General features: G+C 67.2%; 49 protein-coding genes (1 of these 49 running past the window's edge). 29 read left to right on the top strand and 20 right to left on the bottom strand.

Annotated features, from left to right (window positions below; all coding sequences use genetic code 11):
- The 11 genes from AC3RX1_RS14770 to AC3RX1_RS14720 form a co-directional block, all read left to right on the top strand.
- Positions 1–183, top strand: the end of a protein-coding gene (locus AC3RX1_RS14770; protein ID WP_491502020.1) for an ADP-dependent glucokinase/phosphofructokinase. The gene continues 1,005 nt to the left of window position 1, outside the view; only the last 183 of its 1,188 coding nucleotides appear in the window; the start codon falls outside the window, past its left edge; it ends in the stop codon at positions 181–183.
- On the top strand, positions 180–1,214 hold the full coding sequence (locus tag AC3RX1_RS14765) for a class I mannose-6-phosphate isomerase (RefSeq protein WP_491502019.1): 1,035 nt from the start codon (positions 180–182) through the stop codon (positions 1,212–1,214). Before AC3RX1_RS14770 ends, AC3RX1_RS14765 begins: the two co-directional genes overlap by 4 nt.
- A gap of 341 nt (positions 1,215–1,555) precedes the next feature.
- The gene (locus AC3RX1_RS14760) at positions 1,556–2,212 is read left to right on the top strand and encodes a tripartite tricarboxylate transporter TctB family protein (protein WP_491502018.1); all 657 of its coding nucleotides are present in this window, start codon (positions 1,556–1,558) and stop codon (positions 2,210–2,212) included.
- A 3-nt stretch (positions 2,213–2,215) separates the two neighbouring features.
- Positions 2,216–3,718, top strand: a complete 1,503-nt coding sequence (locus AC3RX1_RS14755; protein ID WP_491502017.1) for a tripartite tricarboxylate transporter permease — start codon at positions 2,216–2,218, stop codon at positions 3,716–3,718.
- A gap of 79 nt (positions 3,719–3,797) precedes the next feature.
- Entirely contained in the window at positions 3,798–4,796 is a 999-nt protein-coding gene (locus tag AC3RX1_RS14750; RefSeq protein WP_491502016.1) for a tripartite tricarboxylate transporter substrate binding protein, read from the top strand.
- Positions 4,796–5,452, top strand: coding sequence for an RraA family protein (locus tag AC3RX1_RS14745; protein WP_491502015.1), 657 nt, complete (start codon positions 4,796–4,798; stop codon positions 5,450–5,452). Before AC3RX1_RS14750 ends, AC3RX1_RS14745 begins: the two co-directional genes overlap by 1 nt.
- Positions 5,453–5,461: 9 nt before the next feature.
- A complete protein-coding gene (locus tag AC3RX1_RS14740) occupies positions 5,462–6,286 on the top strand; it encodes an IclR family transcriptional regulator (protein WP_491502014.1) in 825 nt (274 codons plus the stop codon).
- A 156-nt stretch (positions 6,287–6,442) separates the two neighbouring features.
- Positions 6,443–7,225 (top strand): NAD(P)-dependent oxidoreductase, encoded by a 783-nt coding sequence (locus tag AC3RX1_RS14735; RefSeq protein WP_491502013.1) that lies wholly within the window; start codon positions 6,443–6,445, stop codon positions 7,223–7,225.
- Entirely contained in the window at positions 7,218–8,426 is a 1,209-nt protein-coding gene (locus tag AC3RX1_RS14730) for a CaiB/BaiF CoA transferase family protein (RefSeq protein WP_491502012.1), read from the top strand. The genes AC3RX1_RS14735 and AC3RX1_RS14730 overlap by 8 nt, the downstream gene beginning before the upstream one ends.
- Positions 8,423–9,250, top strand: coding sequence for a citryl-CoA lyase (locus tag AC3RX1_RS14725; protein ID WP_491502011.1), 828 nt, complete (start codon positions 8,423–8,425; stop codon positions 9,248–9,250). Before AC3RX1_RS14730 ends, AC3RX1_RS14725 begins: the two co-directional genes overlap by 4 nt.
- Before the next feature lie 211 nt (positions 9,251–9,461).
- Positions 9,462–10,907 (top strand): threonine/serine exporter family protein, encoded by a 1,446-nt coding sequence (locus AC3RX1_RS14720; protein WP_491502010.1) that lies wholly within the window; start codon positions 9,462–9,464, stop codon positions 10,905–10,907.
- Between the two features lie 27 nt (positions 10,908–10,934).
- Here AC3RX1_RS14720 and AC3RX1_RS14715 read toward each other — a convergent pair whose 3' ends face one another.
- Genes AC3RX1_RS14715 through AC3RX1_RS14695 form a run of 5 tightly spaced genes read right to left on the bottom strand, consistent with a single transcriptional unit; the run spans position 10,935 to position 17,164 of the window.
- A complete protein-coding gene (locus AC3RX1_RS14715; protein ID WP_491502009.1) occupies positions 10,935–12,464 on the bottom strand; it encodes an aldehyde dehydrogenase (NADP(+)) in 1,530 nt (509 codons plus the stop codon).
- Between the two features lie 30 nt (positions 12,465–12,494).
- Entirely contained in the window at positions 12,495–13,493 is a 999-nt protein-coding gene (locus AC3RX1_RS14710) for an ABC transporter permease (protein WP_491502008.1), read from the bottom strand.
- The gene (locus tag AC3RX1_RS14705; RefSeq protein WP_491502007.1) at positions 13,486–14,508 is read right to left on the bottom strand and encodes an ABC transporter permease; all 1,023 of its coding nucleotides are present in this window, start codon (positions 14,506–14,508) and stop codon (positions 13,486–13,488) included. The genes AC3RX1_RS14710 and AC3RX1_RS14705 overlap by 8 nt, the downstream gene beginning before the upstream one ends.
- Positions 14,505–16,055, bottom strand: coding sequence for a sugar ABC transporter ATP-binding protein (locus tag AC3RX1_RS14700; RefSeq protein WP_491502006.1), 1,551 nt, complete (start codon positions 16,053–16,055; stop codon positions 14,505–14,507). The genes AC3RX1_RS14705 and AC3RX1_RS14700 overlap by 4 nt, the downstream gene beginning before the upstream one ends.
- Before the next feature lie 32 nt (positions 16,056–16,087).
- Entirely contained in the window at positions 16,088–17,164 is a 1,077-nt protein-coding gene (locus AC3RX1_RS14695) for a substrate-binding domain-containing protein (RefSeq protein WP_491502005.1), read from the bottom strand.
- Positions 17,165–17,343: 179 nt separating this feature from the next.
- Between AC3RX1_RS14695 and AC3RX1_RS14690 the strand changes: the two genes are divergently transcribed.
- From AC3RX1_RS14690 to AC3RX1_RS14650, 9 genes are read left to right on the top strand one after another with little or no spacing between them, the layout of a single operon-like run.
- Entirely contained in the window at positions 17,344–18,438 is a 1,095-nt protein-coding gene (locus AC3RX1_RS14690; RefSeq protein WP_491502004.1) for a Gfo/Idh/MocA family protein, read from the top strand.
- 35 nt (positions 18,439–18,473) lie between these two features.
- Positions 18,474–19,388, top strand: a complete 915-nt coding sequence (locus AC3RX1_RS14685) for a sugar phosphate isomerase/epimerase family protein (RefSeq protein ID WP_491502003.1) — start codon at positions 18,474–18,476, stop codon at positions 19,386–19,388.
- A gap of 1 nt (position 19,389) precedes the next feature.
- Complete coding sequence (locus AC3RX1_RS14680; protein ID WP_491502002.1) at positions 19,390–20,151, top strand: SDR family NAD(P)-dependent oxidoreductase; 762 nt, start codon at positions 19,390–19,392, stop codon at positions 20,149–20,151.
- Positions 20,148–21,284 carry an aldose 1-epimerase family protein gene (locus tag AC3RX1_RS14675; RefSeq protein ID WP_491502001.1) on the top strand — a complete coding sequence of 379 codons (1,137 nt, stop codon included), beginning with the start codon at positions 20,148–20,150 and terminating at the stop codon, positions 21,282–21,284. The genes AC3RX1_RS14680 and AC3RX1_RS14675 overlap by 4 nt, the downstream gene beginning before the upstream one ends.
- A complete protein-coding gene (locus AC3RX1_RS14670; protein ID WP_491502000.1) occupies positions 21,281–22,492 on the top strand; it encodes a CaiB/BaiF CoA transferase family protein in 1,212 nt (403 codons plus the stop codon). The genes AC3RX1_RS14675 and AC3RX1_RS14670 overlap by 4 nt, the downstream gene beginning before the upstream one ends.
- 3 nt (positions 22,493–22,495) lie before the next feature.
- The gene (locus AC3RX1_RS14665) at positions 22,496–23,614 is read left to right on the top strand and encodes a hypothetical protein (RefSeq protein ID WP_491501999.1); all 1,119 of its coding nucleotides are present in this window, start codon (positions 22,496–22,498) and stop codon (positions 23,612–23,614) included.
- A 14-nt stretch (positions 23,615–23,628) separates the two neighbouring features.
- The gene (locus tag AC3RX1_RS14660) at positions 23,629–24,417 is read left to right on the top strand and encodes an enoyl-CoA hydratase/isomerase family protein (protein ID WP_491501998.1); all 789 of its coding nucleotides are present in this window, start codon (positions 23,629–23,631) and stop codon (positions 24,415–24,417) included.
- A 36-nt stretch (positions 24,418–24,453) separates the two neighbouring features.
- Positions 24,454–25,635: a fumarylacetoacetate hydrolase family protein gene (locus AC3RX1_RS14655; RefSeq protein ID WP_491501997.1), complete on the top strand. Its 1,182-nt coding sequence runs from the start codon at positions 24,454–24,456 to the stop codon at positions 25,633–25,635.
- A gap of 27 nt (positions 25,636–25,662) precedes the next feature.
- Positions 25,663–26,697, top strand: coding sequence for a LacI family DNA-binding transcriptional regulator (locus tag AC3RX1_RS14650; protein ID WP_491501996.1), 1,035 nt, complete (start codon positions 25,663–25,665; stop codon positions 26,695–26,697).
- 94 nt (positions 26,698–26,791) lie between these two features.
- Here AC3RX1_RS14650 and AC3RX1_RS14645 read toward each other — a convergent pair whose 3' ends face one another.
- Positions 26,792–27,811, bottom strand: coding sequence for a LacI family DNA-binding transcriptional regulator (locus AC3RX1_RS14645; protein WP_491501995.1), 1,020 nt, complete (start codon positions 27,809–27,811; stop codon positions 26,792–26,794).
- Positions 27,812–28,011: 200 nt separating this feature from the next.
- Between AC3RX1_RS14645 and AC3RX1_RS14640 the strand changes: the two genes are divergently transcribed.
- A complete protein-coding gene (locus tag AC3RX1_RS14640) occupies positions 28,012–28,947 on the top strand; it encodes a dihydrodipicolinate synthase family protein (protein ID WP_491502094.1) in 936 nt (311 codons plus the stop codon).
- Positions 28,948–29,061: 114 nt separating this feature from the next.
- Positions 29,062–30,369, top strand: a complete 1,308-nt coding sequence (locus AC3RX1_RS14635) for an Nramp family divalent metal transporter (protein WP_491501994.1) — start codon at positions 29,062–29,064, stop codon at positions 30,367–30,369.
- A 215-nt stretch (positions 30,370–30,584) separates the two neighbouring features.
- Here the strand turns inward: AC3RX1_RS14635 and AC3RX1_RS14630 are convergent, their stop codons facing one another.
- The 10 genes from AC3RX1_RS14630 to AC3RX1_RS14585 all read right to left on the bottom strand — a co-directional run bounded on the left by AC3RX1_RS14630 (position 30,585) and on the right by AC3RX1_RS14585 (position 49,422).
- Positions 30,585–31,304, bottom strand: coding sequence for a hypothetical protein (locus AC3RX1_RS14630; RefSeq protein WP_491501993.1), 720 nt, complete (start codon positions 31,302–31,304; stop codon positions 30,585–30,587).
- A 32-nt stretch (positions 31,305–31,336) separates the two neighbouring features.
- Positions 31,337–33,184 carry a GmrSD restriction endonuclease domain-containing protein gene (locus tag AC3RX1_RS14625; protein WP_491501992.1) on the bottom strand — a complete coding sequence of 616 codons (1,848 nt, stop codon included), beginning with the start codon at positions 33,182–33,184 and terminating at the stop codon, positions 31,337–31,339.
- Positions 33,185–33,205: 21 nt separating this feature from the next.
- Positions 33,206–34,096 carry an HNH endonuclease gene (locus tag AC3RX1_RS14620; RefSeq protein ID WP_491501991.1) on the bottom strand — a complete coding sequence of 297 codons (891 nt, stop codon included), beginning with the start codon at positions 34,094–34,096 and terminating at the stop codon, positions 33,206–33,208.
- Positions 34,093–34,512, bottom strand: coding sequence for a very short patch repair endonuclease (locus AC3RX1_RS14615; protein ID WP_491501990.1), 420 nt, complete (start codon positions 34,510–34,512; stop codon positions 34,093–34,095). Before AC3RX1_RS14615 ends, AC3RX1_RS14620 begins: the two co-directional genes overlap by 4 nt.
- Positions 34,513–34,516: 4 nt before the next feature.
- Positions 34,517–35,218, bottom strand: a complete 702-nt coding sequence (drmC, locus tag AC3RX1_RS14610) for a DISARM system phospholipase D-like protein DrmC (RefSeq protein WP_491501989.1) — start codon at positions 35,216–35,218, stop codon at positions 34,517–34,519.
- Entirely contained in the window at positions 35,215–37,272 is a 2,058-nt protein-coding gene (gene drmB / locus AC3RX1_RS14605) for a DrmB family protein (RefSeq protein ID WP_491501988.1), read from the bottom strand. Before drmB ends, drmC begins: the two co-directional genes overlap by 4 nt.
- A complete protein-coding gene (gene drmA / locus AC3RX1_RS14600; RefSeq protein WP_491501987.1) occupies positions 37,269–40,979 on the bottom strand; it encodes a DISARM system helicase DrmA in 3,711 nt (1,236 codons plus the stop codon). Before drmA ends, drmB begins: the two co-directional genes overlap by 4 nt.
- Positions 40,979–44,977 carry an Eco57I restriction-modification methylase domain-containing protein gene (locus tag AC3RX1_RS14595; RefSeq protein WP_491501986.1) on the bottom strand — a complete coding sequence of 1,333 codons (3,999 nt, stop codon included), beginning with the start codon at positions 44,975–44,977 and terminating at the stop codon, positions 40,979–40,981. The genes drmA and AC3RX1_RS14595 overlap by 1 nt, the downstream gene beginning before the upstream one ends.
- Positions 44,967–48,152, bottom strand: coding sequence for a DISARM system SNF2-like helicase DrmD (drmD, locus tag AC3RX1_RS14590; RefSeq protein ID WP_491501985.1), 3,186 nt, complete (start codon positions 48,150–48,152; stop codon positions 44,967–44,969). Before drmD ends, AC3RX1_RS14595 begins: the two co-directional genes overlap by 11 nt.
- A 76-nt stretch (positions 48,153–48,228) precedes the next feature.
- Positions 48,229–49,422, bottom strand: coding sequence for a DNA cytosine methyltransferase (locus AC3RX1_RS14585; RefSeq protein ID WP_491501984.1), 1,194 nt, complete (start codon positions 49,420–49,422; stop codon positions 48,229–48,231).
- Positions 49,423–49,518: 96 nt separating this feature from the next.
- On the opposite strand from AC3RX1_RS14585, the gene AC3RX1_RS14580 reads away from it, so the two are divergent.
- From AC3RX1_RS14580 to AC3RX1_RS14570, 3 genes are all read left to right on the top strand, one after another.
- Positions 49,519–49,812 carry a hypothetical protein gene (locus AC3RX1_RS14580; protein ID WP_491501983.1) on the top strand — a complete coding sequence of 98 codons (294 nt, stop codon included), beginning with the start codon at positions 49,519–49,521 and terminating at the stop codon, positions 49,810–49,812.
- A complete protein-coding gene (locus tag AC3RX1_RS14575; protein WP_491501982.1) occupies positions 49,809–50,600 on the top strand; it encodes an AAA family ATPase in 792 nt (263 codons plus the stop codon). The genes AC3RX1_RS14580 and AC3RX1_RS14575 overlap by 4 nt, the downstream gene beginning before the upstream one ends.
- A 90-nt stretch (positions 50,601–50,690) precedes the next feature.
- Positions 50,691–51,077, top strand: a complete 387-nt coding sequence (locus AC3RX1_RS14570) for a hypothetical protein (protein WP_491501981.1) — start codon at positions 50,691–50,693, stop codon at positions 51,075–51,077.
- Positions 51,078–51,815: 738 nt separating this feature from the next.
- Here the strand turns inward: AC3RX1_RS14570 and AC3RX1_RS14565 are convergent.
- The gene (locus AC3RX1_RS14565; protein ID WP_491501980.1) at positions 51,816–52,382 is read right to left on the bottom strand and encodes an ImmA/IrrE family metallo-endopeptidase; all 567 of its coding nucleotides are present in this window, start codon (positions 52,380–52,382) and stop codon (positions 51,816–51,818) included.
- A gap of 5 nt (positions 52,383–52,387) precedes the next feature.
- A complete protein-coding gene (locus tag AC3RX1_RS14560; protein ID WP_491501979.1) occupies positions 52,388–52,750 on the bottom strand; it encodes a helix-turn-helix domain-containing protein in 363 nt (120 codons plus the stop codon).
- Between the two features lie 93 nt (positions 52,751–52,843).
- Between AC3RX1_RS14560 and AC3RX1_RS14555 the strand changes: the two genes are divergently transcribed.
- From AC3RX1_RS14555 to AC3RX1_RS14540, 4 genes are all read left to right on the top strand, one after another.
- On the top strand, positions 52,844–53,128 hold the full coding sequence (locus tag AC3RX1_RS14555) for a multiubiquitin domain-containing protein (RefSeq protein ID WP_491501978.1): 285 nt from the start codon (positions 52,844–52,846) through the stop codon (positions 53,126–53,128).
- The gene (locus AC3RX1_RS14550; RefSeq protein WP_491501977.1) at positions 53,103–54,281 is read left to right on the top strand and encodes a ThiF family adenylyltransferase; all 1,179 of its coding nucleotides are present in this window, start codon (positions 53,103–53,105) and stop codon (positions 54,279–54,281) included. The genes AC3RX1_RS14555 and AC3RX1_RS14550 overlap by 26 nt, the downstream gene beginning before the upstream one ends.
- Positions 54,278–54,691, top strand: a complete 414-nt coding sequence (locus AC3RX1_RS14545) for a ubiquitination-like system serine protease family protein (RefSeq protein ID WP_491501976.1) — start codon at positions 54,278–54,280, stop codon at positions 54,689–54,691. Before AC3RX1_RS14550 ends, AC3RX1_RS14545 begins: the two co-directional genes overlap by 4 nt.
- Positions 54,692–54,806: 115 nt before the next feature.
- The gene (locus AC3RX1_RS14540) at positions 54,807–55,046 is read left to right on the top strand and encodes a hypothetical protein (RefSeq protein WP_491501975.1); all 240 of its coding nucleotides are present in this window, start codon (positions 54,807–54,809) and stop codon (positions 55,044–55,046) included.
- Positions 55,047–55,065: 19 nt separating this feature from the next.
- Here the strand turns inward: AC3RX1_RS14540 and AC3RX1_RS14535 are convergent, their stop codons facing one another.
- Positions 55,066–55,773 carry a DCL family protein gene (locus AC3RX1_RS14535; RefSeq protein ID WP_491501974.1) on the bottom strand — a complete coding sequence of 236 codons (708 nt, stop codon included), beginning with the start codon at positions 55,771–55,773 and terminating at the stop codon, positions 55,066–55,068.
- A gap of 50 nt (positions 55,774–55,823) precedes the next feature.
- Positions 55,824–57,302 carry an Abi family protein gene (locus AC3RX1_RS14530; RefSeq protein WP_491501973.1) on the bottom strand — a complete coding sequence of 493 codons (1,479 nt, stop codon included), beginning with the start codon at positions 57,300–57,302 and terminating at the stop codon, positions 55,824–55,826.
- Positions 57,303–57,671: the final 369 nt, after the last annotated feature.

Genomic DNA, 57,671 nt, shown 5'->3' with positions numbered 1-57,671 from the left:
GGGCTGGAGGCGCCGCCGGAGCATCGGCACTTCGCGGAGCGCGTGGTGCACGAGGCGCCGGAGCCGACGGTGTGTGTGCCGGCGCTCTCGGTCTCCGTCGACGATCCGACGACGATCGGCCTCGGCGACTGCTTCGTCGGAGGGTTCCTCGCCACGCTCGCCCCCACGGAAGGACACGCATGACCACGGCGCTGCAGCCGATCGCGCTCGCACCCAACAGGCCGACGCCCCGGCCGTACCGCGGCGGGGCGGCCATCGAGCACTTTCGTCGCCTGCCGGCGAGCGGGGATGCGTGGGCGCCGGAAGACTTCCTCGCCTCGACGGTCACGACGTTCGGTTCGGCGGTCGAAGGCTTGAGCGTCTTCGGCGGGGTCTCGTTGCGCGAGCGCATCGCGGACGATCCCGTGGGTTACCTGGGCGAGGCGCACGTGGCGGCGTTCGGCGCCGATCCGAAGCTCCTGTGCAAGCTGCTGCACACCGGCGAGCGGCTGTTCGTCCACGTTCACCCCGACGGCGAGTACGCCGATCGGGTGCTCGGCCTCGCCCATGGGAAGACCGAGGCATGGATCATTCTCGACGTGGACGGCGACGCGGAGGGACGCGCCTGGCTCGGATTCCGTGAGGATGTCGACGCATCCGTCCTCTCCGACTGGTACGCCACGCAGGACAGCGCCGCGATGCTCTCCGCCATGAACGAGGTGCCCCTCCGGGCAGGCGACGTCCTCTACGTTCCCGCCGGGCTTCCGCACTCCATCGGGGAGGGTGTCCTCATCCTCGAACTGCAAGAGCCCACCGATCTGTCGGTGATCCTCGAGTACGCGCCGTTCGAGCGAGTGGCGCCCGAGGATGGCCTCCTCGGACTCGACGTCGACGCTGCCCTGGAAGCCGTCGACCGCCGCGCTCTGAGCGGCGATGCCCTGACGACGTGTGTCGAGCGCGTGCCGGAACATGGGGCGGGCTACCTCCTGCCGCCGGAGTCGCGGGCATTCTTCCGCGCCGAATGGATCCCGGTGGCGCCGGCGAGCGAGGTGGAGCTCTCCCCGTCCTTCGCCGTGATCGTGGTCGTAGCCGGCGTGGGCCAGCTCACCTGGGACGGCGGTACCCGCTCGCTCATCGCCGGTGACACGGTGCTCGTCCCCTACGGGACGGGAGAAACGCGACTCTCCGGCGACCTCACCGTCGTGCGGTGCATGCCGCCGGAGCCGCGCGCGTAGTTCGCGCTCGGGCACGGCGATCGGGCGTGCGGAACTCCGCCTGATCGGGGCCGTTGACGGCCGATACACGGCGTGTCGCGGCCCTTCGCCTCCAGATCGACGGAGTTTCGTGCGGGTGCAGAGCGGCGTCCTCCGGAGGCGGGGGTGAGCGCCACCCTGAGAGGCCGCGTCCCCGACCTCCGCCGTGCCGAGCGACACGCGATTCGCGCCGCGGGGTTGACACGGATCGGACGATGCGCTTCCATGTCTGCACGGAAATGATAAAAGATTTCACACAATGAAACTTGAGCGTTCCGGACCCGACCCGCGAAACCCTTCAATGGCGAAAGGCGTGCCCCATCGTGACCTCTGCTGCTTCCGACGACCGGATCCCCGTCGTCGAAGCCGACTCCGCTGCCGATGCCGAGCGACCGCCGTCGCCGTGGTTCGAGCTCGGCGCGCAGATCTTCCTGTTCCTGCTGGCCATCGCCATCCTGGTGAACTCGCTCTCCCTCGGCCTCATGGTCCCGCTCGGCCCCGGCGCCGGGTTCTTCCCCTTCTTCCTCAGCATCGGCCTCGCCCTGCTCACGGCCGCCTGGTTCGTCCAGTCGCAGCGCACCCGCGCGCACGACCGCGCCGCCTCCGCCGAGATCACGGCGGCCGCCGAGAACCCCGCCACCGCCGAGAACCCCTCCGCGCCGGCGCAGCCCGAAGCAGCCCAGGCCGACGCCGACGCCGCCCGGACGGCAGCAGAGGATGCGGTGACCGAGCGCAAGCACATCGTCAACGTCATCGTCAGCCTCGTCGTGCTCGCGATCCTGATGATCCCGCTCGGCTACCAGATCCCGATGTTCCTGTTCATCGTGTACCACCTCTGGTTCCGCGCCCGCCGCCGCTGGTACACCGTGCTGATCATCGCGCTCGCGGGTAGCGTCGGCGTCTTCCACGTCTTCAACGACCTGCTCTCGGTCGCCCTCCCGTACTCGAACATCGAGTTCCTCAACACGATCGGGCTGTGACGGATGGACGTCCTCAACGAACTCCTGGGCGGCTTCGCGAGCGCCCTGACGTTCCAGAACCTCCTGTTCGCGCTCATCGGATGCGTCCTCGGCACGCTCGTCGGCGTGCTGCCGGGCGTCGGACCGGTCGCGGGCACCGCCATCCTGATTCCGCTCACCCTCGCGATGGACCCGACGAGCGCCATCATCATGCTCGCCGGCATCTTCTACGGCAGCCAGTACGGCGGCACCATCACGAGCGTCCTCCTGAACACGCCCGGCGAGGCGTCGTCGGCCATCACCGCGATCGACGGCTACCAGATGACCAAGAAGGGCCGCGCCGGCGTGGCCCTCGGCATCGCCGCGATCGGCTCGTTCATCGGCGGCACCATCGCCACCGTCGGGCTGGTCGTCGCGGCCAAGCCGCTCGGCTCCCTCGGCCTCAAGGTCGGCCCGCCCGAGTTCTTCGGCCTGATGGTGCTCGGAATCTCGCTGCTGGTCGCCCTCGCCGGCAAGTCGCTCATCAAGGCGCTCATCTCCGGCATCCTCGGACTGCTCATCTCGCTCGTCGGCATCGACCCCGTCGTCGGCATGCCGCGCTTCACGTTCGGCAACGAGAACCTGCTCGACGGAATCAGCTTCGTGGCCGTGATCGTCGGCATCTTCGGTCTCAGCGAGATCCTCGTGAGCGCGAAGCCCGAAGGCTCGACCCGGGCCCTTAAGGGTGGGCTGCGCGGGATGCTCCCGAACCGCACCGACATGCGCCGCGCGACCCCGTCGATCGGCCGCGGCACCGTCATCGGCTTCATCATGGGGCTGATCCCCGGGATGACCGGAACCGTGACCTCCCTGCTCTCGTACGGTGCGGAGAAGAAGTTCGCCCGCCACCGCAGAGAGCTCGGCACCGGCGCCATCGAAGGCGTCGCCGGGCCCGAGACCGCGAACAACGCCCACGCGAACGCCGCGCTCATCCCGCTGTTCACCCTCGGCATCCCGGCCTCGCCCACCATCGCGGTGCTGATGGGAGCCTTCCTGCAGCAGGGCCTCACCCCCGGCCCGTCGCTGTTCACCGAGCACGCCGAAGTCGCCTGGGCGATCATCGCCAGCCTCTTCATCGGGAACCTGATCTGCCTCATCCTGAACATCCCGCTGATCAAGGTGTGGACCGCGATCCTGCGGATCCCGCACCCGATCCTGCTGACGATCATCATGATCTTCCTCGTCGTCGGGTCGTACACGATCAACTACAGCGTCTTCGACGTGTTCGTGATGATCGGATTCGGCGTCGTCGGGCTGATCTTCCGCCGCCTCGACATCCCGATGGCCCCGCTCGTCCTGACCCTCGTGCTCGGTCCGCTCATGGAGCGGTCGCTGCGCGAATCGCTCGAGATCTCGCAAGGCGACTTCTCGGTCTTCTTCACCCGGCCGTTCGCCCTGATCTTCATCCTCATCGGCGTCGTCATCATGGCGAGTCCGCTGCTGAAGATCCGCAAGCCTGCCGCTCTCACCGCCGACATCGAGGTGTGACGACGCCCGAACCCCCCCCGCATCCCGAACTCCGAATCCCAACACACCAACCCCCGCAACACCTACGAAAGGCACTGAGATGAAGTCAAGGAAGATCCTCGTCATCGCCTCCGCCGCGATGCTCGTCGCCGGCCTCTCGGCCTGCAGCAGCAAGGCCAACGATGCGAACGCCGGAGCGAACTGGCCGCAGAAGGGCAAGTCGATCGAGCTGATCGTCGCGTACGCCCCCGGCGGCTCGGTCGACACCGCGGCGCGCGTCGTCGCCCCGCAGCTCGAGAAGGAGCTCGGCGTGAGCGTCGAGGTCGTCAACAAGCCCGGCGCCGGCGGACAGATCGGCTACACCGCCGTCGCCAACGCCAAGCCCGACGGCTACACCGTGGGCGCCGTGAGCGCGCCGTCGGTGGTCGTCACCCCGCTCGACAAGTCGCGCGGCGCCACCTGGAACCGCGAAAGCTTCCTGCCGCTGGCACGTCAGGTCTTCGACCCGCAGGTCGTCGCCGTCAAGGCCGACAGCCAGTTCAAGGACCTCAAGTCGCTGATCGACTACGCGAAGGCGAACCCCGGCAAGCTGTCGGCCACGACCACCGGCATCCAGACCGGCGAGCAGTTCGCGATGCTCTCGGTCGAGAAGGCCACCGGCGCCAAGTTCAACCTCGTCGCGTTCTCGGAGGGCGCCGCATCCGCGATGTCGGCGTTCCTCGGCGGCCACGTGCAGATCTACGTCGGCAACGTCTCCGACATCGTCGACAACGGCAACGACCAGGTGAAGGTACTCGGAGTGATGGATGCCGAGCGCAGCGCCTCGCTCCCGGATGTGCCGACGTTCAAGGAGATCGGCTACGACGTCGAGGAGGGCACCGCCCGTGGCTACGTCGCGCCGGCCGGACTCCCCGACGCCGTCGCGAAGAAGCTCGAGGACGCGTTCGGCAGCGCCATCCAGGACAAGAGCGTCATCGCCCAGATGGACAAGCTCGGCCTGCCGACGGCATACCTCGACTCGAAGGACTACACGGCGTACTGGGTCAAGCAGGAGGAGACGTACAAGTCGCTGCTGCCCGAGATCAAGGCCGGCTCCTGATGACGACCGCTCCGGCCGCCGGCCCGACCACTGCACGGCGCGATGACGAAGACGCCGTCCTGGAGCGCCTGCGCGCGCTTCCGGTGGCGGTCATCGGCGACGTGATGGACCGGCTCGGCGTGCTGCACGCGGCGATCAAGCCCGTGTGGGGCGGCGCTCGTCTCGCGGGTCGCGCGCTCACCGTGTGGACGCGCGCCGGCGACAACAAGACGATCCACGAGGCGCTGCCACTCGTGCAGCCCGACGACGTGATCGTCGTCAACGGCGAGGCCGACGAGAGCCGCGCCCTCATCGGTGAGCTGATCGGGCGCCGCGCACAGGTCGCCGGCGCCGCCGGATTCGTGCTCGACGGGGCGGCACGGGATGCCGAGGGCCTGGCCGCTCTCGGAGTTCCGGTGTTCGCTCGGGCGGTGACGCCGGCGGGCCCCTACAAGTTCGGTCCGGGCAGGATCGGCGTTCCCGTCGCCGTCGGCGGAGTGGTCGTCGAGCCCGGCGACTACATCGTCGGCGACGCCGACGGCGTGGTCGTGATCAGGCCGCAGCGGGTCGACGCCGTGCTCGAGGCGGCCGAGGCCAAGGCGCAGAGGGAGGTTGAAATACTTGAGGCGATTGGCGCAGATCAACGGCCGGTTCAGCCAGTCCTCGCGAAGAGATAGGGAGCCGACATGCCTCAGACACGTCGTACGGATGATGCCGAGCGGGCCGCCCAGGGCGGCCGCGCGCAGACCACCGCGACCCCGGCCACGCCGACCAGCACGATGCGCTCCTTGGAGCGCGCCCTCGATGTCATCGAGGCGCTGGTCGCCGCGGACGGTCCGCAGCGCCTGGTTGACATCGCCCGTGCGACGGGTCTGACTCCCGCCACCGCGCTGCGGATCCTCACGGTTCTCGACCGTCGGCAGTTCGTCGCGGCCGAGCAGCAGCGCTACCGGCTGGGAGTGGGCAACCTCGTGACCGCGTACGGCTTCATGCGCGACAGCGCGCTGTCGCGGCACGCGAAGCCGTACATGCAGGAACTCGCGGCGGCGACGGGGCTCTCCGTGGCGCTGTATGTCAAATACGGCATGAAGCGCGTGCAGATCGTGCGCATCAACGGGAAAGACCCGCTGCGCTACGAACTGCCGAGCGGCCGCCTGCTCCCCCTGCACCTCGGCAGCGGAAAGATGTTCGCCGCCTACCTCAGCCGTGACGAGTTCGACGCTCTCACCGCGGAGCTCCCCCGCATCATGCGCACGATCGACGGCCGCGATTTCTCCGCCGATGAGCTGTGGGAAGAGGTCCAGCAGATCCGGGAACAGGGCTACCACATCTCCTTTGCCGAGCGCGCCGTCGGCACCGTGAGCCTCAGCGCGCCGGTCACCGATCACCGGGGCGAGCTCATCGCGGTCCTCGCCCTGATCAGCCCCATCGAACCGACGCAGCGCTCCGACGACCCCGCCCGGATCTCCGAGATCAAGCGGGCGGCGGCGGCGATCGCCCGCGTCCCGTGAGCAGCATCCGCTCGCATAGAAAGCCCGAGCGGCGCATCCGCTCGAACAGAAAGCCCGAGTGACGGATGCGCCGAACAGAAAGCCCGAGCGACGCATCCGCTCGATCAGCAGTCGTGAGCGACGCATCCGCTCACACAGAAAGAAAGTGAAGTCCTCATGAAGTGTGCCGTCATCGGAATGGGTGAAGTCGGTTCGCGCTACGCCACGTCGCTGCGCGACACGGGGCACGAGGTGGTCGGGTACGACGCCGTGGCAGTGCCCGCCGACGAGACGGTCCCCGTCGCCGAGACCCTCGCCGACGCGGTCGCCGGTGCCGACGCGGTGCTGGTGATGACCTCGGCCGCCGCCGCACCGCTCGTCGCCGCCGACGCCATCCCTCACCTGAAGCCCGGCGCACTCTATCTGGACTTCACCTCTGCGTCGCCGGGCGTGATGCGCGAGATCGGCGCGCAGGTCGAGAGCGCCGGCGCCCAGTTCGTCGACGTCGCGATCCTCGGGCCGGTCTCGGTGCACGGCACGGCGGTGCCGGTCATGCTCGCGGGCAGCGGCGCCGAGCGCGCGGCCCCGGTGCTGGAGGCGTTCGGCGGCAGCGTCGAGGTGCTGCCCGGCGCGCGGGCGGGCGACGCGATGGCGCACAAGCTGCTGCGGAGCGTCTTCATGAAGGGGCTCGCGTCGATCATCTGCGAGGCGGTCGAGGCGGCGGATGCGGCGGGTCTCACCGACTGGACGCGCGATCAGATCGCGAACCAGCTCGCGGGCGACGGCCAGAAGGTGATCGACCGCTTCCTGGGCGGCAGCCGCGTGCACGCGGTGCGCCGGGCGCGTGAGATGCGCGACACCGCGGCGTATCTGGGCGAGCTGGGCGTGCCGCACACGATGAGCACGGCGTCCGCCGAGTACCTCGAAGAGCTGGGCCGGCGGGTCGCCGCACATGCCTGAGGACCATGCCCTGCTGTCGGGGGTGCGCATCCTCGACCTGACGAACGTGCTCGCCGGCCCCTTCGCGAGCTACCAGCTCGGGCTGCTCGGGGCCGAGGTGATCAAGGTCGAGTCGCCCGGCGGCGGCGACCTCGCGCGGCAGCTCGGCGCGAGCGCCGAGCGCAACCGGCGCGACATGGGCGCATCGTTCGTCGCCCAGAACGGCGGCAAGCGGTCGATCACCGTGAATCTGAAGACGGATGCGGGCCGTGAGGCGTTCACGCGGCTCGTGGCGCACGCCGACGCGCTGGTGGAGAACTTCCGGCCGGGGGTGCTCGCGCGCCTGGGCTTCGGGCCCGACGTGCTGCACGGCATCCGTCCCGATCTCGTGTACTGCGCGGTGTCGGGGTTCGGCGCCACCGGGCCGCTGCGCGACCGGCCGGCGTACGACCAGATCATCCAGGGGCTGAGCGGCATGATGTCGGCGACCGGCACCGCGACCACCGGCCCGCTGCGGGCCGGGTTCCCGATCGCCGACACGCTCGGGGGGCTGGCGGCGGCGCTCGCCGTCTCGTCGGCGCTGTTCCGGCGCGAGCGGACGGGCGCGGGCGCGACGATCGACGTGTCGATGCTCGAGACCGCGATGACCGCGATGGGGTGGGTCGTGTCGAACTACCTCGTGGCGGGGCAGGAGCCGACGCCGCTCGGAAACGAGAACTTCACCGCGTCGCCGTCGGGCACGTTCCGCACCGGCGACGGGCTGCTCAACATCTCGGCGAACCGGCAGTCGCAGTTCGAGACGCTGTGCCGGCTGCTGGGCCTCGACGCCCTCGTCGACGACGAGCGCTTCCGGCATCGGGAGGATCGGCTGCGGCACCGCGACGAGCTGCACGACCTCCTCGAGGGCTGCCTTGCGGCGCACGGCTCGGCGCACTGGGAGAACGTGCTGTCGGATGCCGGCGTGCCGGCCGGGCGTGTCCTCTCGGTGGCCGAGGCGATCGAGCACGAGCAACTGCGTGAGCGGGGCATGGTGCACCACGTGACGGCCGACGGATCCGGAGACACGGTGGCGGTGCTCGGCAACGGCATCCGGGTCGACGGGGGAGTGAGCGCGCCGCGCTCGGGTCCGCCGGAGCTCGGTGCGCATACCGACGAGGTCCTCGCCGAGGTGGGGTTCAGCGCGGCGGACATCCGCCGGCTGCGCGAAGGAGGAGGAGTATGAGCGGCACGACGCATCCCGACGTGGAGGACGTGCGGGCCTGGTGGGCGACCGGCGTGAGCCACATCGCGCCGAATGTGATCGAGTACCGGGGGTATCCGGTCGAGTCGCTGATCGGGCGGGTCGGCTTCGTGGAGACGATCTGGCTGCTGGTGCGCGGTGAGCTGCCGACGCCGGGTCAGGCGCGACTGCTCGAGGCGGCGCTGGTGTCGAGCGCCGATCACGGTCCGCAGGCGCCGTCGATCGCCGTCGCGCGGATGACGGCGACGTGCGGAGTCGGCCTGAACAATGCGATCGCGAGCGCCGTGAACACGCTCGGCGATGTGCACGGTGGGGCTGGGCAGGAAGGCGTGGCGCTGCTGCAGGACATGCGGCGGCGGGGCGGAGACCCGGATGCCGTGGCCGCCGACATCGTGCGGGAGTACCGGGAGCAGGGGCGGTACATCCCGGGGTTCGGGCACCGCTTCCACACCGTCGATCCGCGTCGCGAGCCGCTACTCCGGCTGCTCGACGAGGCCGTCGCGGCGGGCGACATCGGCGGCGAGTACCTCGCGTGCACGCGGGCGCTTGAGCGGGCGCTCTCGGTCGGACGGGAGCGCCCGCTGCCGATCAACATCGACGGCGCGACGGCGACGGTGTACGCCGAGCTCGGCGTCGAGCCGGAGCTCGCGCGGGGACTGTTCGTGCTGAGCCGCTCGGTCGGAATCCTCGCGCACGCGTGGGAGGAGAAGCAGTCGGGCCGCCGCATCAAGGGCCCGATCCCGCCCCCGCTGACCGCCCCCTACACCGGCCCCGAGCGGCGCGAGCCCGCCCCGCCAGGTCGCTGAGCGCCCGCAGCAACCCCGAGGGCCGCCGCCCGCCCCGCCCGGTCCCTGAGCGAGCGCAGCGAGTCGAAGGGCCCCCGCCCGCCTCGCTCAAACCGTGAGCGAGCGCAGCAACCCCAAGGGCCGCCGCCCGCCCCCCCCAGGTCCCTGAGCGAGCGCAGCGAGTCGAAGGGCCGCTCCGGGGCACCCGCGACGCTCACCGTAGGCTGGACGGATGACGGGCGACCTCCAGCGCGCCGGCCGGCTGCGCACGTGGTGGGGCCGGCGCCTGCGTGCGTTCTCCGGCGAGATCGTCAGGCCGCTCGTCCCGCCCACGCAGCGCGTGTCGATTCCGTGGAGCGACGACGCGCTGTCTCAGCGGCATGCCCGCGCCGTCATCGACCTGTGTCTGCGCAGCGGCGAGGCGATGCTCGCCACCGGCGCGACGACAGCGGATGTCGTCGCATCCGTGCTGCGCATCAGCGAGACCTACGGACTGCGCAACCTGCACGTCGACATCGCGTTCACCTCCATCACGATCTCGGTGCACCGGGGTGTGGATGAGGATCCGATCTCGATCATGCGCGTCGTCAAAGTGCGGACGACCGACTACACGCGTTTGCAGGGCGTCTATCGCCTGATCGACGAGGTCATCACGTCGGGCGGTGCGATCGACGTCGACGAGGTGCGCGATCGGCTCAGCGCGATCCTCACCCAGCCGCATCCGTACCGCCGCTGGGTGGTGACGCTGGGCATGGCCGTGCTCGCCGCCGGGGTCGTGGTGATGTTCAACGCGAATGTGCTGCTGGCGCTGGTCGCGGCGGGATCCGCCGTGGTCGCCGATCTGATCGGTCGACGCCTGAGCAAGTGGGGGATCGCCGTCTTCTTCTCGCAGATCGCCTGCGCGGGCGCGATCACGGCGATCGCGGTCATCATGTATTGGCTGCGCTCGATGGGCATCGAGCTGCCGGGGACGAACTATCCGACGGTGATCGTGATCTCGGGCATCATCATGCTGCTGTCGGGCATCGGCCTGACCACGGCGGCGCGCGATGCCGTGGACGGCTATTACCTGACCGCGGCGGCGCGTGCGATGGAAGTCGTGATGCTCACCCTGGGTCTGGCGATCGGCATCTCGCTCACGATCGGTATCGCTTTCCGACTGGGTGTGCCGGTCTCGGTGGGAACGTCGCTGGGCGACGGGCGAGGGCTGTGGGCCGGGATGCTGGGAGTCGCGCTCGTCGGGATCGGCTTCGCGCTCACCTCCTACGTGCGCTTCGCGCTCGCGCCGTTGATGGCCGCCGCCGCAGTGATCGTGTTCGCGGTGTACTTCCCGTTGGCAGCGCTGATCCCGCAGCCGGGCCTGGCGGCGGGCGTCGCCGGCGCTGTCGCGGGGGTGATCGCCTACCTCGCCTACCGGTGGCTCAAGGTCCCCGAGGCGTCGATGGCCATGGCGGGCATCATCGGTCTCATCCCGGGCCTGGCGTTCTATCGCGGGCTGTACAGCCTCATCGGCGAAGACTTCGACCTGTCCGCCGCGTTGCCGGCGCTGCTGTCGGCCGCCGCCACCGGGCTGGGCCTCGCCGCCGGAACGGCGATGGGCGGATACATCGCCCGGCTCAGCTTCGGTCTCGACCGCTCGGCGCGGATCGCCCAGCGCCGCTCGCGCGTGCGCACCTGACGTGCACCGGGGCGCTCGACACCTGCCTCAGCTCTTCCCGCCCGCGCGGCCGCCCCACGCGCGCGACTCACCGGCCGGAGTCAGCGTGCGCGGAATGCCGAGCGGGTTGTCGTCCCGTAGGGCCGGCGGCAGGAAGGCGGCAGGAGCGTTCTGGTACGCCACGGGCCGCAGGAATCGCTGAATCGCGGCCGTCCCGACCGACGTGCTCGAGTCGTTGGTCGTCGCAGGCCAGGGGCCGCCGTGCTGCTGGGCGGGCGTCACGGCCACCCCGGTGGGCCAGCCGTCGAAGAGGACGCGTCCCACCTGGTGGCTCAGTGCCTCGACGAGTTCGCGCAGCTGCGCGGCGTTCTCGGTCTCGCCGGACGCCTCGGCGCTGCTCAGGTGCACCGTCCCGGTGAGATTGCCCTCGAAGAATTCGCGCAGGACTCCGGCGAGGTCGGCGTCTCCGGGCGTCTCGACGAGGATCGCGAGCGGGCCGAACGCCTCATCGAGCAGCGCATCCTTGCCGCGGCGGAAGTCATCGAGCGGGATCGACACGACCGTCGGCACCGCCCAACCCTGCCCGTCGGCGTCGAACCGGATGCCGCCCTCCACGATCGACCGCACCCCGTCGGTGGCGAGGATGGCGTCACGCCGCTCGGCGAACGATCGCGCGATCCGCGGGTCGAGGAGCCGGTGCTCTTCGGGCGCTTCGTACACGGACCGGACCTTCTCGGGAAGGCCGGCGTCCTCGGGCACGAAGACGAATCCCGGCTTCGTGCACAGCTGGCCCGCCGAACCGCCGACGCTCGTGAGGAATCCGGAAGCGATGGCCTCGGCACGCTCCGCGACGGCGCCCGCCGTGATGAACACCGGGTTCACGCTGCCGAGTTCTCCGTAGAACGGAATCGGCGCCGGCCGGCTGGCAGCGATGTCGGCCAGGAGCCGTCCCGCGTGGATGGAGCCGGTGAACGACCCCGCCTTGATCCGCTCGTCCTTGAGGATCGCTACCCCGGCATCACGTCCGTGCACGAGCTGGAAGGTCCCTTCGGGCATGCCCGCCTCTTCCAGCGCCGTCGTGGCGACGCTCGCTGTGGCATCGGAGAGTCGCGGATGCCCCGAGTGAGCCTTCACGATCAGCGGGCAGCCGGCCGCGAGAGCAGCCGCTGAGTCGCCGCCCATGACCGAGAACGCGAACGGGAAGTTCGACGCGGCGAAGTTGATCACCGGACCCACGGGGATGTGCGTTCGCCGGATGTCGGGTCTCGCCCCGAGTGCGAAGTCGGCGTCGGCGGCATCCAGGCGAGCATCCAGGTACCCACCGGCCACCAGCGTGTCGGCGAACAGTCGCAGCTGCACGGTCGTGCGGGTCAGCTCGCCCGACAGTCGCATGCGGGTCAGGCCGGTCTCGCCCGCCCCGATGTCGATGAGTTCGTCGGCCGCGGCATCCAGCGCGTCGGCCACGGCCAGCAGTGCCCTCGCGCGGTCGGTCGGACTTGTCGCCGCAAGCGGTCGGGCAGCGTCGGCTGCGCGTGAGACCACGCGCTCGAGTTCGGGGGAGAGACCATCGGCAGGCATGGGAAGCGGGTGTCCTTTCAGCAGTGTCAATCAGTGTGTACGGGATCGGCCGTAGAGCGCGACCACCAGAAGGATGATGCCGCCGTAGACCATGTCCTGCACCGTCACGCCGAGGTTGAAGACCGAGACGAGTGTCGACACCTGGCCGAGCACGAGCGCACCGGCGAGCGTACCGAACACGGATCCCCGGCCTCCGAAGATCGAGGCGCCGCCGACGACAACGGCGGCGACCGAGCTCAGCAGGTACGGCGCACCCATCATCGCCTCCGCCTGGTTGTAGTACCCGACGACGGCGATGCCCGCGACACCGGCCAGGATGCTGCTCAGGATGTATCCCGTGATACGGATGCGCGCGACCGGCTGGCCCGACAGGCGCGCCGTCGCTTCGGACGAGCCGACCAGGAACAGCGAGCGTCCCCATCCAGTCCAGCTCAGGAGCGCCTGCAGCAGCAGCATGATCACGAGCGCCAGCGGCACGACGGCCGCGATCGAGCTTCCCAGGAACGGCAGCTTGGTCGCGGTGACGGCTTTCACGAACGCCGGCACGTCGGTGAGCTCTGCGAGGCTGAAATTGAGCAGCACGACGCCGAACAGCAGGCCGTTCATGGCGATCGTCGTGACGATGGGCGTAAGCCCGATCTTGGCGATGATCACCCCGTTCGCGAAGCCCACGACGGCGGCTGCGACCAGGGCGGCGACGAGCGCGAGGCCCGGCCCCATGGTGCCACTCCACGTCAGGAATGCCAGGGCCGTGAACGCAATGGTGTTGGGCACTGACAGGTCGATGCCGCCCTGGATCACGGCGATCGTCTGACCGAACGACGCCAGCGCGAGGATCGAGGCGAACGTCGCGGTGGTGATGAGCCCGCCGAGGGTGAACAGGCTGGGCCTGATCAGTCCGCTCAGCAGGAACAGTCCGACGAACGCGACGAACACCCACGCGCTCACCGGCACCCGGCGCAGGCGGTTGGCGACGCCGGTGCGCGAGGCCGGCTTCGTCGGCCGCGACGCGGTTGAGATGTCAGACATGGCGGGTCCCCTTTCGAAGAGCCGTGCGCGCGGAGATCGTCCGCAGCAGCACGGGCACGGCCACGACCGCGAAGATGATGAGGGCGTTGATGATGTACTGCCAGTACGAGTTGATGTGGGCGAAGAACAGCAGGTTGCCCACCAAGCCCAGCGTGATCGCAGCGGTCACCGTGCCCAGCACGCTTCCTCGCCCGCCCGCGAAGCTGGCGCCCGACAGGGCCACGGCTGCGATCGAGGTCAGCAGGTACGGGTCGCCGCTGCGCGGATCGCCGGTCATCGTGGAGCCGGCCAGCAGCACCGCGGCCAGCGCGGCCAGCAACCCGGAGAGCACGAACGCCAACAGGATCGTGAAGCGCGAGTTGATGCCCGCCGCCTGCACAGAGTCACGGCTGGAGCCGACGCCGTAGATCTGGCGCCCGAGGGCGGTGCGCTGGAGGGTGAACCACAGCGCGCCGGCGATCACCAAGAGCCAGACCAGGGACATCGGAAGGAACGGCAGGGCTTCACCGCTGGTGATGTTGAAGATCTGCTCGCTGAGCGCACCGCCGGGCCGGTCGAGCACGGTGCGGGCGACAGCCCCGATGATGAACGAACTGGCCAGTGTCACCACGATGGCCGGCAGTTTGGCATAGGCGACGAGAAGGCCGTTCAGGATGCCGCATAGAGCGCCGATGCCCAGCGCCACCAGCAGCGACACCGGGCCGGGCAGGCCCGACAGGCTCACCGCGAACATCACGTTGCACAGGCTGATGATCGCGCCGATCGAGATGTCGATGCCGCCGGTCAGGACGATGATCAGCTGCGCGAGCGCCGCCAAGGCCAGCGGCACCACGAGGTTGGACGCGGTCTGCAGCTGGAACCGCGAGAGCAGATTGGGGTTGACCGCGAGGTAGATCCCCATGAACACGAGGAAGGCGAGCACCGGAGCGTGCGCTCCCTCGTGGAAGGAGCGCTGCAGCCACACTGGGAGGCGCCGGGTCTTCGCGGCCGAGGCGAATATCGTTCCTGTCGTCATGATCCGTTCGCCATCCCCACGGCGGCGCCGACGACGGCATCCGCTGTGATCGTCGATCCTTCGAGTTCCTGCGCCACCCCGCCGCGATACAGCACCACGATGCGGTGGCACATGTGCACGAGCTCCTCCACTTCGCTGGAGAACCAGACGATGCCGACGCCTTCGGAGGCGAGCGCCACCATCGCGGCGTAGAGCTCCTGCTTCGCGCGCACGTCGATCCCGCGGGTCGGATCATGGAGGATCAGGACGCGCCGGGCCCGGTTCATCCACCGGCCGAAGACGAGCTTCTGCTGGTTGCCGCCGGAGAGGGCGCCGGCGACCTCTTCAGGTCCTCGGGTGCGCACGCTCAGCGCCGTCAGCACACTGTCGACCCAGCCGCGCTCCGACTTCAGCTGCAGAGGCCCGCCGGTGCCGCCGAGCCTGAGCCAGGGCGAGAACAGGTTCTCCCCCACGCCGAGCTCGAGCGCGAGTCCCTCCGTCTTCCGATCCTCGGGCACGTAGCCCACGCCAGCCCTGACCGCGCGGCGCGGGGTCAGTCGTCCCACCGGGGTATCCGACACCTTCCAGGTGCGCGCGGTGGCGGGCTCTGCACCGAACAGCGCGCGCAGCAGCTCCGTCTGGCCGTGGCCCTGCAGACCGCCGATGCCGAGGATCTCTCCGCCCCGCAGCCGGATGGACACGTCCGTGAGCCGGTTGGTGTTCAGCCCGTCGACCTCGAGGACGATGGGTGCGTCTGCGGCGACGGCGACCGGCTCGGGGAACTGCTTCTGAGTGGAGCGGCCCGCCATCAGCGAGATGAGCTGGTCTTCGTCCCACTCTCCCCGCACGAAGGTCCCGACCGCGGCGCCGTCGCGCAGCACGGTGCCGCGGTCGGCGATCACCTGCAGCTCCTGCAGGCGGTGCGACACGTAGATCACGGCACTGCCGCGTGCGGTGATCTCACGGATCCGGTCGAACAGCCACTCCACGCCCGGAGGGGTGAGGGCGCTGGATGCCTCGTCCAGGATGAGCAGCTTGGGGTCGGCGGCGATGGCGCGAGCGATCTCGACGAGCTGCCGGTCAGCGAGCAGCAGGGTGCCCAATCGCGCGAGCGGGTCGATGTGGGGCAGCTTCAGCCGTCCCAGGATGTCGCGCGCGCGGCGCAGCGCCTTGGCTGGGGAGTACCGGCGTCCGGTCCTGATCTCGGGGAGGGCGAGGTTCTCGGCGACCGTCCACTCCGGGACGAGGGCGATCTCCTGGTAGGCGCAGGCGATTCCCAGCGCCCGTGCCCGTGCGATGCTGCCGCCCTGCAGTTCGTCGTCGTCGATCGTGATCTCACCGCTCGAGGGGGCGACGGCTCCCGAGAGCATCTTGGAGACCGTGCTCTTGCCGGCGCCGTTCTCGCCGACGAGCGCGTGCACCTCGCCCGGCATGCACGTGAAGCTCACATCGGTCACGGCGCGCACGGGGCCATAGTTCTTGGTGAGGCTGCGCGCCACCAGGAGCGGCGCGCGCGGGTCGGTCGACGGCGGTGCGGCATCGACCGACCCGAGCTGCTGTTGTGACATGGGTACGTCCTCGTCCATACGCGGATGGGTGACTACTGCTTGGCGAACTTCAGATACTCGTCGAGCGTGATGTTCAGTCCGGGGAAGTCGTATCCGAGCTGGAAGTTGTCGGGCATGTCGGGCTGGCAGAAGTCCTTCGCGTTCTCGGTGGTGATCTCGGCCGGCGGGTAGAACTGCTTCTTCTCGATGTCCTGGCCCTGCAGGAGCTTGACGGCCTGCTCGAGTCCCTTGGCGTAGATGGCGGGGTGGCCGAAGACCATGTCGCCCTTCAGCCCCTTGTCCTTGTACTTGACGAGGGTGCAGGCCTCGCCGTTGTACCCGGAGCCGCCCACCACCGGGACGAAGGGAATGTTCGCGTCGGCGAAGGCCGCCGGCACGCCCTGGCCGCCCGTGAGGAACGAGTAGACGCCGCCGACATCGGGGTGCGACTGCAGCAGCTTGGCCATCGCCTGCTGAGCGTTGGACTCGTTCCAGTTGTTGCTGCCCTCGGCGACGATCTGCGCACCCGCGCCCTTGAGCACGTCGCGCACCGTGGGCATCGACGTGTCGTTCAAGGGCACGCCGGCCACGCCTTCGAGCACGATGACCTTCTTGTTGTCGCCGAGTTGGGAAGCCAGCCACTTCGCGCCCGTCTCTCCCGCACTCGCCCAGTCGGTGGACACCGTGTACACGTAGTCGTTGTCGTAGGGACCGCCGTTCGCGAAGACGGGGATGCCGGCGGCCTTGGCCTGTGTGATCGCCGCGTCGGCGCCGGTTGCCGAGGCCGGGTCGAAGAGGATCGCATCCACGCCCTCGGCGATGAGGTTCTGGATCGCGGCGTTCTGCTGCGCGGCGTCGTTGTCGTTCGTGCGCACGATCTTGAGCTCGACAGTGTCGGCGTACTCCGGCCGCGCGGCCAGGGCTTGCATCGCGGCGAGCCCGGTCTCGCGCCACGACTGACCACCCAGAGGCTGCTCGAAGCCGATGACGAACTTCTCCTTGCCGTTGTCCCCGCTCTTCGGCCCGTTGTCGGCGGGGGCCGAGCTGCACGATGTGAGGCCGAGCGCGAGGGCGGCGAGGGCGCCGGCGATGCCGAGACCAGCGGTGCGTGCGCGTGATGAGTGCTTCATGTTTCTCCCTTGAATCACAAACGGTGTGTCATCGCCTCGCCAGCTGTGCGTGTGTTCGGGTGGCGTTTGACGAACGCGATGTCGTGACAGTAGCATCGAATGGCAGCGCTGCCAAGAGCGCTAACATTATGAGATCATCGCAGAGCGGCGAGATCGATAGCCTCAGAGAGGAGTGCACAGTGGCAGCAGTGAAGACAGCGGAACTGGAACCGGACGCGCCTGTACGGAGCAGGGCCCACGCCATCGGAGCGATCGGCGCGGGCGCGATCATGGCGGGACAGCACCTGGAGGCGTACCGGCAGGCCGGCTTTCCGGTGGTGGCGATCGCCTCGCGGACCCGTGGGAACGCGGCGAAGGTCGCCGAGCAGTACGGCATCGAGACCGTGCACGACTCCCCGCACAATCTGATTCAGGACCCGCGCGTCGAGATCGTCGACATCGCGTTCCCACCCGATCAGCAGCCGGAGCTCATCCGATTCGCGCTGAAGCAGCCGCATGTGCGCGGCATCCTGGCGCAGAAGCCGCTGGCGCTCTCGCTCGAAGAGGCGATGGCGCTGCGCGACGAAGCGGCTGCCGCCGGCAAGATCCTCTCGGTCAACCAGAACATGCGATACGACCAGTCCATCCGCGTGCTCAAGCAGCTGCTCGACCGGGGTGCGCTCGGCGAGCCCGTGTTCGCGGCGATCGACATGCACGCTGTGCCCCACTGGCAGACGTTCCTGGCCGAGTACGACCGGCTCACGCTGTCGAACATGAGCGTCCACCACCTCGACGCGCTGCGGTACCTGTTCGGCGAGCCGACGGAGATCTACACGACCGTGCGGCCCGACCCCCGCACCGAGTTCGCGCACACCGACGGCATCGTCGCATCGACGCTGCACTTCCCGAACGGCGTGCTCGTCACGTCACGGGAGGACGTGTGGGGCGGCCCGCGGGAGGACGGGTACGACTCCGACTTCTTCATCTCGTGGCGCGTGGAAGGCACCGAGGGTGTTGCCAAGGGCACGATCGGCTGGCCGACCGGTGAACCGTCGACCCTGACCTACGCGTCCACTCGGGAGACGGGCGGCGGCTGGGTCACGCCGACCTGGGACACGCACTGGTTCCCGCACGCCTTCATCGGCGTCATGGAGCAGCTGCAGTATGCCCTCGACAGCGGCGAGCCGCCCGCGCTCACCGTCGCCGACAATGTCCGGACGATGGCCCTCATCGAGGCCGGCTACCGCTCCATCGAGGAGCACCGCGCGGTGCGCCTCGATGAATTCGACGTCTGATCACCACCCAACGGAAGCAAAGGAGCAGTTCCACCATGATTCAGATCGGCATCTTCTCGGGATATTTCCCGTACGACCTCGAGACCACCGCGCAGCGCATCCGCGATCTCGGCTTCAACACCGTCCAGCTCGACCTCCACTTCAAGGACATCGACCTGTCGTCGGGCCAGATCACCCAGGCCAAGGCGAAGCGGGTGCAGGACACCTTCCGTGACCACGACATCCCGATCTGCGCGATCTCGGGCTACACGAACATCGTCCATCCCGATCCCGACACCCGCCGCGCCAACGTCGAGCGCCTCAAGGAGATCATCCGCAGCGCCCGTGACTTCGGCACCCCCTACGTCATCAGCGAGTCGGGCACCTTCAACCACGAGAGCGAGTGGGACCACGACCCGCACAACCGCAGCGAGGACGGGTACGAGCAGGTGCGCTCCGTGCTCACCGAGCTCGCGCAGGAGGCGTGGGATCACGGCGCGACGTTCCTGCTCGAGACGTACGTCAACAATGTCATCGGCTCGGTGCGCGAGACAGTCCGTGCGTTCCACGACATCCGCCATCCCGGCCTCGAGCTGCTGATGGACCCGACGAACTACTTCGACGAGAACAACATCGGTGACATGGACACCGTGCTCAACGAGGTCTTCGACACGCTGGGAGACCGGGTGCGCGTGGCCCACGCGAAGGACGTCAAGCTCGCCGGTGCAGACAAGAGCGAGAAGCACGCCGACATCGGCGACGACGACGCGCTGGCCTCCCACACGTTCCGTGGTGTCGGTGAGATCGAGCTTCCGGCCGCCGGGCTCGGCTCGCTGAACTACGACCTGTACGTGCGCCGGCTGGCCGAGCGCAGCCCCAACGTGCCGCTGATCATCGAGCACCTCGACGAGTCCGACGTGCCGCGCGCCAAGCAGTTCATCGTCGACGTGCTGAAGCGGAACGGCGTCTGAGATGACGGATGCTGCGAGCCGCACCTCCCGCTCCGCGATCGTGACCGGGGCGGGAGGGGCACTCGGCCGGGCGATCGCGCTGCGGCTGGGACAGGACGGGTACGCCGTCGCGGTCGTCGGTCGACAGGGCGGCCCTCTCGAAGAGACCGCGGCCCTGCTGGACGAGCACGGCGTCCGCCACCGCGTGGTCGAGTTCGACCTGCGCGACGTCGAAGCCATCGACGCCATGGTCGAGGAGGTCGAGCGCGAGCTCGGCCCTGTCGAGGTGATGGTCAACAACGCCGCCATCTACCCGCCCACCCCGCTGTTCGAGATCTCGCTCGACGAGTACCAGGACGTCGTCCGGGTCAACCAGACGGCGTACTTCGCCGGCTCGCAGGCGGCCGCGCGGCGGATGGCTCCGCGCGGCCACGGTGCCATCGTCAGCATCGGCTCGATCACGTTCCACGGCGGCTGGGCGAACCTCGCCAGCTACGTGTCGACGAAGGGTGCTGCGGTCGGAATGACGCGTGCGCTGGCGCGGGAGCTCGGACCGTCCGGCATCCGCGTGAACGCGGTGTCGCCGGGTGCGTTCCCGACGAAGGCCGAAGAGATCAACGGCGACCCCGAAGAGTACTCCCGCTCCGTGATCGAGAAGCAGTCGATCAAGCGACGCGGGCGCAATGAGGAACTGGCGGCGGTCGTGTCGTTCCTGGCGGGCGACGAGGCGTCGTTCGTCACGGGACAGACGATCAACGTCGACGGCGGATGGGTGATGGAATGACGAAGGACTGGTTCGGCGCCGCGGTGCGCCGTCCGCTGCTCGATCTGCAGCGCCGCGCCGGCGACCTCGCCGCGTTCGCCGGCATCCGCGAGATCGAGCTGGCGAACGGGGCAGAGCGCCACGTGCGCGCGCTGCAGGTGCGCAACGCCCTCGGTATGGAGGTGGAGGTCCTCATCGACCGGGCCTTCGACATCGGCGACGTGCGTCTGCGTGGCATCCCCGTCTCGTGGCGCTCGGGCAACGGCTACCGTCACCCCGCGCTGCACGAGGTGGACGCCGAGGACGGGCTGGCGTGGCTGCGGACCCTCGACGGGTTCCTCGTCAGTGCCGGACTGGATCACACGCTCTTCGGCGGTGAGTACGACGCGACGCACTACCATTACCCGCCCAAGCAGACGGTGCGGCACGGACTCCACGGCCGGCTCAGCTCTCTTCCTGCCCGGTTGTTGTCGGTCGACGAGGACTTCGAGGGAGGTGTGCTGCGCGTGCGCGGCGAGGTGGTGCAGGCCACGTCGTTCGGCGAGCACCTGCGACTGCGGCGCACGATCGAGCTCGACCTGTTCGGCACCGACCTGCGCATCGACGACGAGGTCGTCAACCTCGGGTTCGAGCCGACGCCGCACATGTTCCTGTACCACATCAACGTCGGCTGGCCTGTGGTCGACGCCGACACCGAGTTCGTCGGTGCGGTGCGTGGTCATCTCTGGAAGTCCGACTCGATCGCCGACCAGGGCGCGCCGTACGACCGGCTCATCGACCCGCGTCCGCAGTTCGTCGAGCAGGTGTGGGAGCACGACCTGGCGCCCGGCGCCGACGGGACGCACCGGGTCGGCCTGATCCGGGCCGACGGGGAGTTCGGTGTCGCACTCGAATGGGATGCCGCCGCCATGCCGTGCTTCTTCGAATGGCAGAACCTGCGTGAAGGGCAGTACGGGGTGGGACTGGAGCCGTCCACCCACCACGTGGCGGGCGAGGCCGCCGCCCGCGACGACGGATCGATGATCTGGCTCGAACACGGGCAGTCGCGGCGCTACCACACGACGGTGACGCTCCTCGATGGTGTCGACGCGACGTCGGCGGCACGCTCCGCGATCCAGAGCAACGACCTTGAACGAAGTGGTGAATCACAGTGAATGGGCAGGGCGTCCTGAGCGGATACCGCGTGTTGGATTGTTCGATCGCGATGGCGGGGCCGTTCGCGGCTCAGCGGCTCGGCGATCTCGGCGCGGACGTCATCAAGGTCGAACCGACCGGCGGGGAGTGGCAGCGGCACACGCCCGCAGGAGGTGTCACCGGCAACAAGGTGAACGTGTCGTTCCTGTCGCTGAACAGGAACAAGCGGTCGCTGGCGATGAACCTCAAGAGCGAGGAAGGGCGCGAACTCCTCTACCGCCTGGTGAGGGAGTCCGACGTCTTCCTGCAGAACTATCGGCCGGGCGTCGCCGCCCGACTGGGCGTCGATTACGAGACGCTGCGGCAGATCAACCCGGCGATCGTGTACGTGTCGATCTCGGGTTACGGAGAAGATGGACCCTACCGCGACCGGCCCGGACAGGACCTGCTGCTGCAGGCCATGTCGGGAGCCATGCTCTCCACGGGCGCGGCGGGCCACCCGCCGCAGGCCGCCGGGCAGTATCTGGCCGACGCCGTGACAGCCTCTACCGCGTTCGAGGGCGTCCTCGCTGCGCTGCTGCATCGGGAACGCACCGGCGAGGGGCAGCTGGTGACGGTGAACATGCTCGACGCCATCACGACCCTGCAGATGCAGGAGCTGTCGGTCTACACCGTCGGGCGTGTTCCGCAGACGCGCAGCGAGCAGCCGCACGCTCATGTCTACATCCGCTCGCCATATGGATCGTTCAAGACGAAGGACGGCTACCTGGTGCTGGCCTTCCCTCCCCTGGACAAGCTGGCCGACCTCTTCGAGGACGAGGCGTTCCGCGGACTCGTCGACGAGGAGTCGGGCTGGAGCATGCGCGACGAGCTGTACGCGCGCACGGCGCGGGCGCTCGAGCGCCGCACCACGGGCGAGTGGCTGGAGGCGTTCACTGCGGCAGGCATCTGGGCGGGGCCCGTGTACTCGTACGAAGATCTCGTGAACGACCCGCAGATCGCCCACAACGGCACGTTCGTCGAATACGACCATCCCACGGAGGGGCACGTCAAGACGCCGGGCTTCCCGTACCGGTTCTCGGCCACGCCGCCGGCCGTCTACCGGGGCGCGCCGCAGGCGGGAGAGCACACACGAGAGGTGCTGCACGCGATCGGGGTCGACGACGGCGAGATCGACGCGTACATCGCATCGGGCGTGGTCGCCCAGCTCGATGAAGTCAGCGTGTAGTCCATGCAGACCTACCGCGGACTCACCTGGGACCATCCTCGCGGGCGCCTCTGGCTCGAGGCGTCCTCGGTGCTGTGGCGCGAGTGCGGCCTCGACGTGGTGTGGGAGGCGCAGTCGCTGGAGGGTTTCGAGGCTCATCCGATCGACGACCTGTGCGGGCGGTTCGACCTTGTCGTCCTCGATCATCCGCACCTCGGTGACGCCGTCGCGACATCGTCGCTGCAGCCGATCGAGACCGTTCTGGGACCGGATGCCCCGGCACTGACCGACGGCCGCTATGTCGGCGCATCCCTCGCTTCGTATCGCACCGCGGGCGCCACGTGGGCTCTGCCGATCGACGCCGCCACGCAGGTCAGTGCACGTGATCCGCGGGCGGTGGCCGAGGCGCCCCTGACCTGGGACGACGTCGAGCGCCTGGCCGGCGGCATCGCCGTCGCCCTGAGCCTCGCCGGACCGCACGCGCTGCTGAGCCTGTTCTCCGTCGCGGGGGCGTTCGGCGTGCAGCCCCAGGACGCGCCGGGCGAGCCGTGGCTGGAGGAGTCCGTCGCTGCCCAGGCGGTCGACGTGCTGCGCGGCGTATACGCGAGGTGCCGCCCGGGGTACGAAGACGCGAACCCGATCGCTCTGCTCGAACTCGTCGGGTCGGACGACCCGCTCGCCTATGTGCCGCTGGTGTACGGCTACGTCAACTACGCGCTCGCCGACCGCGCCGTTCCGGTCGCGTTCGGCGACGGCCCGCGGCTCACCGCGGACGGTCGGCCGGGCTCGACCATCGGCGGAACCGGCGTGGCGCTGAGCGCAGGCGCCGAGATCACGGAACCGCTGCGCGAGTACCTCGCCTGGCTGGTCGAGGCGCAGACGCAGCGGACGGTGGTTCCCGCGTTCGCGGGGCAGCCCTCCCACTGCGCGGCGTGGGATGACCGCGACGTCGACGAGACGGCGGCCCGGTTCTATTCGGCCACGCGGGCGACGATCGATGCCGCCGTCGTGCGGCCGCGGTCCGCGGGTTACCCCGAGGCGCAGGCCCACGGCTCCGAGATCGTGCGGCGGATGCTGCGTACCGAGCTTTCCGTACCCGAGGGCGTACGGCAGTTGACCGCGCTCGCCGTTGCGACGCGATGACCGAAGGAGAGAACATGCCCATCACCGACCTGGCCACCGAGCACCTCGGTGTCGAGCTGGACGAGTACGTGCTGACGGTGACGCTGCAGCGGCCCGAGAAGCTGAACGCCGTCACTCCCGAGATGTCAGAGACGCTCAGCGCCATTGCGCACGCCGCCAACGACGATGCCGACGTGCGTGTGGTCATCCTCACCGGTGCCGGCGACCGCGCGTTCTGCGCGGGCAGCGACGTGCGGCTTCTCGACGAGTACCCGACGCCCTGGGCGTTCCGCAATCGCATGGACTACTGCGACGCGCTGTACGACCTGCGCAAGCCGGTCATCGCCGCGATCAACGGCTACGCGCTCGGCGGGGGACTGGAGACGTCGCTCATCTGCGACATCCGGCTCGCGGCCGAGAACGCGAAGCTGGCGGCGCCTGAGGTGAAGCTCGGCTGGATCGGCGGCGGCGGCATGAGCACGTACCTGGTCGCGGCCGCCGGGCCCGGCAACGCCGCCGTGATGACCATGACCGGTGACATGATCGACGCCGAGACGGCGCGGGCGTGGGGGATCGTCAGCGAAGTGCTGCCCGCCGACGGGCTGATGCCGCGCGCGCGAGAGCTTGCCGCCGTTATCGCCTCGCGCCCGCCGATCGCCGTCGAGCACGCGAAGGCCAACATCCGCGCCGCGCGGAACATGTTCCAAGAGCAGGCATCCGGTTACGAGCGAGACCTGCAGACGGTCGCGTTCGCCACCGAAGACGCGAACGAGGGTCGGCGCGCCTTCGCCGAGCGCCGCGATCCCGTCTTCCACGGTCGCTGAGCGGCCGCACCCGATACACACGAGAAGGAGATCGCGATGACCCAGACGACGTGGCCGGCAACCCTGGCCGAGACGCTGCCGACCGACCATGAGAGCGCGACGCTCGTAGGGCGCGTGTGGGACCCGGCCGTCGCCGGGCCGAGTCCGGTGCTCGTGACCGCCGACGACGTGCGCGATCTGTCGCAGAGCTTCGCCACGGTGAGCGATCTGCTCGCCGAGGCCGACCCGGCCGCCGCGGCGCGTGAGGCGGCCGGCTCCCGGCTCGGGTCCACCGCCGACATCCTCGACGCGACGATGCGCGGCGACCACGACGCGCTGCACTTCCTCGCGCCGATCGACCTGCAGGTCGTGAAGGCCGCCGGCGTCACCTTCGCCGTGTCCATGCTCGAGCGGGTCATCGAAGAGCGCACGCGGGGCGACGCCGCCGGTGCCGAGTTCGAACGGGCGCGTGTGCTCGAACTGGTCGGTGGCGACATCAGCGCCGTGCGGCCCGGATCCCCCGAGGCCGATCGGCTCAAGGCCTATCTCATCGCGCAGGGGAGCTGGAGCCAGTATCTCGAGGTGGGCATCGGGCCGGATGCCGAGATCTTCACGAAGTGCCCCGTCCTGGCCAGCGTCGGAACGGGCGACGAGGTCGGCGTGCTCAGCACGTCGGCGTGGAACAACCCCGAACCCGAGATGGTGCTCGCTCTTGACGGCAGCGGCCGCATCGTCGGGGCGATGCTCGGCAACGACCTGAACCTTCGCGATTATGAGGGCCGCAGCGCGCTGCTGCTGCCGAAGGCGAAAGACAACACGGCGTCGGGTGCGCTCGGGCCCTTCATCCGCCTGTTCGACGACGGCTTCGACCTGGACGACGTGCGCCAGGCGACGGTGGAGCTGCGCGTGGAAGGTTCCGACGGCTTCGAGCTGGAAGCGCAGTCCGACATGACGCAGATCAGCCGCGATCCGGCCGGCCTGGTGGCGCAGCTGTTCGGTGACCACCACCAGTACCCGGACGGTGCGGTGCTCTACCTGGGCACCCTGTTCGCACCGACTGACGACCGAGGTGAACCGGGTGCCGGCTTCACGCATCAGATCGGTGACGTCGTCAGGATCTCTTCACCGAAGCTCGGTACGCTGACCAACAGGGTCGCGCACAGCGAGACATGCCGACCGTGGGAGTTCGGGGTCGGCGCCCTCATGCGGAACCTTGCCACCCGAGGACTGCTGAATTAGCGTGTGAGACCCGACGTGGAGAAGCGGATGAGCCGGAGATCGACGCGGAGTGTGACTCTGGCGGAGGTCGCGGCGCACGCCGGCGTCTCACCTCAGACGGTGTCGCGTACGATTCGCGCGCCCGACATGGTCTCGGAAGAGACGCTCAAGCGTGTGCAGGAGTCCATCCTCGCTACGGGCTACGTGCCGAACCTCGCCGCGAGCCACCTCGCCTCCAACCGCAGCAACACCATCGCGGTGCTCATTCCGGCGGTCTCGGCGTCGATCTTCGCCGAGACGGTGCAGGGGCTGAACAGCGTGTTGTCGCCGCACGGATTCCACCTGTTCATCGGGACCACCGAGTACAGCCTCGAGCAGGAGCAGGAGCTGCTGCGCGCCTTCCTCGGCCGGCGCCCCGACGGCATCGTGCTCGTCGGCACCGAGCACACGCCGGTGGCGCAGACGCTGCTGCGCACCGCACAGGTTCCGGTCGTGGAGTCGTGGGAGCTCACCGAGCACCCGGTCGACTCGGTCGTCGGGTACTCCAACTATGCGGCGATGTCCGCGATGCTCAAGCACCTCCACGAATGCGGCTACCGCGCACCCGTTCTGGCGGGACGCTTCAGCAGCGGTGACGGGCGTGCACGTCACAGGCGAACGGCGTTCGAAGAAGGGATGCGCCGGTTGTACCCGAACGTGCCGGTACGCGTCTTCGACACCGAGTCGGTGGATATGGACGCGGGGGCCGAACTCTTCCAGGAGATCCGGACGAAGCTCGCCTGGGCCGACGTCATCATGTTCTCCAGCGACCTGTTCGCCGCCGGTGCCATGCTCGAGGCGATCCGCCAGGGCGTGCGCATCCCCGACGAGATCGGCGTCACCGGGTTCGGCGGATTCGAGATCGGAGAGCACCTCGTGCCGACCCTGACCACCGTGTCGGTGCCCAGCCGCAAGATCGGCGAAGAGGCCGGACGTGTGCTGCTGGAGCGCATCAAGACGCGAAGCGTCGCCGAGCAGCCCACTGTCGTGGACGTCGGATACGAGCTCGTTGTCGGCGGGAGCACCACCGTCCAGGGCGCCTGAGCGCACCCGCTCAGCCGAATCCGACGCGCTTCCCGCCCACGACCCTGGCCATAGCGGGCCGCGCCCCCGGGATCGCGCGAATCCTGCTCCGCGGTCAGCTCAGACGCACCGTCGACGCCCTGGGCATCAGGGTCGGCAGCGTGTGGCGCACGACCCCGGGCTGCGCATCGCCTTCGAGCAGGAGATCCATCGCCTCGGCGGCGATCTGGTCGAAGGGTGTTCGCACCGACGTGAGAGGCACCGGGAGCCGGGACGCGAGCGGAATGTCGTTGTACCCGACGATCGAGAAATCGCGGCCGACGGTCAGACCGAGCGTACTGCCGGCGTTGATCACGCCGACTGCGAGATTGTCGTTGGCGGCGAAGACGGCCGTCGGGCGGGTCGACGCCTCGAGGAGTCGCCGCCCGGCGTCGACGCCGTCGTCCACGCCGTAGCCGGTCCACAGCACGCGCTCTTCGGGAACGGTGATGCCGGCTTCCTGCAGCGCGCGCTCCGCGCCCGCATGTCGGTCCAGTCCGGAGGACGTGAACTCCGGGCCGTTGACGACGGCGATGTCCCGGTGGCCGAGGTCGATGAGATGGCGCACGGCGAGGTATCCGCCGGTCTCGTCGTCGCCGAGGGACGACGGACTGATCCGGTCGGTCCGCAGCACGAGCACGTGCGGGATGTCGCGCTCCCGGAGCGATGACGGGAGGGCATCGTCGATCCGGGCCGTGGCCAGGATGAGGCCGTCGACGCTGCGATCGAGCAACGTCTCCGTCGCGGCGCGTTCGTCCGCGGGGTCGTCGCCACACGTGCCCACGACGGCGAAATAGCCGTGTCGACGGGCATTCCGCTCGATCGCCTCGAACATCAGGGCCATCACGGTGTCGCTGAGCCGGGGGACGAGCACACCGACCGTCGCGGCCGCGCCGCGTCGCAGGCTCGACGCGAAGACGTTGCGGCGATACCCCAGCCGGTCGGCCGCCGCCCGCACGCGCTGCGCCGAGGTCGAGCGCGGTGAGGCGATGCGCTCGTCGAGAATCCGGCTGACGGTCGAGATGCTGACGCCGGCCGCCTCGGCGACATCCTTCAGCGTCACTGCGCGTCGCTCGGCTCGCTCCTCGATCGCCACGGTGCCTCCCGCCTCCGATCCTACTGGCGGTCCCACTCGTCTTCGGAACCTTCCCAGGAACGTTTTCACATCCCCTCTTGACAACGCGAAAGAGTGCCAGCGATACTTGCAATCGTTCCTGCAAACGTTCCTAAGAACGGATGCGTCACCGCCCTCGCTGTCGGATCTCGATGACGAGAGAACAAGAGAAGGAGACCACGATGGTCCTCGATCTGCGCGGGCTGAACCCCGCCCCTGTCACCCCGTTCACCGAAGACGGCGCGGTCGACTACGCCGCCATCCAGCGCCTTGGCTCCTGGCTCGGCTCGATCGACGGCGTCAAGAGCCTCGTCGTGCTGGGTCACGCCGGTGAGGGCACGTTCCTCACCGAGGAGGAGCAGCTGGACGTGATCCGCGCCTTCCGCGACTCGGTCGACGACCGGCTGCCGATCATCGCCGGCATCACCAAGGAGGGGAACCTCACCGCGGCGCGTGAGGCGAAGGCGGCGGCGGATGCGGGAGCCAAGGGTGCTCTCGTCTACCCGTCGCACGGCTGGCTGCGCTTCGGATTCCAGCCCGGCGCGCCGCAGACGCGGTACCGGGCGATCTGGGAAGAGTCGGGCCTCGAGGAGATCCTGTTCCAGTACCCGGACAACACGCACGCGTCGTACGATCTGGACACTCAGCTCGAGATCGCCGGGCAGGAAGGCGTGAACCACACCAAGAACGGCGTCCGCAACATGCGGCGGTGGTACACCGAGATCCCGGCGCTCCGCGCGGCGTACCCCGATCTTCAGATCCTCTCGTGCCACGACGAGTACCTGCTGCCGACGATGTTCGACGTCGACGGGCTGCTCGTCGGTTACGGCAACATCGCGCCCGAGCTTCTCGTCGAGCTCATCGCCGCGGGCAAGGCGAAGGACTACGCCGCGGCGCATGCCATCCACGAGCGGCTGCTCCCGGTGACGAAGGCGGTGTACCACCGCGGTTCGCACATGGAGGGTACCGTTGCCCTGAAGTGGGGTCTGGTGAACCGTGGCATCCTCGACCATCCGACCGTGCGGACGCCGCTGCTGCCCCTTCCGGACGGCGCGCCGGCCGAGATCGCTGCTGCATTCGCTGCTGCCGGGCTCGAGCAGGTCGCTGTTCCCGCGTGAGCACATCCGGGGGCGGGGCCTTCCGCCCCCGGACTTCCGGGCGGCGCATCCGTCGCCCACACAACGTCAATGAAGACTCCGCGGCGACGCCGCACTCCAATGGAGGAGACCTCGATGAGTGAAGACACTCGGACTCGCCACACCTCGACGACGCCGGGCACCGGCTACGGGCGCGTCTCGACGTCGACGATGCGCAGCATCGTCGAATCCCGGCGCACCCGCCGGACTTTCTGGCAGCAGCTCGCCCTCATCGGCCCGGCGTTCGTCGCTGGAGCCTGGCAGTTCGGGCCCGGCAACCTCACCACGGCGGTGCAGGCGGGCGGCGGGTTCCAGTACACCTTGATCTGGGTGATCGTCGTCTCGACGATCCTCATGATCTTCCTCACGGACATGAGCGTCCGTCTCGGGATCAAGACGCCGACCTCGCTCATCACGTCGATCAAGGAGCACCTGGGCTCCTGGGTGGGGGTGGTCGCCGGCGTCGGAGTGTTCCTCATCACGCTGTGCTTCTCGGTCGGCAACGCGGTCGGCTCGGGTCTCGGGCTCTCGATGCTGTTCGGCGGAAGCCCCATCATGTGGACCGTCGCCTGCACAATCGTGGTCGCTGCTGTGCTCCTGCTCCGCAACGTGTATCGCGTGATCGAGAAGATCCTCATTGTGATGGTGGCGATGATGGCGATCGCGTTCATCGTCAGCGCGTTCATCTCGAATCCCGATTGGGCGCGTGCCGCAACCGGGCTGATCCCGACGGTGCCCGGCGGCTCCTGGCTGCTGATCGTCGCGCTCGTCGGCACGAACTTCTCCGTCAACGCGGCCTTCTACACGTCATATGGCACGAAGGAGCGCAAGCGCACCGAGGCTGACTATCGTGACGTGACTGTCGTGGACACTATCCCAGGCATCATCGCGCCGGGCGTCATGACGACGCTGGTCATCATCGTGGCGGCCGCAGTGCTCGGTCGGACCGGACAAGCCGCGACCACGATCGTCGGACTGGCCGGCGTGTTCCAGCCGCTCGCAGGAGCGGTCGGTTCGACGATCTTCGCCCTCGGATTCTTCGGCGCGGCGTTCTCGTCGATGATCGCGAATGCGACGGCGGGCGGGACGATGCTCTCGGATGGCCTCGGACGAGGCGCGACCTCGAACTCGCTCGCAGCGAAGATCATCAGCGGGGCGATCCTGGCGTTCGGCATCGTGGTGACTCTGATCTTCCAGTCGTCCCCCGTGCAGCTCATCGTCGTCGCGCAGGCGTGCACCGTGTTCGTCTCGCCGGTGCTCGCCATCCTGATCATCGTCATGGCGAACCGCCGCAGCCTGATGGCCGAGATGCGCAACAAGTGGTGGCAGAATGTGCTCGGCTGCATCGGACTCGTCGCTGTGCTCGCACTGTCGGTCCGCCTGGCGATCCAGTTGCTGAGCTGACGCGCCGACGGAATGCCCCTCACCTGAATCGCTGCCGCTGAACAACATCTCGTCGAGCGTGCGCGCATCGCCTCCTTCGACAATCAGCCAATCAAGCGCTCGGGTGCGACGCAGTGCTCGCCCGCGAACGCTCCTAAGCGGACCGCGCCAGCGCGGAGTCTGCAACAAGTGAGCGGGCCAGAACGGAGGCGCGGCCGAGCGCTACACCCTAGTTCCTAAACGCCCAGTGCTCGTAAGAGCGCGGGAACGTCGCTCTTGACTACGAGCGCCAGGAGGGTCTCAGACTCCTTGCCCGAATGCGACAAGGCGATTGCGGTTGGCGCGACGCCGTGTTCGCCGCTGAACATCGACCAGGCTTGGACCGCCGTCAGTGTGCGAGGAGCGAGCTTCACCGCGTCGCCGGGTTCGCGATAGTCGAGAACGTCGGCAATCGGGGCATCTTCGATGAGTGCCCCTGCATCGTCGTAGCCGCTGGCGATCCATCGAGTAAAGGCGTTGGTAGTGATTAAGGAGAGGGACCCGTCCGGCATGCGTACCGGCGATTGAGAGAAGTCGTTCGGAAGCGCGACTTCCTTGATGAACTCTCGGACGCTCTGTTCGCTGCTGAGGGTGCGCGGCGGTTTTGGGCGAAGAATGTCCAGCACTCGCGGTGGGCGAACGAGCAGGTCGAGCTGGGTTTCGATGCTCGCGACGACATCGATGCGTGGATCAGCGATCGGAGTTGGGTTGCCTCTCCGGGGAGTGTGGACGATCACGTTACGTAGTTCCGCCCACTTTAGGAGCATCTCGCGCTGCATTGGCGTGAGATCGCGAGACTGGCGAACGAGTTGCACGAACGGCGTGTATCGATCTGCTTTCGCCCGTCGTGCGAGCTCGTCCTCGATCCCGTTGAAGGCGTCGAGGAATCGATCAGCGTTGGTCAGCTCGTCGCTCACTACATTCGGACGCTCGCCATGTACTGAGGCGGTCACAGCGTGACAGCTCCGGACCGTGAGAGCACATCGCTGAGTTGCGGCTGCTCCCCCGCGCATAGCAATTCCATGGCTGCGCTGACGAGGGCCGCCCTCCGTTGGAGGAATGCGTCGAAGTCCGGCTTGACTGAAGCGGCTAGTGCTGCGGCATCATCAGTGGGCGAGTACGGCCCAGCCTCGGAAAGCTCGTCCGCGGGGACTAGGTGACTGGTGAGCCTCTCCGCAATCGCCTGCGGCGTGGGGGCAGCCGCTGAACGAGCCTCGAGGTACGCGACTGGATCCATCCGGCCGATGGTCCGATTGGTCTTCCACGTGATCAACGCACAATTCAGTGCCAAGTAGCTGTCGATCCCCGCATCCTGTAGCAGCTTGTCCGGAAACAGGTGGTGATATTCGCGAGTTCCGACGTTCCGTGCGGTGAGGATCGAGTCGTCAGCGAAGTCACGCGCGCCGAAGGTGTTCGCCGCCGCCAATACGGCGCGGCTGAGGCTGCTCCGTCCTTTCGGCCAGCGAGCGGCCATGAGCTGCTGAGGGGTCGGAAGTGGATACTGAACGGGATCGAACACTGGGGCGTTCGCGCCGCCGGAACCGTTTGATCCAGTCGTGGACGCTGCCGACGCGAGTGGCCGGTAGTCCGCATACGCCCGAGTCGCCGCCGCGCCGTCATAGCGGGAGGTGAAGAACGAACGCCACAGGTAGGACCTGCAGAGGTGTTCGACTGAACCTCGTACATCTCCGTGGATCGGTGCCCGAGCAAGGATAGCGGCGACCACCGGGAACGGAATCGCCGTTGGTAAACGCTCCGAATCCCAGATGCTTATACGGCTGAGCAAGTCGGCGGTGGCGGCAAGCCCGACGCCGATCGCGCTCCAGTCGGCGATCAGTTGCTCGGCGTCGAGCGAGTAGAAGCCGCCACGGTTGGGTGCCTTGTCCTGTAGCAGTGCCGCTGTCTGGAGCGCGAGTTCTTCGGTGCCGCCGAAACGGGCGACCTCCGGATGCCGCGAGCGCAGATCCGCAACGAGTTCGTGCAGTCGCTCGCCGGTGCGATTCTCGACCTCCGCCACAACGATGTCGTAAGGCTTCAGAGGCTTGCTGTTCGTGTTCATATTCACGAACACATCGAGCGCGACGTCCTTCGGCGTGGTTGCCGGAAGGCTTAGGTAGGGGAGTCGGTAGTGTCGGATCGTCTCGCGAAGAGGCGCGACTACCATGTCCTTGACGAGCTTTCTCCTCGCTTCGTACGCCTCCATCGCGGCGAGCACTTGCTGGACATCGGTGGCTTGCGCGGAAGGCCGAAGAGAAGCCGTGGCCTCCTCGATCCATTGGTCTGCGCCCGACTCGTCCTGAGGATCGAGCAGTCGGAACGGAATCAGGCCACGTCGGGCTGTCTGGGCTGGATCGTCAGCCCAGCGCGGCATCCTGTTGCCGGCAGAGTTCCTCCAGGTCTTGTATGACCAGACTCCGACTTCGTGATCGTCATTGGTCGGGTCGTCGTCGATAGTCGGCACATGGACGAAGAATGTCCAGTCATCGTAGTTGTCCTTGAGCGCGCGCCAGAGAGCGGTGAGTCGCTGCTGGCCGTCGAGCAGATGTTCCGACACCTTGACCGTCCGCGAGGGGGCGGTAGCGAGCGGACGGGAGTGGAACTTCTCCTCGTCGCCGACCTCGAGGACAAGGGTGATCCCGAGCGGTAGATCGCGAACGATCGTCCTCAGCATGGACTCGATGCGCTTTCGATCCCATGCCTCTGTGCGCTGAAAGCTGGGGAGCACCAGTCGACCCGAGTCGATCTCAGACAGCCATTGGTGGATCGGCCGATCGAGTGCTTTGCTACCGGTGCTCACTCGCCCGAGCCTAGTGGCACGTCATCGGTCGACGAATTGCGCGAATCGCTCGGCGAGCAGTTCGCGGGCTGGCCGGGCGTTGCGATTGGTCGGTACGCGAGTTCGACGCCCGTGCATGTCCTGCAAGCCGTGGCGGAGCATAGGCCCGTCGATCTCGTCGAGAAGGTCGCGATCGATTCGTACCTCGTAGTCGGCTGTGATGCCGAGCAGGGAGCGGTCGTACGCAGCGTGGTGAATCTTGCACATCGCGAGGCCATTCGTCACATGGGCGACTCCGTGAGACTCGGTGTCCGCGATGATGTGGGCAGCATCGAGAAGCTCAGGATGCTTCAGGTCGCAGATCGTGCACGCGCTCGCGTAAGCCCGAAGAACGCGTGCTCGAAAGAGCGGCTGGTGCAAGCGAGCGCGTACAACCGAATCCGCATATCTGCGCTGGTCGTCCGAGTAGTCGTGCGGGTTGCCCAGGAGCCCGAGCACTTGGTCGAGCGGGAACCGCACCTTGCGTTCCACGCGGTCATTCTCGGCGATGACGATGGGGTAATAGGGAAAGTAGTATCCCTCGCGAACGGCGCGAAAGTAGACAAGCGGAGCGCGAAGTTCGTAGGCACGGATGAGCTTCAGATTGTCGCCCGCCTCTTGGTCTCGATACGAGTACTCGATCCAGCCGTTCTCGTCCTCGAAGTCCTGGTACCTGTTCTTCTTCCAGCCGGACATGATCGACAGGGTCGACCGGAATGTCGCTGGGTTGCGAATCCCTCGTCCGGTATCGAGGAGCGGGATCCGTTCGCCGAGGAAGGAGTAGCTCAAGAGCTCCGCACGGCTGATTTCGTAGCCGCCCCTGCCGATGAAGGCGGCGTCCAGCCATCGGAAGACGTCGTACCGAATGGCTTGCTCTTCTTCGACGGTTCTCATCCACATCCTCCCCGTGCGAGTCGCTCTATCGCGGCAGCGACAGCAGTAGGCGACTCATGCTCCCAGAATCTTGCGACGCACCACCCTGCCGCCGACAGCCGGCTATCCGTGTCGCGGTCGCGCTCGACGTTCGCCGCGAGCTTCGGCCCCCAGTACGCCGCGTTCCGCTTCGGGTGCGTGGCATGAACCGGGCATCCGTGCCAGAAGCAGCCGTCGATGAAGACCGCTACTCGCGCTCGCGTGAAGACGATGTCCGCGCGTCGCCGCAATCCCGGTACGGGCGCGAAGTCGACACGGTAGCGCAACCCGCGGCGGAAGAGCTCGCGGCGCACCGCCAGCTCCGTGGTCGTGTCGCGGCGCTTATTCGAGAGCATCGACTTCCGCGTGCCCTCCGACGTCGCCCACGACTCGGCCACCGGCCTACAGCGCCTTCAGCTCGCCAACGGCAGCCAGTTCGCGGAATCGCTGCCGCATCTTCGACGCGAAGTCCGCGTCCCGGACGATCACACCTGCCTCGAGATTGCGGTGCGCGCCGGCATCCGAGAAGTTCGCGCTCGTCACGAACGCGATCGACGCGTCGATCAGCACCACCTTCGAGTGCTGCGCGACGTACTCGCCGGTGGTCGACTCGTAGGTGAGGAACTTCGCACCGTGCAGTCGCTTCTGCAGCATGGCGGCAGTCTGACCCTGCTTCACGCTCGTGTCGAGCAGGATCGTCGTAGATACCCCGCGCGCGATCGCCTTCCAGAGCGCTTTCACGAAGTCCGAATCGGGCGTGGCCGAGTACGTCGAAGCGAACACATCCTCGGTTGCTTCGTCGATCAAGTGCGAGACTGCGGCAGTCGTGTGGTCGCCGTCGCCCGCGAACGTCGGCCCGCTCCATACTGCGAGCAGATCCGTCGAACCGGAGGCGCGCGCAGCAGCGAACCCCTCCAGGACAGACGCGAGCCCCTCGTCGCCCAACATGCCGAACGCAGCAGTGAGCGCCGCCTCGGCTTCGGAGTCGCCCCCGGCGGCTGCCTTCGCCTTCAGCAGATTGCCGTCGATCTCGAGATTCGAAGCCATGCGCAGCAGCTGAGCACCTGACAGGCGCGTCGCGAGAACGACGAAGGGATCGGTCATGCGTTGATACTCACCGAGATGCCGGCCAGCAACGGCGTCATGTCGAGCGAACCGCCACGAAGGTCGAGTACGAACCGCCGGTCCAAGAACCGATTCGCACGCTCGCACGATGTCTCCGACAGGAACGCGCAGAAGTGGCATGCGGCGCCGTGCAGGAAGTCCTCTTGATCACTCGGGAGCCGGTGGCTGCAGATCGGATCCGATGAGCAGCGCTGCGCCGCGTGGAGTCCGTCGAGCAATACCGACTCGAGGCGATCGGTCTCTGCGAGGCTCACGAGCCCACCCAATGTGCCCTCGCTGTCGGGCGACGTCGTCGTGATCAGGATGCCGGCGGCAGCCGGGCGGTCGTCCCTCTCGCGCCAGGCGTAGATGCGTTCCGCGAGTGACGCCGATCCGTACCCGCTTGACATCGCCATCCGCCGGATGAGCAGATGCGACAGCGTGTGCAGCGCCCAGTAGCGGGGCGGCGGCATCCGTTTGTCCGCGTCGATACGTGCTGAGGTCGTGCTCTGTCGACGCCCTAGGTTGCGCTGGTGAGCAGCCACGTGTGCTTTCCAGACATCGGAGTCGAGCGCGTTCTTCTCCCAGGTATCGACGAGCGACTCGTCGAAGCGCACGAAGACGCCCTCGCCACGATCTTCGGTCGCCGGCGCCCACGTCGGCTTGCCGTCGATCGAGATGGGCGCAATGCGCGTCGCGTCGTCGCCCACGCGGTCGAGTGCGTCGATCCGGGTGAAGCCGATGAAGGCGTTGGCCTTGCGGATGCGGTCGACAGCAACGACCTCACACACGATCGGCGCCAGTGAAGGCGCCACGGGCACGGGATGAACCTTGAACCCATTCCTGCGATCCTCGGTGAGGAACTCATCCGGATGAGTGAGCGTTTGCCACTCGGGAACGAGCAGGTAATTCGGGTCGTAGCCCACAGGACCCGGCGCGACTTGAGTCAGGGGCGGCAGGTCGCCTCGAGCGATCTGTACTGCTTGCCACAGCTCCTCGCTTGAGATCGCCGCGAACTTCTCCACCATGCTCGCGGGGGCGAATTCGCGCCAGGATATGACCGCCGCGAGAGAGGTCAGCTTCGCCACCTGCGACGCAGGTAGGCCGAGCACCTCGTCGACGGTGTCCTGGGGCGTCGGTTCCTTGCGCGAGGGCAGCACCAGCAGGCTGATCGTCGCCGGGAACCACTGATTCGCCGCGCCGAGCAGCATGAGTCGTACCTCACCGGTGCAGGGTGCCTTCGGGTCGGAGTAGGTGGGCAGGTGAGGGTGGCGCCCGCGGCAATTCGGCAGGCTCGCCTCGCCTCCGGCGCGCGTGAGCTCAGCGATGTTGCGCGACGAGCCGCACTGCGCGCACTTGAGGGTGACCTGCGGGCCGAGGTTCGATCGCCACTCCATCATCTTGAGCTTCGGCTGGGCGACGCATTCGGTGCGGTGGCCATCTGCTCGATGCACCCACTCGTTGTAGGGGAACTCATCGAGGTGCCCGTTGGTGCACGCGATCATGTAGCGCGCCGGCACCGCGACGCGGTCGCGCGCTGCTCCACTGAATCGCCCCTTGCAGCCCTTGTGCACGAAGCGCGCCATGTCGGGGCGGTGCTTTCGCGTGTTCTCGAACACGAAGGCGTTCGCCGACACCGGCGCGAGCAGGTCGCACCCGGTGCAACGAAGCCACTGCGGGAAGACGCGTGTCGGTATGCCGATCGGCGTCGAGTTACCCATGCCGGGCTGCTCCGGCATCCAGGGCGGCTGCCGCAGCTCGGTGACCTGGCGCCCCAGCTGCCGTCGGACTGCTTCGATGAGGCGCGGAATCAGCACGAGGGTCGGGTCGCCCATGCGCGCGTACGCCTTGTCCCACGCGTCGATGCCCTGAGGCATCACCGCGAGGTGCGGCAAGTCCACCGTCGCGCCGATCCCCGATGTGTAGAGCATCGCGTTCGGTCGGATGGATCCGATGCGCGCTCGATTCTTCGTCGGGTGCGAGGGGTCGGCGAATGGATCGGCGACGTCTCCCGCTACGCCCGGCGCGGCATCGGCAACGGTCTCGTCGGTCACTTCGCGTCCTTCTTCGGGGTGAACGTCCACGGGGGAGTGCCCGGTGTCACAGGTTCGGTGAGCTTGCCCGGGAAAGGCGACACGAGCAGGTCGATCTCAGGCTGCACCTCGCGCATCGAGTTCGTGACCTGGAACAGGCGGTCGCCATCCTCTCCGATCGTGTCCTCGGGGCTCTCGAGCAGCTGCTCGACATGCTGGTTCGGAAGGGACTTCCGTGCATACGTCAGCCCGCCGCCTTGTGCAGTGGCCTTCTCCGTCCACCGGTCGAGCCGGAGCACGAGCTTGCTCTTCATGAGCTGGGCGGGCTTGGTGCCCCCGGCCTGCGCGGCTCGGGCGACGAGCGCGTCAACCAGCTGATCGACGGCGTTCCGCCGAGGAGCGATGCGCCCCGCGCCCGTCACGGAATCGGGCGACAACGTCACGTTCGCGCCCGCTGCCGTGTCCATCACGCGCGCCGCCGACACGATGAGCCCGGTCAGCCCGCGCTCGAGCGATGCCTCGGAGTACGGGGTGACGGAAAGAGCCTCGACGTTCGCGTAGAACGTGTCGTGATAGTGCTCGAACTGCTCGTAGTGCGCCATGTCGCGGGGGCGGGCGCGGTTCGCGAGAGTGACCACAAGTCCGGGCTTCGAGCTCTCACGGCCGACGCGGGAGGATGCCTGGATGTACTCGGCAGTGTTCTTCGGCTGGCCGACGATCATCATGAGCCCGAGTCTCGGCACGTCCACCCCCACCTGCAGCATGGATGTCGCGAGGACGACGTCGTAGGGGAGTTCGCGTCCCGGCAGCGTCTCGCCGGCCTTCAGCCTCGCCGCGATCCGCGCACGACCGCTGGTCGTATCGAGTTCTGCATCGAACGGCGACGCGAGGTGGGTGAGCGTGCGTCCGATCTCGCTGGACGAGATGCGCGAGGTCAGCTCCCCGAGTTGGAGCGGAACGCGCCGCCGCGGGTATCCACTCGACTTGTCCGGGTTGCCGACTCGTGTCGTGACGTCGTCCTCGAGGTATCGCCGCATGCCGGCGAGCTCGCGTGTCGCTGAGAAGTAGTCGACGAGTGTGAGGTACGGCTCGGCGGCCGCGCCATGCTCGTCGAAGAGCTTCTGCCCGGCGAGCAGCAGGATCTCGCTCAGACGGATCTCGGCGAGGGTGAGACGTGCACCGTGGAGGCACACGCCGACGTACTTGCGACCAGGCGCCTCGTCGAGCGGCACTTCCTTCGAGAAGAAGGTGTCGCTCGCGCTGAGCACCTGCGGGGGGAAGACCTCCACCTCGCGCGCGTAGAGGTTCAGAACCTGGTCGGGCGCCTTGCGGATCGTCGCCGTCGAGGCGATCACCAGCGGCTTCACGGCCTTCGCGGATGCCGCATCCCCGCGCTTCCAGGTGGATAGCACGTCGATTGCACCCTCGAACAGCCCGACGGCGGTGCCGAGCGCGCCGGTGATGAGGTGCAGCTCGTCCTGGATGATGAGGTCCGGCGGACGCAGGCGACCGATGGGTGCCGTATCCGTTGCGGGATAGGTGCGACCGTTCGCGGTGCGGGCATTGTGATGCTCGGCGTTGCAGACATCCGGTGCCGTGTCCGCATTCTTGTAGCCGTGTCTCGGGCACTTCTTGGCGACGTAGCCGAACAGGCTCGCGGCCTCGGCCTCGCGCGCGAGTCGCGCGAACTTGTCGACTGTCGCCAACAGGAAGGTGGGCGGATGCCGGTAGATCTCATCATCGACGGTGAGCACCGGCAGACCCTCACCTGCAGAACCTCCTGCTGCGAACGGGCAGCGGGCGCGCTTGTCACCGCAGTACACGCGGATGCGCTTCTCGACGTCGTCGGCCTCGACGTTCGCCCGTGGATTGATCGCGGTGCCGCACCACGGGCACTGGTCGAACTGGAGTGCGGTCAATCCGAAAGCCGAACTGCCGTCGCCCTCGCGGACGTCCTTGACCTGCTCGGCGGCTTCGGAGTACCGCTTGGGGCTGACGCTCGACCCCACCCAGAGTCCGATGCGGAAGGGTGTCGTGCCCCAGACTGTCGGGTCTTCGCGGCGAACGAGTTCCGCTGCGCACAGCAGCGTCGTCGCGCGGATGAACTGCTGCGAGGTGAGCAGCCGGAGCGTGTACCGCATGAGCACGGCCACGCCATCGCCGCCATCGAGAAGCCCGTCGGGTGTCTCGACCTTCCCCTGAAGACGACGGATGCCGAAGGTGAAGGCCGCAAGACCGAGGTACGCCTCGGTCTTGCCTCCGCCGGTGGGGAAGAACAGCAGCTCTGCGCGCGGGACGTCAGCGGAGCGACGCACATGCGTCGGATCGACGACCGAGGGGAGCTGCATGAGGATGAATGCGAGCTGGAACGCGCGCCACGATGCGGCGCCGTCGCCGCGTGCGTCGACCTGCGCGGTCGCGTCTGCGATCGACAGGTTGGGCTGCTCGATGCGCAGCGCGGCGACCTGCGACCGGAGTCGCTGGTCGCGCATCGTACGATTCATGAACCAGAACGCGCGCTGTGCGTCTGTGTTCTCGACGAGGAGCTCGATGCCCTGACGTAGCCGCTTGAGCGCTCGTGCACCGTCGTCTAGCCCAATCTGTGCTTCACTCTCCAACCAGTCGGGGAACTTCTCCGAGCGTCGCGCCTGCTTGTCAAGCCAGTGCGCGTAGCCATCGACCAACGGCTGGAGTCCGGTCAGAAGTTCGTTGGGATTCGATTCCATGAGCCGTCGCATGCTCAGGACCGCGCCCTTCACCCGCGGCGCGCGCGTCTGAGGGACCTCTGCGGTCGGCAGCCAGGTCGTACGCACTGCAGTCGCGCGGCGAGGGTCCTCGGGGGAGAGGTCCCACTCCGCCGAGGCGGTACGTCCGACCGCGAATTCGAGTCTGTTCCTGTAGAGCAGATCGAGTCGGCGGACCTCGGGATCGCGTGACCCGCGGTCGCGCACGAGCGGGTCGCGGGTCGGCAGGAAGACGGCTGCGCCATCTGTCGCGGTGACTTCCAGTTCGGCCTGGAAGAGCCAGAGCTTGGGAGGCAATTCGCGCCCAGTAACGACGGTGTTGAGGAGGGCGGTTTCGACGACGAGGTGGTCCTCGGTGGGGAAGACTTCGATGGAGACTGCGACGTCCTCGCCGGGGATCTCGACTCGACGAGCCTCTCCGCTCACGATCGTCGAGATGTCGATGGTGACCGGCTCGACGTGCTGCTCGCGGTCGTAGTAGGTCTGGACCCTGCCATTCTCGTCGGCCTCGCGCCGTGAGGCATATCTGCCCCATCGCGCGCGGAACCGGAGCGAGGTCGTATCGCTGGGCACCTGGAAGCGGATGCCCATGGACGATGGCGCGATGATCTTCGACTCCGGACCGCGGTCCTCGTCGGAATCCGTGGGAGAAGCCTCGCCCACGGACTCATCGTCGTCCGCCGGCACACCCTGAACGTCATGCTTTGTGCTCAGGTCCGTCACGGCGAGGGAGTCATCGGAACGCACATCGTCGAGCGTCACCGGCTCCGTGTCTGGAGCAAGGGAACCGCCGGTCCCGTCGATTACGGAGATCGGCGCGAGCGCACCAGCAAGGTAGCGGGCTCGCGGCGTTCCGATGATTGTCTCACCTAGCCCGTCCCATGGCCCGACAAGATCCTGCCGAATCAGGTCGAGGAGTTCATCGCGAACGTTGGCGGAAGTGGTTGTGGGACTTGAGGTGGGAGCTTTGATCGCTTCGGTCATCAGAACAGTGCTTCCTCGGTGCGTGCCGACTCATCGATACTCTCTCCAGGCGGAGGCGTCGTCCCCGCCGAATTCGATTTCCCTTCCAGCTCCGCTCGACGATGGTTTTCCTCCAGCAGGCGGTCCAGGATCTCGGCGCGAGCTGCGGGGCCAACGGTCCAGCGCTCCATTAGTCGATAGGTGTGGAATCCGTGATCGAGCGTGATGTCTTCCCATCCGTACGCGCTCGTCGCAGCACGGTCAATCTCCGCATGAATGGCACGCATTGCATCAACTTCTTTGTCATCAGCAACGTCGGGTGAATACACGAGGTTGTATAGCGAGGTGAGCCCCAGTGCGCGGCGCCTCATGAGCTCGCTGCGGTAGACATGAAGTGTCTCTCCAAGCGAGGTCAGTTCGCTGGTCTTCGATGGGAACGGAAACGTCTCGAACGAGTCGGACGTGTTGTAGCGCACGCGTGACTCGAGAGTCGAGCCATAGACCGTGCTCCACAGCTGATGGAGCGCGGATGCCAGGACTGCTTCAAGTGCGAAGCTCTCGGTCGCGACAACACTCAGGCTATGGTTCAAGACTTGCTTGCTGGGAACACGTCCGAAGAGGCCGTGCTTGCTAACGGCAGCGATAGCGAGCACGTCGGACAGGGGCTCCTTCGCTCGGCGCAACGCAGGACGCTTATCGCCGTACTGCCACCATGCTTCTCGGATGGCCTTTCTCGCGACACGATCGCGTTCAGGTTTCACATTCCTCAAGACGTGGCCAAACGGTTCTGTATATTTCTGAGATTCAGCGAGTGAGCGGTCGTTGAAGTCGATCGCCCACTCTGTCGCGGCCATGTCTGGCCTCTGGTTCAGGTCCTCGCCGGTCAGGCAGGGAAAGAGGACGGCCGCGTTACGCGGGTTCACGGCGATCCACTCCTTCGCGGTAGTGGCCGAGATCACGAAGCCCTTCCCGTAGATCTTCATGCCGTTGAACGCGATCCCTTGGTTCTCTGCGAGCCGTTGCGGCAGCCCGGTTGCGCGTCCTTCCGGTTCGAGGAGCGTAGAAATCCCACGCACTGGCAGTGCGTCAAGGGACGGGCGGATTCCGACCACAAGACCCCTCGGCGTTGACCAAAGGATTGAGATCTCAAGCTGAGCACTCGACGCCGGCCACGGTCTGCTTCGAACTGCGCGGTAGAGTCGTGAACCGCGAGCGCGGAGGACATCGAGGCCGACTTCGCGCGTGTCTCCCTGAGCCACCGTGTTTGTTGCGATGAGACCGCTGGTTCCGTCACGGCGTAACAGCTGGTCCGCTCGAAGTATGAAGAACGCGACCAGATCCGCTTTCCCTTTCTGGCCTGTGCCTATCGTTTGCGCAATCCAATCATGGATGTTTTCGCCCATGCGTGCGGGCGCATCGGTGGCTGAGATAAATGGTGGGTTGCCGATGATGGCGTCGAAGCCTCCGTGGTCGTGGATGACTTCGGGTGCTTCGAGGATCCAGTGGAGCGGTTTCCAGTGGGAATCTCCGGTGTCGACGGTGGGGGTGAGTCCCTGGTCGAAGATCCGGTCGAGGTGGGTTCGGTCGGGTTCGGTGTTGTCGGTGGGGTAGGCGGTGCGGAGGGCGTCGGCGAGTTCGTCGTACCGGTCGTCGAGCTTTTTGCCGGGCTTGCCGCCTTCCAAGAGGCCCGCGGCGATGATGCCGTCGGCTAGGTCGCGGAGCTTCGCGGTGACCTGTTCAGACTGCGCCAGGAGCGCGCGCTTCGCGCGCGTGGAGCGCATTCGGTCGGCGTCGTCGACCTGACCGGAGGCGAGTTCGCGGCGGATCCGCGCGGCGTCCTCGAGATCCTTGTCGACGTCGAACCAGCGCAGCGGGGTGCGTGAGGCGCGGCTTTCGGGGTAGATGTGCTGGGCCTTGAGCTGTGCTTCGGTGGTGACGCCGAGGAGCGAGTTGCCGTGGAACACGCGGTCGTCGACGAATGAGAACGGCTTGCCGGGGTCCATCGAGATGAGCCAGAGCGACAGCTTGCACATCTCCACCGCCATGCCGTTGATGTCGGCGCCATAGAGGCAGCGCGCGACGATCTCGCGCACGGCCCACCGCTTCAAGTCGGACTCGTGGCTGACGTCGAACCCTTCCCGCTCGCGTGCCTCGATGAGGCGGTCGGCGAGATAGCGCGCCGCGGCGACGAGGAATGCACCAGATCCGGCTGCGATGTCGGCGACCTTCAGGTCGAGGATCTCGGCCGAGGACTTGAGCTTCCATCCGTCCCGGTTCTCGGTGTCGAGTGCGCCGGGAGCGTAGACGAGCGGCTCGAGCGCGTGCAGGACCACTTCCTCCGCCAGCGAGCGCGGGGTGTAGTGAGTACCGGTGTTCGCGCGCTGCGGGGACTCTGTCATCACGAGGCCCTCGTCGGGGACGACGTAGGGGAATCCCCGCAGGTCGTTGCGGATGAGCGCATGGAACGGAACGAGGCGGCTCGCGAGCGCTTCGTTGCCGAGGAGGGCATGCCGGAGCCGGGTGTGTGCGTCGGCTTCCGCGGTGCCGAACGTCTTGGCGAGCTGGTTCGCAGTCTGGGGTTTAGCGTGCTCCTGCGTCTTCTTCAGGTGCGCGATGAGCCGCTTGCCGAAGTCGGCGGCGTCCATAGCGGAATGCGCGATCTCTTCCAGTTCGCGCAGCGGAATCTCGGGCTCGAATCCGCCCTTGCCCTTCAGCCCGACGATGACTTCGCCGACGTACTCGGCGGAGTAGCCGAGCAGGCCTTCATAGACGTAGCCGATCTGCTCGACGTCGAGGTCGCGGAACGACAGGCGCATCGCACCGTCCTCGATGGTCTGTACGGCTCGGAGCACCGCGAGCATTGCCCGGTCGGTCAGACGAACCCGGAGCTGGCCCTGCTGATCGACGGCCTGAAGCCAGGGGAACCGGTCTGGCTCGAACAGGGATCCGCCGTAGGCGGGCATCCGCATGTCCTGGAACGACGCGCCCCCGTAGACCGCGTTGCTCGCGGCGAGGAGCCGGTGCCACGCTTCCCACGAGTGGTCGAGCGCTTCGACCGACGTCGCGGTCGCGTCGCGCTGCAGCTTCTCGCGGATCTCGGCGATCGCGTACGACGAGCGGTACAGGTCGTGTTCGGGGAGCAGACCGCGTTCCTCGGCGAAGAGGAGGAACACGATCCGCATGAGAACCGTGACAGCGCCCTCGTAAACCGCCTTGGCGTCGGCAGGGAGCGGCGATTCGTCGCCTTGCGCGAGTGCCCGCAGGTGCGTGTCAGACATCGACTGCAGCACGAGCTCGACCGCGCGCCGGACCTGGTCGCCGAGGGCCTCGGTGATCTGCTCCGCACCCGCGACGCTCTCAGCGAAGAGCAGCGACAGCTTCTTCTCCGCAGGCAGGCCCACGATCGACCGGTAGTTCGCGAGCGCGAAGAACGCGTCGCGGCTCGGCCGTTCCTCACGCCACAGCAGGGCGTCCCACACGCCGCTCGCCGTCGTGACGTCCTTCGTCGCCGATACCACCGCCCACCACCGGCCGTCCGTGACGATGCCGATCGATACGCCGGACTCGTGCAGCAGCACAGCCATCCGGTCGATCGCGTTCGCGGACCAGCCGTCCGTCCCGGTCCGGCGCAGGTTCTCGGTCCGATCGACCATCATGACGAGCGCTTCGGGGCCACTCTCGCCGTTCAGCGTGGCCCACGGCGTGACCGTCACGGACTCGTTCGGCGACGAAGCCGTGATCCCTGCTGGCTCGTGTGCGAAGTCGTCCGACCAGTCCAGGAGAGTCCGAAGCACCGCCTCGACCCAGCGGTCGCGCGCAGGTTGATACGCCTCCGCTGACGTGATCTGCCACGCCCGCGACCAGCGAACGAATTCGTCGGTGAAGGTCGCATTCACGTCGTCGACCGCGGCATCCGCCTTCGGCAGCCCCGACGGATAGAACGACTTCAATGCCGCACGCGAAAGGAACGGACCCTCCGCGTCGATCAGCGACAACCACTCCCACGTATCAACGGCCATTGTTCGCCCCCAGCTTCTCCGCATCCTCCGGCGTCAACGCGAAGACCAGCGCGGCCACGAATGTGTGCCCCTGCAGATCGCGGTAGCGCCGCTCCACGGCGTCTCGCTCGATGCTCAGTTCATCGTCGAGCAGCGACAGGCGGGTGCGCACGCGCGCCAGGTCTCGTTCGCGCTGCTGTCGTTCCTCGTCCAGTTGGAAGAGCATGTCCTCCCCCGAGCGGCGGGCCTCGTCAGCCGTCGCGAGGGTGCCCTCGAGCGTGGCCCGGAAGCGCTGGAAGATCTGCTCGACGGCCGAGAGGTCGGCGCGCCGGCGGCCTTCCAGATTCTCCTCGATCTCGAGACGGAGTCGATCGGCGCGGCGCGCGATCGCATCGTTCACACGTGCGCGCACACCGTCGACTTCGCCCGCCTGGCGCGTCCAGTCTTCGGTGAGTCGCGCCAGCACCCGTTCGCTCGGTGCGGTGAGGCGAGACCCGTCGAGAGCGGAGGCGAGCAGCGCCTCAGCCCGGTCGACACCGAGGTCCTGCCGTCGGAAGAGTCGGGTGCCCGCGAGGAAGACCTCTTCGTGCAGCCGCACCCCGCTCTCACCCACCAGCACCAGGCGCGCCACGCCAGCTGCGAACGACTGGTCGAGTCCTTCGACGACGACGGCACTGACGCCGCGCACCTTGTCGGTGCGTGTCCAGACCTGACCGCGCAGCTCTCGTGCCGCGCGCTGGATGAGCGGATGACCGAGATGCCCGAACACGACATCGTTGCGGCCGCGCGCCCGCCCCTCGTCGAAGGTCAGCGGCCGCAGGACTCCCGGCGCCAAGCGCGTGTCGAGGCCAGCCAGCGCCGGCACCCACGTCCGTGACAGACCTGGCGGTACCTCGAAGAGCCGGCCCTCCTCCATCGGGTCGCCGATCTCGACGAGCGCAGGCTGACCGGAGACTCGCAGACCTTCTTCGAAGACGCGCAAGAGGTTGCCCTCGTGCAGGTGCATGCGGTCGCGCGAGTCGACGAGCCGTTCCGCCAGGCGGGTGAGGCTGCGACCGAGCGTGTGTTCGGCCTGCAGTACGCGGTTGATCACCTGCTCGCCGGCATCCGTCTTGCCGCGCCTTGCCGGCCCGTCCCCGAACCCGAGTTCGCGCTGCAGGTCGGGGGCGATGATCTCGTTCGCCGAAACGCCGTCGTGCTCGGAGTTGGCGATCTTGCTCGCCAGTCGCGCGAGCAGATCGGTGTCCTTGGCGTACGGGCTCGGGTGATCTTTGGCCGCGCGCGGATGCCAGATCAGCGGCGTCTCGGTCTGGCCGAAGCGGTCGATGCGGCCGATGCGCTGCTCGAGACGGTTCGGGTTGAAGGGGATGTCGAAGCTGACCAGTCGGTGGCAGTAGCTCTGCAGGTCGATGCCTTCACCCGCGGCATCGGTCGCCAGAAGAATGCGGACGGGTTCCTCGCTCGGCGGAGCCGTGAAGCGAGCGCGGATCTCTTCTCGGGTCTCGGCGTCGGTGGCACCGTCGATCACAGCCAGGCGCTCGCCACCCCACCCGCGAGACTCGAGCACCTCATTCAGCCACTCGAGGGTGCTGACGTACTCGGTGAAGATCACGATTCGCTCGTGGCTCCAGCCCGAGCCCGGCACGATCAGGCTGCCGTCGATCAGTGCGAGCAGCGCGGCGAGCTTGGAGTCGGGTCGACCGTCGTACCGACGGCCCCAGTTGATGAGCCACTCGAGGTCGTCCGTGTCGGCCGTCGAGAGCGGAACCTGCGCGCGCTTGGCCGTGCGGAGCGCCTCGAGTTCGGGCTGTTCAAGGCGGCCTTCTTCTTCGTCGGAGGACTCGTCGCCGAGGATGTCGTCATACTCCGGAAGCGCCACGTCGCCGTCGCCGCGGGAGGCGAGGTACGCCTCGGCCGTTGACGCGAAGGCGACGGGCGAGGAGAAGAACCGCTTCTTGAGGATGATCGTGGCGAGGTTCGAGGCGCGCTTGCCGCGCTCCTGCTTGACGGCATCGTTGCGGCGCCGCGTGAACGCGATCAGGCGGTCGTAGGCCTCTGCCTCGTCGTCAGTGGGTTCGAACCACAGCTGGCGCACCTCGCGGAGCATGAACCCTTCGTTGGGAAGATCGCTCTTGAGGCGTCGCACCGCCACGCTTCTCAGGGCATCTTCGTCGAGGTCGGCACCGCGTGCGAACTGCTGCGGGTCGATCATCTCGAGCAGCGCGGTGAACGACTCCGTGTAGCCGTTGTGCGGGGTCGCGCTCAGGAAGAGCCGGTGTTCGCATCGCTCGGCGAGGCGGCGCACGGCGACGGTGCGCTGGCTGTCGATCGCGTATCGCGGACGGTCGGCGCTGGTGCGGCTCGGGGTGGCCGGGGCGACATGGTGCGCTTCATCGACGACGAGGATGTCGAACGCATGGCGGTCTGCGGTACGGGCATCAGCGACGCTGGCGTAGACCTCTTCGAGCAGCCGCTCGGCGCGAGGGGACGGGAGCCACGACATCGAGACGATCACGCGCGGGTACACGCGGAACGGATTCGCGTGCACGCCGAACGTGCGGCGGAACGTCTTCATCGTCTCGGAGTTGATGATCTGGAAGTCGAGTCCGAACTTGTCGCGCATCTCCTCCTGCCACTTGATCACCAGGCCCGCGGGGCACACGACGATGACCGACCGGGCGCGGTGCCGCAGGAGAAGCTCCTGAACCACCAGCCCCGCCTCGATCGTCTTGCCGAGACCGACGTCGTCCGCGAGCAGCATGTTCGCGCGCGGAGCGTCGATCGCGCGACGCAGCGGTTCGAGCTGGTAGGCCTCGACCGAGGCGCTGCTGCGGAAGGGAGCCTGCAGCGTCTTCGGATCCGCGCTGGTCAGCGCGCCCCACCGCAGGGCGTCGAGGTAGGCGGCGAACGTCCTCGGCTCATCGAACTGGTCGGCGCGGATGCTCTCGGGCAGGCCCTGTTCGCGGACCACGCCGCGGCCCGGCTCGAGCTCCCAGATGACGGTGAGCGCCTGGCCGTAGTGGTCCTCTTCGATCGACTGCATCGCCACCGCGTGCTGGAGCTCCGCCCGGCCGTCATCGGCGCTGCTGCGGGGAAGCGACTGTGCGGCCACGTCCGTCACCGTCCAGCGCGCACCTCGTACGTTCACGAGATTGCCGATCTCCGGCACCTCTCGCGCGGACTCTTCCGTCCTCATCGTCACCGTTGCGCTACTCATCTTCCCAAATCCCCATTTTGCAAAGCCTTCCAATATGTCGGTGCCCACCGACACGTCAAGCTGACTGCGACTCGTCGGCTCTCTCGGAGGCGTCCTCGGTACTCGCCGCCGCGACTTCTGTCGCCCTCAGCACCTGCGAGAGGATCGCAGCGCCCAACTGCGGTGGAACGGCATTTCCGATCATCGTCGCGAGGGCGCTCCGGTTCGGACATGCGGAGAAGTCGAAGTAGTCGGGGAAACCTTGAATCCGTGCTGCTTCGTGCGCGGTGAGGGCGCGTGGCTGATCCGGATGCATGTAACGGCCCTGCCCGATGCTGCCGTATCCACTCGTGATCGTCTGCGCCGGCTGATCCCAATGGAGTCGGCCGTACATCGACTTGTAGGTATGCGATCCCTGATGGCAGGTGGGCCTGAGGTGGTTCGGAAGTTCGTAGTCGCCGGATGCCAGCAGGTACTGCATCCTTTCGAGGTTCGCCTTCGTTGGTACAGGGCGGCGGTCGAGAAGACCGGTATCGGGTGTGTCGATGAGGTCGCCGATGGCCCACCGGAGATCGTGGTGGTCGACTCCGTCGGTGACCTGATCGAGCACAGCCGACGGGTTGGGCCCGTCCGACGTGATGGCCAGAAGAATGTGGCGGCGACGAGTTTGAGCAACCCCGAGGTCGGCGAGCGACACGACCCGTTGTGCGGTTCGATAGCCGAGGTCCTGCAGGTGCCGTTCGGTGCGCGCGACCACACTCTCCCCGTCGTGACGGTCGCGGACCACCGACGGGACGTTCTCGATCAGGACCAAGCGCGGACGGAGCACCTCGGCTGCACGCGCCATCCGCAGGTACAGGCCGTTCTTGGCGTCGACTCGACGCGTGTGGTTGTTGAGGTTGCTGTGCCCCTGGCAGGGCGGGCCGCCGAGCAGCGCGCCCACTTCTCCGACCGAGGCCCGAGCGCGGTGCTCCGCGAACGACAGCTCTGCGCCGATCTCGCCATCGAACAGCGCTTCGACGGACTCCGTCTCGATCCGCTCCGCCTGCGGAAAGTTCCGCGCGTACACCGTTGTGGCGAGCGGCTCGAAGTCGACGGCCAGTCTCACGTCGAGACGGAGGCCGGCTACACGCGCGGCCTGAGCGAACCCGAGTGTCAGGCCGCCGCACCCCGAGAAGAGATCGACGATCCGAAGCGAGCGTTCGCCCGACTCGAATCGTGGACGGGTGCGCACACGGAGCGGATGCGTCGTGCGGTGGAGGGGAGCCATTTCACCCTCACTCTAGTTCGCGCCCACGACCCCGACGTGTCTTCGCGGCTGGATACGATGGGCCTTCGAGCCCTGAGCGAGGAAGCCCCGCGATTCATGCCCAATGTCGTCTGGACGAACATCAAAGGCCCCGAGCACGACAAGATGACGCGGGCGAAGATCTACTCCTTCCTGGAGAAGCTGCGCGAAGACGACACGTCACCCGGCCTTCACATCGAGAAGATGAGCGGCGGCCAGGCAGACCCCCGGGTACGTACCGGTCGGGTCGATATCCGTCTGCGGGCGGTGCCGGCATGTATAGGTCTTCGACAAGGCCGGCGGCGGAGGAACGCCACTTTGACGGGCGCTTGCCGTACCACGGCGAGCAGCCCCACCACGTACTTCGCATGATCTCGCCCCACAGCAATGTAGGGCTCCCGAACGCGCTCAAATTGAAGTCTGCATGGAGCACGCGCAAGGCGGCGTCGGTGGCGTCTCGCGAGGTCGGGGCCGCGGCATCCAGTATTCATGCGCTGCTGTTGGACCACGGCTACCGGTGGGGCACCGACGAGGCGGGCGCGAAGGTATGGTCCAGGCTTCAGGTGGGAGAAGTCGATCCCAGCACGGGCGACGTGTACGGCGGACCAACGCACTATGTGTTGCGTTCTCGTGATCGGATCGTCGTCGACGAAGCCGGCATGGTCGACCTGCAGACGGCGAACGTGCTTGTCGAGCTCGCGATCGAGCTGGGTGTCGGGCTGGCGTTCGTGGGTGACACGCATCAGGCGTTGCCGGTCGGGCATGCGGGTGCGATGGGTTCTGCGAGCCGGCACGCGAACGCTGCGGTCGAGCTCGATACGGTGCACCGGTTCCGCGATCCCGACTACGCGGCGCTCACACTGCGGCTTCGGGATACCGGTGATCGCGAGCGGGCACTGGAGGTTGCGGGCGAGCTTGCCGAACACGGTCATGTCCACCGGGTAGATCGTCACGACGCGGCGCAGCATCGGATGATCGACGCGTACTTCGATTGGCACGCACGCGGCAAGCGGGTGACGCTGGTATCCGCCACGAATGCTGAGGCGGATGCGATCAATGACGCCGTCCAGGAGCGGCGAGTCGATCGGGGCGAGCTCGACTTCCGCGTCGCGGCGTGGGGAATGGGGCAGCAGCGCATCCTCGTCGGCGACACCGTCTAGACCCGTCGCAACGACCGACTCACGGGAGTAGAGAATCGCGCGCAGTGGATCGTGCGCGGCATCCGCGAGGAGTACCTGTCTCTTGTCTCCGTGAGCGACAGCGGCGAGGTGGCGCGGGTGACCACGGAGTACGCGCGCGAGCACCTGCGGCTCGCCTATGCGTCCACCGTGCACGGCGTGCAGGGCGACACCGCCGATGCGTCGGTGGTCGGGCCTGATGTCGATGCCGCGGGACTCTACGTTGGCCTCACGCGCGGGCGGGTGCACAATGTCGCGATCGTCGTCGCGCGGACGGATGCCACGGCCCGCGAGTGCCTCGCCGAGTCGATGCAGCGCGGCACTCCGGAGCTGACGATGCAGGATGCTGTGCGCGCGGCACAGGCGGAGGTGCGGCGCGCGGCGCGGAACCCTGAGGCGGCGATGGCTACGGGGCCGGCGGGCAGGGCGTCGAGAGCGGGGCGCGGAATGGGGATTTAGAGCCGCTCGTTCGCCGGTCGTCCAGCGTGCCAACGCTCGAGTGAGCAACAAGTGCGCGGCCGCAGAGCGAGCGAGGTTCTTGCGAGATCTCCGCCGTCCGTTCAATGGAGAACCGGCTTGCGTGCGCGCGTCGGCGGGATTTGGTCACCCCGCGGGTTGGGAGCGCGCCAGAGCGACATGCATGCCGCGATGAGCCCTACGCTATCTGTCCTCCCGCTGCTCGGCGGATCATTCCGATCGGCTGGCGTAGTGTCGGACCGGGCGGCGGGGGCCCGAGTGTTCTTTCATGCGCTTGGACAATCGATCGATCGCCGCTGGCGCAGTCCACCAGACCACGGCGGTGACGAGGGGCATGAGGTAAGCGGCAGCGAGGAGCCATATCGCTGAATCGGTCCACGCGCTCGAGAGCGGGGCCGAGCGTGTCAAAGTCATGAGAACGCCAGTGAGGACTCCAGCGGTGAGCCAAAGGCAAACGTTCCACGCAGTGGTTCGGGTGACTGACGCTCGCCGGGCGATCCAGAGGACGAACAAGGCGGTCGCTCCCGCGGCGAGCCAGAATGCGGAGTATGGGCCGACGAGCCAGGCGACCGCCTCCTGGACCCGGTCCATGCCCCAGTCGCCTGACGGCAATTGATCGATGAGCGGTTGCCCGAATATCTTCATGAGAGCCGCAGAGATGAGCGTGACGGTGAAGGTGGTCAACCCACCTGCAACCACGCGAGAGAACGTCTTCATGGTTCACGCAGCTCGCCGGCTGCGCTCGCGCGCGGCTCGTTTCCGCGCCCCGGTGGCATTCAGTCGGAAGTTGACCATGGCGGTGCTGACTCCGAAGTGAAAGGCCGCATCCTCGATCGTCCAGCGGCCGCGAGCGATCGCGAGTGCAGCTGGCTCCGGGATGAGGAGGCAGCCTGATAGCCACCCGGCCTCGTCCTCGATGTCCTGGTTCCAGATTCGGCACCCGGCGGCGTCGAGGGCGGGCGTCGGCGGGTGGGCGAGGAGACCGTGGCTGAGCTCATGCCCGATATTGCTGCTCTGGCGCGCGGGCGTGTGTCCGTCGTTGTGCACGATGAGCCGCCGACGACCCGAGAACACGGTCATCGCGGAGAAGACTTCCGGCTCACCGTCGATGAGGTACTCAACCTCAGGCGCGGAGGCTGCAAACTCTGAGAGCGGGATAACCGGGATTTCGAGCGACTCGGCCAACACCAACGGGTCGAGCCGAGCGGTGAGAGACAGTCCGAGTTCGGCGCGCGCGTCCGCGGCGATGGTGTTCGCCCAGGTCTTGAATCCGCGTTGAAATGCCATGGATGCTACTCGCTATCGCGTCGAAGTCTTTCGTAGGTGACCTTGATCAGCCCGTCCAGCGCCGTCGCCGCTTCCGGGGAGAGATTGCGGTCGGAGCGAAGGTAGGTGGAGATCTTCGCGAGCGAGTCTGCCTCCCGTGGCGCATCATCGGCGCCGCGAACGAAATCGTCGACCGCAAGGCCCGACCACGCGGCGAGAGCCGCCAACCCGTCAACGTCGGGGCGTTTTCCCTGGGCCATGCGGGTAAGCGTGGACGCGCTGACGCCCGAGGCGGCCGCGACCTGCTTCCAGTTCAAGCGGCGGCTCTGGCGTTGCGCATCGAGAGCTTCATAGAAACCCTCGGCGTCGAACGAACCAACCTTGTCCATAGCATCCCTTCTAATTGCGATATTGCAATTGGTCGTCTAATGTGGATTGCACATCAGCAATCAGACGCCTCAAGTCTAACGGAAGGAGCGAGGATGTCACCCGAAGACAAGCCCAGCAAGCCGGAGAAGCCGGACAACCCGAGCCGCTACGAGATCATCGTGAACGGCCAGGTCCACGAGGTTCCTTCGGCGACGGTCACCTTCGAGCAGATCGTGGCGCTGGCGTTCCCCGAGCACGCCGGCAACACTGACCTCACGTTCGTGATCACCTACCGCAAGGCCGACTCGCCCAAGGAAGGCAGCCTCGCCGAGGCCGGCTCGGTCGAGGTCAAGCACCGCGGAACGATCTTCAATGTCACCTTCACCCGTCGCTCGTAGCGCCGACCTGCAGCGGCTGCGCGCCGAGGGGTACGAGATCGAGATCCGCGACAATCACCTCCTCGTGCACCACGTGCCGTACGTCACCCCCAACAAGGGGGTGGCGTACGGCACGCTGATCTCGACTCTGCACCTCAACGCAGACCAGACACTCCCGCCGGACACGCACGTGGTGTCGTTTGCCGGTGAGCGGCCGTCGCGCGTGGACGGATCTGAGGTGCCGAACCTGCTGCATCAGCAGGGGCCGATGCAGCTCACCACGACGATCGCGGCGGACTTCTCGTTCTCTAATAAACCCGACGCCGGCTTCCCCGACTACTACGAGAAGATGACCTCGTACGTGAACATCCTGCTCGGTCACGCCCTTCAGCTCGACCCGGCGGTGACACCGAAGACATACGTCGTTCATGGGGACGACGACCCCGACTCGGTCTTCCTCTATGCCGACTCCGCATCGTCCCGCGCCGGAATCACGGCTATCAATGACAAGCTTCGCGTCAGCAAGATCGCGATCGTCGGCGTCGGCGGCACCGGCTCCTACATCCTCGATTTCACCGCGAAGACCCCGGTGCGCGAGATCCACCTCTTCGACGGCGACCGATTCCTGCAACACAACGCGTTCCGCGCCCCCGGCGCCGCGAAGCAGACTGACTTCGCCAGCATGCCCTTCAAGGTCGACTACTTCACTCAGGTCTACTCGACGATGCGTTGCGGAATCCACCCGCACCCCTACGACATCGACGCCGTAACCGTCAGCGAGCTCGACGACATGGGGTTCGTGTTCCTCGCGGCGGAAGGCGGCCCGACGAAGCAGCTCATCATCGAGCGCCTGCAGTCGGCCGGGATCCCGTTCGTTGACGTCGGGATGGGCGTGCGCCCCCACGACGGTCGCCTTCACGGCATCCTCGCCATCACCACCGGCACCGCTCACAAGGCCGACCACATCTCGCGGCGCATCGACTTCTCTGAGACAGACGAGGCCGACGATTACGACCTCAACATACAGATCGCCGACCTCAATGCGCTCAACGCCGCCCTCGCCGTCGTCAAGTGGAAGAAGCTGTTCGGATTCTACGCCGACCTCGAGAATGAGCACTACACCGCCTACACGATCGACGGAAACCACCTGCTGAACGAGGACCAGACCGAATGACCCGCCAATCTGAGATCGGATTCCAGTTCGTCGACTACATCCCGAACGAACTCGAGGAAGGCATCCTCTACATCGCCGCCGAGTTCGGCGCCGTCGTCCACCTCTGCTGCGAAGGGTGTGGTGAGCGGGTCTCCACGCCGCTTCATCCTGGGCAGTGGACACTCACCTTCGACGGCACCACCGTGAGCCTCAATCCTTCAGTCGGGAACTGGGGACTGCCGTGCCGGTCGCACTACATCATCCGTCGCAATCGCGTCGTATGGGCGGCTGACTGGTCCAACGAGGCCATCGTGAAATCCGCCGCGAGCGATCGTCTAGCGGCGGACGGGCCCGCGACGGAGCTCTCCACACATCGCCGCTCTCTGATCGACATCTTGAGGTTCGTCTTCTCGGGCGGCCATCGTCGCTAATGGGAGGATCGATCGGGTGCCACGTCGCAACGCTCGTCGTCAGCACCTACTCCGACACCGACCCTGCTCGCTCCGTGGAGCGGGATGAGGGCGGCATGGGCACCGACAAGATTAGGTGGCTGACGTACGCCGGGCGAAGTGGGTGTGGCGCAAGCTGCCCACGATCGGTGGGTGGCGCTCCGATGGACTGCAGATGCCGTGGGGTAACCGCGAGGAACATCGCGCGCGCCTAGTCTGCATGATGCACGCCGACGGCGACCTCCGGCCTGCCGTTCTCAAGGCGAGAAGGGCGTCGAAAATCAGCCGCGCTCACGAGACGATCGAAGCCGAACCACCCGATCTGCAACGCAAGTAGCGTGCGCACGTCCGTGGGCTCACGGAGTCCAGGCATCCTGCGGCGGTCGCGGACGGGCTGCCGCTTCGCTCGGCGTCGCCAGTCGCCGTTTCGCGTGACGGTCGTAGAAGTCCAGCCATCGCTCATGGACACCCGTGTCCATGAGGTGACTTCCGATAAGGACTCCACCGTGCCCGGAGTGGACAAGGATCTGATCCCAGCCCCCTTCGCCCTGGGCGAAGCGATACGTGAGCTGTCCCCAGGACGGGTCGTCGTAGATGACGTACGCATCATCGCGGTTCCCGAAGGCCTCCCCCGAGATGTCGCTGAGGAACGTCCCTTCGTTTATCCGGCCCTGGCGGTAGGCCAGCCGCCGATCCTCCACGGCGAGGCGGAGCCCTTCCTTCGCATCCGACTCCTCGGTGTGGTTGCTGATGCAGGTGCGGTAGCTGAAATCCACGTCTGACCCATCCACACGCTTGATCCAGATGCCTGTGGCATCCGGCCGCACGTTGAACTTGTCGCCATCGCTGGTCAGGCCGACATAGAAATAGTCAACTCCCACGCCGATCTTCTCGGACGCATCAGGATGCAGGTCGAGGACCTCGCGGAGCATGAGGTCATGAGTTGGATCGGTGATGCGCTCGTAGACGGCGTAGGGGCCGCCGGTGTGAAGGAGCCTGAAATCATCGAAGGCGGCCTTCTTCGATGGCCAACTGAACGAAGGAAGGTCCACGCGGATCGCCATAGGTATCTCCTTGCTGAGTATCGACTGCTCCGAAGCTAGTCGACCCTGCCTCAGCCTCCGAGTCGAGGTGAATGGCCAGGGTAGGAGGCTCGCGCGTCGTCGAGGGTGAAGGCTGTTTCCCGGACTCTTGCGGCGGGTGCAGCGGCATCGTCGCCCGGTGGGGTGATCCACCATTCCAGGATTCGCCAGCGGGCGTCCTCGTCGGCTACTCCTTGGCTGGCGAGCTTGTCGTAGAGCTCCGCGTTGATGTCGCCGACCAGTGACCGGATGTTCCCCTCGTCCGGGTCAATCTGGAATGCGGGGTAGAGCTTCGCCTCGCCCATCGAGACCCAGACGAGGGCATGACGGTTCCTCAAGTAGTTGAGCCAGCTGCGTCGCTCCTTCGGCTCCCTGCCGTGGAACTGATCGCGGATCGCAGCGTTGCTGGAGAGGTCGAGGTCAGCGAGTAGGGCGACCCGCTTGGCCAGAACAGGGTCTCGCTGGTAATCGATGCTCCACATCGCCGCGGCCTCCCAGTCGGCGGGGTACCCCATCGCGTCCAGATCGAGACTGAGTTCGTTGGTCCGTGCCTCGATGAGCGCGTGGATGCGCGTTCTCCAGTCGGAGTCGGGAACGAGGCGAGTCAGCAGGAACGTGAGGATCGAGATCGTGCCGTAGAGGCGGCGCTGAGACTTCTCGCTGAGGTGGTCCAGGTCGGAAATGTGGGCGGCCGACGCCAGCTCCACGTCGAAGCTGCGGTTCCACATGCGTGAGTGATGTGCGCAGAGATTACGGATGTGTCGGATGTGGTTGAGCCAGTTCGACAGCAGGGCGGCGTCGCCGCGTCCGGTCTTGGCGATGATGTCGAGACTCGCGGCGATTCGTTCGCGATCGTCCTGGGCCGCCCCGTCGTACAGCTGCGCGAGTGTTCCGAACGACATCACCTCCGTCGCCACCCAGACCGGGAAGTGCGGACCGTACTTGGCACGGAAGTGCGCCGCGAAGGCCTCCTGAGAACGCCGCTCCTGCTCATCGAATCGTCGCAGCCACTCCTCGTGGCGGGATACCCGCTCGCGATCTCCTTCCCCCTCGACTTGCGCCGCTTGGGGAGGCACGGGTTCCGATCCGGTGGCATCCGGCGATGGGAGTGGGACGGTGACGAATGCGGGATCGAGGGCGGCAGGATGCCGGTGAGCGAAGATGTCCCGGCGGCCGAGCGTGTGACCAACCTGGAAGCGGATGGCCACCTCGACCGCTTCGAGGGCATCGAAGAGTGCTGCTCGGAGCTCCCGATCGAAGTCGTAGATCGCGCAGACGTGTTCGAGCGTGGTCCCAGGGCGGAGCGTTGACTGCACCACAGCGTCGCCCGCACCGTCGAGCTCGCGCTGGCGATACGGGTACCAGTACCCGGACAGCCGGTAGTAGCCAATCCGCTTCAGCAGCGCCTCAGCCCTGTCGCGATCGCCGACGTCCATGCCCCGCGACGCGAGGAGTGCAACTTGCTCGCGCACCGTCTTGAACGGCTTCGCGTAGCTGCTGTCATGCGTCATCACAAAAGAAAACTAGCCGCCTCTCGGTGAAGAGAAAGCGGCTAGCCGTGTTGAAAACAAGCTAACACAGAACACCGACAGCAATCTGAGAATCAATCCGAAAACCAAATCGTCGGCTAATCAGGAGCCCATAGCACCCCCTGCGCACAACGCTAATGCCCCAGCGACGGACCACGGACCGGCTCGTCGGACCGGTGCGCAGCGGTCGTGGACAGGCGACGTTGCTGGGCGTGTTTCGCGCTCACGGCTCCTGCTGTCGTCGCGCAGCGTGCAGCTGCCCGAGTGGAGTCCCGCATAGTGGTGTAGCGCGCGGTGGCCGGGCTCGTCGGATGCGACGTAGACGCGGTCACCGTGTGATCCTTCGAGGAA

It is taken from the genome of Microbacterium altimontanum (genome assembly GCF_058349865.2).
Note: the sequence above shows the minus strand (reverse complement) of the source record. Positions and strands in the feature narration are given on the sequence as shown.

Excerpts from the sequence above, each read along its gene's own strand:
- AC3RX1_RS14765 (WP_491502019.1), top strand. The coding sequence starts at position 180 with ATGACCACGGCGCTGCAGCCGATCGCGCTCGCACCCAACAGGCCGACG.
- AC3RX1_RS14755 (WP_491502017.1), top strand. The coding sequence starts at position 2,216 with ATGGACGTCCTCAACGAACTCCTGGGCGGCTTCGCGAGCGCCCTGACG.
- AC3RX1_RS14750 (WP_491502016.1), top strand. The coding sequence starts at position 3,798 with ATGAAGTCAAGGAAGATCCTCGTCATCGCCTCCGCCGCGATGCTCGTC.
- AC3RX1_RS14745 (WP_491502015.1), top strand. The coding sequence starts at position 4,796 with ATGACGACCGCTCCGGCCGCCGGCCCGACCACTGCACGGCGCGATGAC.
- AC3RX1_RS14740 (WP_491502014.1), top strand. The coding sequence starts at position 5,462 with ATGCCTCAGACACGTCGTACGGATGATGCCGAGCGGGCCGCCCAGGGC.
- AC3RX1_RS14735 (WP_491502013.1), top strand. The coding sequence starts at position 6,443 with ATGAAGTGTGCCGTCATCGGAATGGGTGAAGTCGGTTCGCGCTACGCC.
- AC3RX1_RS14730 (WP_491502012.1), top strand. The coding sequence starts at position 7,218 with ATGCCTGAGGACCATGCCCTGCTGTCGGGGGTGCGCATCCTCGACCTG.
- AC3RX1_RS14725 (WP_491502011.1), top strand. The coding sequence starts at position 8,423 with ATGAGCGGCACGACGCATCCCGACGTGGAGGACGTGCGGGCCTGGTGG.
- AC3RX1_RS14720 (WP_491502010.1), top strand. The coding sequence starts at position 9,462 with ATGACGGGCGACCTCCAGCGCGCCGGCCGGCTGCGCACGTGGTGGGGC.
- AC3RX1_RS14715 (WP_491502009.1), bottom strand. The coding sequence starts at position 12,464 with ATGCCTGCCGATGGTCTCTCCCCCGAACTCGAGCGCGTGGTCTCACGC.
- AC3RX1_RS14710 (WP_491502008.1), bottom strand. The coding sequence starts at position 13,493 with ATGTCTGACATCTCAACCGCGTCGCGGCCGACGAAGCCGGCCTCGCGC.
- AC3RX1_RS14705 (WP_491502007.1), bottom strand. The coding sequence starts at position 14,508 with ATGACGACAGGAACGATATTCGCCTCGGCCGCGAAGACCCGGCGCCTC.
- AC3RX1_RS14700 (WP_491502006.1), bottom strand. The coding sequence starts at position 16,055 with ATGTCACAACAGCAGCTCGGGTCGGTCGATGCCGCACCGCCGTCGACC.
- AC3RX1_RS14695 (WP_491502005.1), bottom strand. The coding sequence starts at position 17,164 with ATGAAGCACTCATCACGCGCACGCACCGCTGGTCTCGGCATCGCCGGC.
- AC3RX1_RS14685 (WP_491502003.1), top strand. The coding sequence starts at position 18,474 with ATGATTCAGATCGGCATCTTCTCGGGATATTTCCCGTACGACCTCGAG.
- AC3RX1_RS14680 (WP_491502002.1), top strand. The coding sequence starts at position 19,390 with ATGACGGATGCTGCGAGCCGCACCTCCCGCTCCGCGATCGTGACCGGG.
- AC3RX1_RS14675 (WP_491502001.1), top strand. The coding sequence starts at position 20,148 with ATGACGAAGGACTGGTTCGGCGCCGCGGTGCGCCGTCCGCTGCTCGAT.
- AC3RX1_RS14665 (WP_491501999.1), top strand. The coding sequence starts at position 22,496 with ATGCAGACCTACCGCGGACTCACCTGGGACCATCCTCGCGGGCGCCTC.
- AC3RX1_RS14660 (WP_491501998.1), top strand. The coding sequence starts at position 23,629 with ATGCCCATCACCGACCTGGCCACCGAGCACCTCGGTGTCGAGCTGGAC.
- AC3RX1_RS14655 (WP_491501997.1), top strand. The coding sequence starts at position 24,454 with ATGACCCAGACGACGTGGCCGGCAACCCTGGCCGAGACGCTGCCGACC.
- AC3RX1_RS14650 (WP_491501996.1), top strand. The coding sequence starts at position 25,663 with ATGAGCCGGAGATCGACGCGGAGTGTGACTCTGGCGGAGGTCGCGGCG.
- AC3RX1_RS14640 (WP_491502094.1), top strand. The coding sequence starts at position 28,012 with ATGGTCCTCGATCTGCGCGGGCTGAACCCCGCCCCTGTCACCCCGTTC.
- AC3RX1_RS14635 (WP_491501994.1), top strand. The coding sequence starts at position 29,062 with ATGAGTGAAGACACTCGGACTCGCCACACCTCGACGACGCCGGGCACC.
- AC3RX1_RS14620 (WP_491501991.1), bottom strand. The coding sequence starts at position 34,096 with ATGAGAACCGTCGAAGAAGAGCAAGCCATTCGGTACGACGTCTTCCGA.
- drmC (WP_491501989.1), bottom strand. The coding sequence starts at position 35,218 with ATGACCGATCCCTTCGTCGTTCTCGCGACGCGCCTGTCAGGTGCTCAG.
- drmA (WP_491501987.1), bottom strand. The coding sequence starts at position 40,979 with ATGACCGAAGCGATCAAAGCTCCCACCTCAAGTCCCACAACCACTTCC.
- AC3RX1_RS14595 (WP_491501986.1), bottom strand. The coding sequence starts at position 44,977 with ATGGCCGTTGATACGTGGGAGTGGTTGTCGCTGATCGACGCGGAGGGT.
- drmD (WP_491501985.1), bottom strand. The coding sequence starts at position 48,152 with ATGAGGACGGAAGAGTCCGCGCGAGAGGTGCCGGAGATCGGCAATCTC.
- AC3RX1_RS14585 (WP_491501984.1), bottom strand. The coding sequence starts at position 49,422 with ATGGCTCCCCTCCACCGCACGACGCATCCGCTCCGTGTGCGCACCCGT.
- AC3RX1_RS14580 (WP_491501983.1), top strand. The coding sequence starts at position 49,519 with ATGCCCAATGTCGTCTGGACGAACATCAAAGGCCCCGAGCACGACAAG.
- AC3RX1_RS14575 (WP_491501982.1), top strand. The coding sequence starts at position 49,809 with ATGATCTCGCCCCACAGCAATGTAGGGCTCCCGAACGCGCTCAAATTG.
- AC3RX1_RS14565 (WP_491501980.1), bottom strand. The coding sequence starts at position 52,382 with ATGGCATTTCAACGCGGATTCAAGACCTGGGCGAACACCATCGCCGCG.
- AC3RX1_RS14560 (WP_491501979.1), bottom strand. The coding sequence starts at position 52,750 with ATGGACAAGGTTGGTTCGTTCGACGCCGAGGGTTTCTATGAAGCTCTC.
- AC3RX1_RS14555 (WP_491501978.1), top strand. The coding sequence starts at position 52,844 with ATGTCACCCGAAGACAAGCCCAGCAAGCCGGAGAAGCCGGACAACCCG.
- AC3RX1_RS14550 (WP_491501977.1), top strand. The coding sequence starts at position 53,103 with ATGTCACCTTCACCCGTCGCTCGTAGCGCCGACCTGCAGCGGCTGCGC.
- AC3RX1_RS14545 (WP_491501976.1), top strand. The coding sequence starts at position 54,278 with ATGACCCGCCAATCTGAGATCGGATTCCAGTTCGTCGACTACATCCCG.
- AC3RX1_RS14535 (WP_491501974.1), bottom strand. The coding sequence starts at position 55,773 with ATGGCGATCCGCGTGGACCTTCCTTCGTTCAGTTGGCCATCGAAGAAG.
- AC3RX1_RS14530 (WP_491501973.1), bottom strand. The coding sequence starts at position 57,302 with ATGACGCATGACAGCAGCTACGCGAAGCCGTTCAAGACGGTGCGCGAG.